At 70.8% G+C, this 56653-nt stretch carries 52 protein-coding genes, 3 pseudogenes and 2 riboswitches (1 of these 57 cut by a window edge); of the genes and pseudogenes, 26 read left to right on the top strand and 29 right to left on the bottom strand.

All coding sequences use genetic code 11. The features are described from left to right. The 8 genes from LXN57_RS13650 to LXN57_RS13615 form a co-directional block, all read left to right on the top strand. A protein-coding gene (locus LXN57_RS13650) for a MurR/RpiR family transcriptional regulator (RefSeq protein WP_251798453.1) crosses the window boundary here: on the top strand, positions 1-657 show its 3' portion. It extends 393 nt beyond the left edge of the window; 657 of the gene's 1050 nt are visible here — the last part of the coding sequence; its start codon lies off the left edge, out of view; the stop codon is at positions 655-657. Continuing rightward, the gene (locus tag LXN57_RS13645) at positions 654-1406 is read left to right on the top strand and encodes a sugar isomerase domain-containing protein (RefSeq protein WP_251798452.1); all 753 of its coding nucleotides are present in this window, start codon (positions 654-656) and stop codon (positions 1404-1406) included. Before LXN57_RS13650 ends, LXN57_RS13645 begins: the two co-directional genes overlap by 4 nt. An 86-nt stretch (positions 1407-1492) precedes the next feature. Then, positions 1493-2836: an N-acetylglucosamine/diacetylchitobiose ABC transporter substrate-binding protein gene (gene ngcE, locus LXN57_RS13640; RefSeq protein WP_251798451.1), complete on the top strand. Its 1344-nt coding sequence runs from the start codon at positions 1493-1495 to the stop codon at positions 2834-2836. Next, positions 2836-3726: a carbohydrate ABC transporter permease gene (locus LXN57_RS13635; RefSeq protein WP_251798450.1), complete on the top strand. Its 891-nt coding sequence runs from the start codon at positions 2836-2838 to the stop codon at positions 3724-3726. The genes ngcE and LXN57_RS13635 overlap by 1 nt, the downstream gene beginning before the upstream one ends. 53 nt (positions 3727-3779) lie before the next feature. Beyond that, positions 3780-4592, top strand: coding sequence for a carbohydrate ABC transporter permease (locus tag LXN57_RS13630; protein ID WP_251798449.1), 813 nt, complete (start codon positions 3780-3782; stop codon positions 4590-4592). 40 nt (positions 4593-4632) lie between these two features. Further along, entirely contained in the window at positions 4633-5826 is a 1194-nt protein-coding gene (locus LXN57_RS13625) for a glycosyl hydrolase (RefSeq protein ID WP_251798448.1), read from the top strand. Positions 5827-5931: 105 nt separating this feature from the next. Then, positions 5932-6054: riboswitch (glycine riboswitch) on the top strand. Beyond that, a riboswitch (glycine riboswitch) is annotated at positions 6055-6149 on the top strand. It abuts the riboswitch before it with no gap. Between the two features lie 23 nt (positions 6150-6172). After that, on the top strand, positions 6173-7501 hold the full coding sequence (locus LXN57_RS13620) for an L-serine ammonia-lyase (protein WP_251798447.1): 1329 nt from the start codon (positions 6173-6175) through the stop codon (positions 7499-7501). A gap of 177 nt (positions 7502-7678) precedes the next feature. Further along, positions 7679-8749 (top strand): lysylphosphatidylglycerol synthase transmembrane domain-containing protein, encoded by a 1071-nt coding sequence (locus LXN57_RS13615; protein WP_251798446.1) that lies wholly within the window; start codon positions 7679-7681, stop codon positions 8747-8749. 316 nt (positions 8750-9065) lie between these two features. Here the strand turns inward: LXN57_RS13615 and LXN57_RS13610 are convergent, their stop codons facing one another. After that, positions 9066-10721, bottom strand: a complete 1656-nt coding sequence (locus LXN57_RS13610) for a tetratricopeptide repeat protein (RefSeq protein WP_251798445.1) — start codon at positions 10719-10721, stop codon at positions 9066-9068. Between the two features lie 333 nt (positions 10722-11054). On the opposite strand from LXN57_RS13610, the gene LXN57_RS13605 reads away from it, so the two are divergent. From LXN57_RS13605 to LXN57_RS13595, 3 genes are all read left to right on the top strand, one after another. After that, positions 11055-12968, top strand: coding sequence for a zinc metalloprotease (locus tag LXN57_RS13605; protein WP_251798444.1), 1914 nt, complete (start codon positions 11055-11057; stop codon positions 12966-12968). 161 nt (positions 12969-13129) lie between these two features. Further along, positions 13130-14095, top strand: coding sequence for a DUF1996 domain-containing protein (locus tag LXN57_RS13600; protein ID WP_251798443.1), 966 nt, complete (start codon positions 13130-13132; stop codon positions 14093-14095). After that, on the top strand, positions 14092-14799 hold the full coding sequence (locus LXN57_RS13595) for an anti-sigma factor family protein (protein WP_251798442.1): 708 nt from the start codon (positions 14092-14094) through the stop codon (positions 14797-14799). The genes LXN57_RS13600 and LXN57_RS13595 overlap by 4 nt, the downstream gene beginning before the upstream one ends. Positions 14800-15158: 359 nt before the next feature. Here the strand turns inward: LXN57_RS13595 and LXN57_RS13590 are convergent, their stop codons facing one another. The 11 genes from LXN57_RS13590 to LXN57_RS13540 all read right to left on the bottom strand — a co-directional run bounded on the left by LXN57_RS13590 (position 15159) and on the right by LXN57_RS13540 (position 25934). Beyond that, positions 15159-17024 (bottom strand): NB-ARC domain-containing protein, encoded by a 1866-nt coding sequence (locus LXN57_RS13590; protein WP_251798441.1) that lies wholly within the window; start codon positions 17022-17024, stop codon positions 15159-15161. A gap of 155 nt (positions 17025-17179) precedes the next feature. After that, positions 17180-18292, bottom strand: a complete 1113-nt coding sequence (locus LXN57_RS13585; protein WP_251798440.1) for an MSMEG_0565 family glycosyltransferase — start codon at positions 18290-18292, stop codon at positions 17180-17182. After that, positions 18289-19110, bottom strand: a complete 822-nt coding sequence (locus tag LXN57_RS13580) for a carbon-nitrogen hydrolase family protein (protein WP_251798439.1) — start codon at positions 19108-19110, stop codon at positions 18289-18291. Before LXN57_RS13580 ends, LXN57_RS13585 begins: the two co-directional genes overlap by 4 nt. Positions 19111-19155: 45 nt before the next feature. Further along, a complete protein-coding gene (locus tag LXN57_RS13575) occupies positions 19156-19971 on the bottom strand; it encodes a carbon-nitrogen hydrolase family protein (protein ID WP_251798438.1) in 816 nt (271 codons plus the stop codon). A 70-nt stretch (positions 19972-20041) separates the two neighbouring features. After that, complete coding sequence (locus tag LXN57_RS13570; RefSeq protein WP_251798437.1) at positions 20042-21565, bottom strand: MSMEG_0567/Sll0786 family nitrogen starvation N-acetyltransferase; 1524 nt, start codon at positions 21563-21565, stop codon at positions 20042-20044. Then, complete coding sequence (locus LXN57_RS13565; protein WP_251798436.1) at positions 21562-21870, bottom strand: hypothetical protein; 309 nt, start codon at positions 21868-21870, stop codon at positions 21562-21564. The genes LXN57_RS13570 and LXN57_RS13565 overlap by 4 nt, the downstream gene beginning before the upstream one ends. An 86-nt stretch (positions 21871-21956) precedes the next feature. Beyond that, complete coding sequence (locus LXN57_RS13560; RefSeq protein ID WP_251798435.1) at positions 21957-23009, bottom strand: MSMEG_0568 family radical SAM protein; 1053 nt, start codon at positions 23007-23009, stop codon at positions 21957-21959. Positions 23010-23014: 5 nt separating this feature from the next. Next, positions 23015-23527: an MSMEG_0572/Sll0783 family nitrogen starvation response protein gene (locus tag LXN57_RS13555; protein WP_184950449.1), complete on the bottom strand. Its 513-nt coding sequence runs from the start codon at positions 23525-23527 to the stop codon at positions 23015-23017. Positions 23528-23557: 30 nt separating this feature from the next. After that, positions 23558-24361: an amidohydrolase family protein gene (locus LXN57_RS13550; protein ID WP_251798434.1), complete on the bottom strand. Its 804-nt coding sequence runs from the start codon at positions 24359-24361 to the stop codon at positions 23558-23560. After that, entirely contained in the window at positions 24358-25659 is a 1302-nt protein-coding gene (locus LXN57_RS13545; RefSeq protein ID WP_251798433.1) for an MSMEG_0569 family flavin-dependent oxidoreductase, read from the bottom strand. The genes LXN57_RS13550 and LXN57_RS13545 overlap by 4 nt, the downstream gene beginning before the upstream one ends. Further along, positions 25656-25934, bottom strand: coding sequence for an MSMEG_0570 family nitrogen starvation response protein (locus LXN57_RS13540; protein ID WP_251798432.1), 279 nt, complete (start codon positions 25932-25934; stop codon positions 25656-25658). The genes LXN57_RS13545 and LXN57_RS13540 overlap by 4 nt, the downstream gene beginning before the upstream one ends. 176 nt (positions 25935-26110) lie before the next feature. On the opposite strand from LXN57_RS13540, the gene LXN57_RS13535 reads away from it, so the two are divergent. Beyond that, complete coding sequence (locus tag LXN57_RS13535) at positions 26111-26857, top strand: class I SAM-dependent methyltransferase (protein ID WP_251798431.1); 747 nt, start codon at positions 26111-26113, stop codon at positions 26855-26857. Here LXN57_RS13535 and LXN57_RS13530 read toward each other — a convergent pair. After that, positions 26824-27480 carry a response regulator gene (locus LXN57_RS13530; protein WP_251798430.1) on the bottom strand — a complete coding sequence of 219 codons (657 nt, stop codon included), beginning with the start codon at positions 27478-27480 and terminating at the stop codon, positions 26824-26826. The genes LXN57_RS13535 and LXN57_RS13530 overlap by 34 nt on opposite strands. Next, entirely contained in the window at positions 27477-28586 is a 1110-nt protein-coding gene (locus tag LXN57_RS13525) for an ATP-binding protein (protein ID WP_251798429.1), read from the bottom strand. The genes LXN57_RS13530 and LXN57_RS13525 overlap by 4 nt, the downstream gene beginning before the upstream one ends. A 132-nt stretch (positions 28587-28718) precedes the next feature. On the opposite strand from LXN57_RS13525, the gene LXN57_RS13520 reads away from it, so the two are divergent. Both LXN57_RS13520 and LXN57_RS13515 read left to right on the top strand, forming a co-directional pair. Continuing rightward, the gene (locus LXN57_RS13520; RefSeq protein WP_251798428.1) at positions 28719-29030 is read left to right on the top strand and encodes a DUF6223 family protein; all 312 of its coding nucleotides are present in this window, start codon (positions 28719-28721) and stop codon (positions 29028-29030) included. A 442-nt stretch (positions 29031-29472) separates the two neighbouring features. Beyond that, positions 29473-29931: a YfdQ family protein gene (locus LXN57_RS13515; protein ID WP_251798427.1), complete on the top strand. Its 459-nt coding sequence runs from the start codon at positions 29473-29475 to the stop codon at positions 29929-29931. 193 nt (positions 29932-30124) lie between these two features. On the opposite strand, the pseudogene LXN57_RS48315 reads toward LXN57_RS13515, so the two are convergent. Further along, positions 30125-30841: pseudogene (locus tag LXN57_RS48315) on the bottom strand (carbon-nitrogen hydrolase family protein); the annotation flags it as partial. Positions 30842-31002: 161 nt separating this feature from the next. Between LXN57_RS48315 and LXN57_RS13510 the strand changes: the two are divergent. Further along, positions 31003-31302, top strand: coding sequence for an HAD-IA family hydrolase (locus LXN57_RS13510; RefSeq protein WP_251798426.1), 300 nt, complete (start codon positions 31003-31005; stop codon positions 31300-31302). 187 nt (positions 31303-31489) lie between these two features. Then, entirely contained in the window at positions 31490-33370 is a 1881-nt protein-coding gene (locus LXN57_RS13505; RefSeq protein ID WP_251798425.1) for an Hsp70 family protein, read from the top strand. A 54-nt stretch (positions 33371-33424) separates the two neighbouring features. On the opposite strand, the gene LXN57_RS13500 is transcribed toward LXN57_RS13505, so the two are convergent. The 4 genes from LXN57_RS13500 to LXN57_RS13485 all read right to left on the bottom strand — a co-directional run bounded on the left by LXN57_RS13500 (position 33425) and on the right by LXN57_RS13485 (position 38958). Then, the gene (locus LXN57_RS13500; RefSeq protein WP_251798424.1) at positions 33425-35347 is read right to left on the bottom strand and encodes a Xaa-Pro dipeptidyl-peptidase; all 1923 of its coding nucleotides are present in this window, start codon (positions 35345-35347) and stop codon (positions 33425-33427) included. Then, positions 35284-35910, bottom strand: coding sequence for an alpha/beta hydrolase (locus LXN57_RS13495; protein WP_251798423.1), 627 nt, complete (start codon positions 35908-35910; stop codon positions 35284-35286). Before LXN57_RS13495 ends, LXN57_RS13500 begins: the two co-directional genes overlap by 64 nt. A gap of 257 nt (positions 35911-36167) precedes the next feature. After that, a complete protein-coding gene (locus tag LXN57_RS13490; protein ID WP_251798543.1) occupies positions 36168-37580 on the bottom strand; it encodes an alpha/beta hydrolase in 1413 nt (470 codons plus the stop codon). Positions 37581-37683: 103 nt separating this feature from the next. After that, positions 37684-38958 carry a cytochrome P450 gene (locus tag LXN57_RS13485; RefSeq protein WP_251798422.1) on the bottom strand — a complete coding sequence of 425 codons (1275 nt, stop codon included), beginning with the start codon at positions 38956-38958 and terminating at the stop codon, positions 37684-37686. An 84-nt stretch (positions 38959-39042) separates the two neighbouring features. Here LXN57_RS13485 and LXN57_RS13480 point away from each other — a divergent pair, with 84 nt between their 5' ends. After that, positions 39043-39636, top strand: a complete 594-nt coding sequence (locus tag LXN57_RS13480; protein ID WP_251798421.1) for a TetR/AcrR family transcriptional regulator — start codon at positions 39043-39045, stop codon at positions 39634-39636. 32 nt (positions 39637-39668) lie between these two features. Here LXN57_RS13480 and LXN57_RS13475 read toward each other — a convergent pair whose 3' ends face one another. Beyond that, entirely contained in the window at positions 39669-41264 is a 1596-nt protein-coding gene (locus LXN57_RS13475; protein ID WP_251798420.1) for a glycoside hydrolase family 13 protein, read from the bottom strand. Between the two features lie 121 nt (positions 41265-41385). Here LXN57_RS13475 and LXN57_RS13470 point away from each other — a divergent pair, with 121 nt between their 5' ends. After that, positions 41386-42855 (top strand): ATP-binding protein, encoded by a 1470-nt coding sequence (locus LXN57_RS13470; protein WP_251798419.1) that lies wholly within the window; start codon positions 41386-41388, stop codon positions 42853-42855. Between the two features lie 8 nt (positions 42856-42863). On the opposite strand, the gene LXN57_RS13465 is transcribed toward LXN57_RS13470, so the two are convergent. The 5 genes from LXN57_RS13465 to LXN57_RS13445 form a co-directional block, all read right to left on the bottom strand. Beyond that, positions 42864-43079 (bottom strand): hypothetical protein, encoded by a 216-nt coding sequence (locus LXN57_RS13465; protein ID WP_251798418.1) that lies wholly within the window; start codon positions 43077-43079, stop codon positions 42864-42866. 23 nt (positions 43080-43102) lie between these two features. Beyond that, positions 43103-44341, bottom strand: coding sequence for an MFS transporter (locus LXN57_RS13460; RefSeq protein ID WP_251798417.1), 1239 nt, complete (start codon positions 44339-44341; stop codon positions 43103-43105). Positions 44342-44369: 28 nt separating this feature from the next. Further along, positions 44370-45959 carry an acyl-CoA dehydrogenase family protein gene (locus tag LXN57_RS13455; protein WP_251798416.1) on the bottom strand — a complete coding sequence of 530 codons (1590 nt, stop codon included), beginning with the start codon at positions 45957-45959 and terminating at the stop codon, positions 44370-44372. 435 nt (positions 45960-46394) lie between these two features. Next, positions 46395-47339: a LysR family transcriptional regulator gene (locus tag LXN57_RS13450; protein WP_251798415.1), complete on the bottom strand. Its 945-nt coding sequence runs from the start codon at positions 47337-47339 to the stop codon at positions 46395-46397. 40 nt (positions 47340-47379) lie between these two features. Beyond that, positions 47380-47580, bottom strand: a complete 201-nt coding sequence (locus tag LXN57_RS13445; RefSeq protein WP_251798414.1) for a hypothetical protein — start codon at positions 47578-47580, stop codon at positions 47380-47382. A 161-nt stretch (positions 47581-47741) separates the two neighbouring features. On the opposite strand from LXN57_RS13445, the pseudogene LXN57_RS48310 reads away from it, so the two are divergent. From LXN57_RS48310 to LXN57_RS13425, 4 genes and pseudogenes are all read left to right on the top strand, one after another. Then, positions 47742-48056, top strand: a pseudogene (locus LXN57_RS48310) (FtsX-like permease family protein); the annotation flags it as partial. Positions 48057-48294: 238 nt separating this feature from the next. Beyond that, on the top strand, positions 48295-48759 hold the full coding sequence (locus tag LXN57_RS13435) for a hypothetical protein (protein WP_251798412.1): 465 nt from the start codon (positions 48295-48297) through the stop codon (positions 48757-48759). Beyond that, a complete protein-coding gene (locus LXN57_RS13430) occupies positions 48756-49469 on the top strand; it encodes an FtsX-like permease family protein (RefSeq protein WP_251798411.1) in 714 nt (237 codons plus the stop codon). The genes LXN57_RS13435 and LXN57_RS13430 overlap by 4 nt, the downstream gene beginning before the upstream one ends. A gap of 19 nt (positions 49470-49488) precedes the next feature. Continuing rightward, positions 49489-50331 (top strand): CPBP family intramembrane glutamic endopeptidase, encoded by an 843-nt coding sequence (locus LXN57_RS13425; protein WP_251798410.1) that lies wholly within the window; start codon positions 49489-49491, stop codon positions 50329-50331. Between the two features lie 635 nt (positions 50332-50966). Here LXN57_RS13425 and LXN57_RS48305 read toward each other — a convergent pair. Then, on the bottom strand, positions 50967-51188 hold the full coding sequence (locus LXN57_RS48305; RefSeq protein WP_369077278.1) for a hypothetical protein: 222 nt from the start codon (positions 51186-51188) through the stop codon (positions 50967-50969). A gap of 217 nt (positions 51189-51405) precedes the next feature. On the opposite strand from LXN57_RS48305, the gene LXN57_RS13420 reads away from it, so the two are divergent. After that, on the top strand, positions 51406-52434 hold the full coding sequence (locus LXN57_RS13420; RefSeq protein ID WP_251798409.1) for a hypothetical protein: 1029 nt from the start codon (positions 51406-51408) through the stop codon (positions 52432-52434). A gap of 168 nt (positions 52435-52602) precedes the next feature. Continuing rightward, a pseudogene (locus LXN57_RS13415) lies at positions 52603-52935 on the top strand (SGNH/GDSL hydrolase family protein); the annotation flags it as partial. Between the two features lie 163 nt (positions 52936-53098). Here LXN57_RS13415 and LXN57_RS13410 read toward each other — a convergent pair. From LXN57_RS13410 to LXN57_RS13400, 3 genes are all read right to left on the bottom strand, one after another. Then, a complete protein-coding gene (locus LXN57_RS13410; protein ID WP_251798408.1) occupies positions 53099-53383 on the bottom strand; it encodes a hypothetical protein in 285 nt (94 codons plus the stop codon). Positions 53384-53397: 14 nt separating this feature from the next. Next, positions 53398-54099 (bottom strand): hypothetical protein, encoded by a 702-nt coding sequence (locus tag LXN57_RS13405; RefSeq protein WP_251798407.1) that lies wholly within the window; start codon positions 54097-54099, stop codon positions 53398-53400. 354 nt (positions 54100-54453) lie between these two features. Beyond that, complete coding sequence (locus tag LXN57_RS13400; RefSeq protein WP_251798406.1) at positions 54454-54978, bottom strand: hypothetical protein; 525 nt, start codon at positions 54976-54978, stop codon at positions 54454-54456. 286 nt (positions 54979-55264) lie between these two features. Here LXN57_RS13400 and LXN57_RS13395 point away from each other — a divergent pair, with 286 nt between their 5' ends. Next, on the top strand, positions 55265-55669 hold the full coding sequence (locus LXN57_RS13395; RefSeq protein ID WP_251798405.1) for a hypothetical protein: 405 nt from the start codon (positions 55265-55267) through the stop codon (positions 55667-55669). Positions 55670-55992: 323 nt separating this feature from the next. Continuing rightward, entirely contained in the window at positions 55993-56463 is a 471-nt protein-coding gene (locus tag LXN57_RS13390; protein ID WP_251798404.1) for a hypothetical protein, read from the top strand. Positions 56464-56653: the final 190 nt, after the last annotated feature.

The following is a 56653-nucleotide window of genomic DNA, read 5'->3' as shown; positions in this document are numbered from 1 at the left end:
GCGGCCGCGATCGCGGAGGCCAAGCGGGTCGAGATCTTCGGGCTGGGTTCGAGCGGCACGTCGGCCCGCGAGATGGCCTTCCGGCTGGAGCGCATCCGGGTGCCCGTCTGGCACCGCACCGATTCGCACACCGCGCTCACCAACGCGGCGCTGACGCTACCGGGTGACGTGGCCATCGGGCTGAGCCACTCCGGTCGTACGCGGGAAGTGATCGAAACCCTGGCCGAGGCGGCCGATCACGGCGCGCTGACCGTCGCCGTCACCAGCTTCAGCCGGTCGCCGCTGGCCGAGGTGGCCGACGTCGTCTTCACCACCGCGGTCCAGGAGACGACGTTCCGCCTGGCCGCGCTCTCCGCGCTGCACTCGCAGCTGCTGGTGCTCGACACGATCTATGTCGCGGTGGCCCAGCGCACCTATGAGCGGACCGCCGACGCGCTGGAACTGACCGTGCGCGCGGTCGACGCCCACCGACTGCCCGAGAAGATCCCGACCCGCAAGCGCGGGCGCCCAGATGCCCGAGCTCAGTCAGAGCGCGGGCGCCCTGATGCCCGAGCTCAGTCAGAGCGCGGGCGTCCTGATGCCCGAGCTCAGTCAGAGCGCGGGCGTCCTGATGCCCGAGCTCAGTCAGAGCGCGGGCGCCCGAAAGGACAGCCGTGAGCGTCACCAGCGACGACTACCTGACCGTCGTGAGAAGAGCCGTCGATCGTGTCGGCAGCGGCCAGGACGAGCAGAAACAACAGGCAGCCGATCTCCTGGCCGAGGCTGTGGCCAACGGGGGAGTGATCCAGGCCTTCGGCTGCGGGCACTCCGAGGCCCTGGCCATGGAGATCGCCGGCCGGGCGGGGGGACTGGTCCCGACCAACCGGATCGCCCTGCGCGACATCGTGCTCTACGGCGGCGAGCCGCTCGAGGCGCTGGCCGACCCGGCCGTCGAACGCAGCCCGGACATCGCGCACCGGCTCTACGAGCTGGCGCCGATCAAGCCGGACGACGTCTTCGTCATCGCCTCCAACTCCGGCATCAACGGCGCCGTGGTCGAGATGGCGCTGCTGGTCAAGGAGCGCGGGCACAAGCTCGTGGCGATCACGTCGGCCGAGCATTCGGCCGGGGTGACGAGCCGGCACCCGAGCGGCCGCAAGCTCGGCGAGATCGCGGACGTGGTGCTGGACAACGGTGCCCCGTACGGCGACGCCGCGCTTCCGCTGCCGGGCGGGGGAGCGGTCGGCGCCGTCTCGTCGATCACCGCGGCGCTGCTGGCCCAGCAGATCGTCACCGAGGTGGTCGCCCGTCTGCTCGCGGCGGGGATCACCCCGCCCGTCTACCTGTCGGACAACGTGCCCGGCGGCAAGGAACACAACGCGGAGATCGAGGCGCGGTACGCCGGGCGCATCCGGCGCACCGCATAGGAAGAGAGCCCGTCATGAACCCTGATTCCCAGGTCAGACCCTATCCCACTCGGAGAACGCTGCTCCGGACGGCCGCTTTGATATCGGTGCCGGCGTTGGGGGGCTGTGTCACGTCCGGGACTTCGTCGGACAAGCCCGCCGAGAGCAACGCCGAGAAGACCGCCGAAAACCCCCTGGGGGTCAAGGCCGACGCTCCGCTCGAGGTGGTCGTCTTCAAGGGCGGGTACGGCGACGAGTACGCGGTGAAGGCCGAGGCCACGTACCAGCAGAAGTACCCGCAGGCCAAGATCGACCACAAGGGCCTGCAGAAGGTCGGCGAGGCCATGCAGCCCCGCTTCGTGGCCGGCACCCCGCCCGACGTCGTCGACAACACCGGCGCCGGCCGCCTCGACATCGCCACCCTGGTCGGCGCCTCGCAGGTGACCGACCTGGCCGATCTGCTCGACGCGCCCAGCCTCGACCAGCCCGGCACGAAGGTGCGCGACACGCTGCTGCCGGGCGTGGTCGACGACGGCACGTTCGCCGGGAAGACCGTCGCGCTCAATTTCACGTACACGGTGTGGGGTCTCTGGTATTCGAAGTCGCTGTTCGCTGAGCGCGGCTGGACGTACCCGAAGACGTGGGACGAGATGGTCGCGCTCTGCGGCGAGATCAAGAAGACCGGCGTGGCGCCGTGGACCTACCAGGGCAAATACCCGGAGTACGTCAACGATCCGCTGCTGTCGATGGCGGCCAAGACCGGCGGCGCCGACCTGGTCAAGGCGGTCGACAACCTGCAGCCGGGCGCGTGGAAGCAGGACGGGCTCGTGCAGGCGGCGACGGCGTTCGCCGAACTGGCCGGGCAGGGCTATCTGATGACCGGCTCCGAGGCGTTGTCGCACACCGAGGCCCAGGCCGCGTGGTGCCAGAAGAAGGCCGCGTTCATCCCGTGCGGCTCCTGGCTCGAGAGCGAGCAGAAGGGTGTCGCGCCGGCCGGCTTCGACATGGTCATGGGCACGGTTCCGGCCCGGTCGTCGTCGGACAAGCTGCCGGTGACCGCGGTGCAGGCCGCCAGCAGCGAGTCGTTCCTGGTGCCGGCCAAGGCCAAGAACCCGGCCGGCGGCCAGGAGTACCTGCGGATCCTGTTCTCGAAGCAGTCGGCGACCGCGTTCGCCGAGGCCAACAGCACCCTGCCCGCGGTGGCCGGCGCGACCGACGGGCTCACGCTCTCGTCGGGGCTGGGCTCGGTGCGCGACGCGGTCACGGCGGCCGGGTCCGACACGTTCACCTACCGATTCCGTACGTGGTACGCGCCCCTCGCCAAGGCGGTGGACGACGCCACGGGGGAGCTGGTGAACAAGCGGATCAGCCCGGCCGACTGGTCGACGCGCATCCAGAAGGCGGCCGACGCGGTGGCCAAGGACTCGACCGTCACGAAGTTCACCCGCTGATGCGGCACGGCCGCTGGCGGTTCCTGCTCGGCGCGCTGGTGCCTGCCCTGGTGCTGCACGTCGTCTTCGTGCTGTCGCCGTACGCGCAGGCGTTCTGGCTGTCACTGACCGACTGGACCGGGGTGGCCGGCGAGGCGCAATTCGTCGGGGCGGACAACTACGTCCGCCTCGGCGGCGACTCGCTCTTTCTCGACGCGGTGCGGAACAACGCCGTGCTGCTCATCGTCGTGCCGCTGGTGACCATTGCCATCGGGCTGTTCCTGGCGTCGATGCTGCGCACCTCGTCGCCGCGGCTCGGACAGGGATACCGGATCGTCTACTTCTTCCCGCAGTTGCTGTCGCTCGTGGTGATCGCGGTGTTGTGGGGGTTCGTCTACAACCCGAACACCGGCCTGCTGAACTCGGGGCTGCGGGCGGTGGGACTGGGCGGACTGGCCCATTCCTGGCTGGCCGAGCCGGCGTTCGCGCTGACGGCCGTGATGGCGGTGCTGATCTGGTCGTCGGTGGGTTTCTACGTCGTTCTGTTCAGCGCGGCCATCGAGGGGATTCCGCGCGAGCTGTTCGAGGCGGCCCTGCTGGACGGGGCCGGGAAGTGGGCGACGTTCTCCCGGGTCACCTTGCCGCTCGTCCGCGAAACGGTGCAGGTCGCCTTCGTCTATCTGGGGATCGCGGCGTTGGATGCCTTCGCTGTTGTGCAGGTCATGACGGTGGGGCCCGGCGGGCCGGACGGGGCCACCGAGGTGATCGGACTGTCGCTGTATCGGACGGCCTTCACATACGGGAAATTCGGCTATGCCTCGGCCATGGGGGTCGCCCTGTTCTTCGCCACTTTGACGCTGGCCGTGCTTGCTCTGCGATCGGGCCGCCGCGAACGGTTGGAGCTGGCATGACAATGCTGGAGACAAGGCCGGTCGCCGCGCCTTCCTTGCCTGCGGAAAAACGGATGAATCCCCTCCCGGGGCTGGCCATGTTCTGCTGGGCCGTGGTGACGGCGTTGCCGCTGCTCTGGGCCGTGATCAGCTCGTTCAAGACCGACGACGAGATCCTGAACTCGCCGTGGTCGCTGCCGGCGTCGCCGCAGTGGGACAACTGGGGGCGGGCGTGGACGGCGGCCAGCATCGGGCGCTATTTCCTCAACAGCCTGATCGTCGTCGGCGCCGCCCTGCTGCTCACCATGCTGCTGGGCGCACTGGTGGCGTACGCGCTGGCCCGGTATGAGTTCCGCGGCAACCGGGCAATCTATTACATGTTCGTCGCGGCCATGTTCTTCCCCGTTTTCCTGGCGCTCGTGCCGCTGTTCTTCGTGGTGCAGCAACTGGGCCTGCTGGGCACCTACGCCGGGCTGATCCTCGTCTACACCGCGTACGCCGTGCCGTTCACGGTCTTCTTTCTTCATTCGTTCTTCCGTACGCTGCCGAGCGAGATCGCCGAGGCCGCTGTGCTCGACGGCTGCTCGCACGGCGCCGTCTTCTTCCGTGTCATGCTGCCGCTCGCCCGTCCCGGGCTGGTCGCGGTCGGCATCTTCAATTTCCTCGGGCTCTGGAACCAGTATCTGCTCCCGCTGGTTCTCAATCCCGACCCGGACCGGTACGTCCTGGCGCAGGGTCTGGCCGCCCTGTCGGTCAGTCAGGGGTATCGCAGCGACTGGAGCGGCCTGTTCGCCGGCTTGACCATTGCCATGCTGCCGGTGCTCGTCGCCTACGTCGCGTTCCAACGGCACATCCGCGCCGGAATGACCGCCGGCGCGGTCAAGTAACTCCCCTTCATCCCCTTTCCTCTTTGGGAGGAGTCTGCTCGTGAAGATCGACAGACGTAAATGCGCTGCTCTCTTGGTGGCCGCGCTCACGGGAGTCGGCGCCGTCGCCGTCACCTCGGAATCCGCGTCGGCCGCCGACTGCGGCTACCTGTTCGACGACTTCAGCTACAGCTCGTCGTCCGACCCCGCGCTGGCCGCCAACGGCTGGACGCCCCGCAGCTACCAGGGCGGCCCGGGCGTGCCCGGCGCCAACTGGTCGCCGGCCGCCATCAGCTTCCCCACCAACAGCGGCCAGAAGGTCATGCAGCTGACCGCCTCGACCGACGGCACCGCCGCCGGCACCAAGCACGCCGAGCTGTACTCGACCCAGAAGCGCTACCTCGAGGGCACCTACGCCAGCCGGGTCCGCTTCACCGACACGCCGGTCAGCGGCAACGACGGCGACCACATCAACCAGACGTTCTTCACGATCAGCCCGCTCAACGGCGACCTCGACCCCACCTACAGCGAGCTCGACATCTCCGAATATCTGCCCAACGGCGGGTGGGGCGAGCAGGGGCCGATCAACTACCAGACGACCTGGTACACCTACCGCAACGAGCCCTGGTACGCCGACAACCTGCACTCCGAGCAGCGCAGCTCGCTCGACGGGTGGCACGACCTGGTGGCCCAGGTGGCCGACGGGCACGTCGTCTACTACATCGACGGCGTGCAGGTCGGCGACCACGGCGGCAAGTACTTCCCGCGCCAGACGATGACGATCAACTGGAACCTGTGGTTCATCGACCTGGCCACCCACTCGGGCGGCCTCAGCACCTACATCCAGCAGGTCGACTGGGTGCTGTTCGCCAAGAACCAGGTGCTGTCACCGTCCCAGGTGACCTCGCGGACCGGGGGTTACCGGTCGGCCGGCAGCACCTTCGTCGACACGGTGGCCTCGACCGGCGGCTGTACGACCACCCCGCCGACGACTCCACCGACCACCCCGCCGACGACTCCGCCCACGACCCCGCCTACGACCCCGCCGCCCGGTACGAGCTGCAGTGATGCGCCGAACTGGGCGTTCTCGTCCGTTTACACCGGCGGCAACCTGGTGAAGCACGAGAAGAGCAAGTTCGGCGACCCGAGCGGACCCAAGTCCGGCGACGGTGTGCACCTGTGGCGCGCCCGCTACTGGACACAGGGTTCGGAACCGGGCTGGACCGAGCAGTGGCAGGACCTGGGCCGCTGCTGACCGGTTAACCTGGGGGAGGCGGGACCGTCGTGTCCCGCTTCCCCGCAGGATCTTGACCCGTTCACCCGGGCGTCGATAGCTTTCGTCCCACAACTGAACAGCCACTTGACCGCCGCGGGAGAGTTCCCGTTCCGGCCGCGCGACGCTTGTCGCCGGGTCCGGCCGCGGGGCGCCGAAGGAGCAACTTCTCCCTCAGAATCTCTCAGGCACCCGTACCGCGATGGTCGGGCAACTCTGGAAAGCCGGGTTCGCCCGCGCCCAAGGTGCAAATCGCCGCTCCTCGTGTCGATGAAGCTCTCAGGCCCCATGACAGAGCGAGGGAGCCACCTCTCGAAGGAGCTTCCGCATGGCTGTGTCCGTTTTCGACCTGTTCTCCGTGGGTATCGGCCCGTCCAGCTCGCACACGGTCGGCCCGATGCGCGCCGCCCGCATGTTCGCCCGCCAACTCGACGACCGCACCGCCTCGGTACGCGCTGAGCTGTTCGGCTCGCTGGGCGCGACCGGGCACGGGCACGGCACGCCCAAGGCGGTGCTGCTCGGGCTCGAGGGCGCAGACCCGGAAACGGTGGATGTCGCGGGCGCGGACGCGCGGGCGGCTGCCATTCACAGCCGGGGGCTGCTCACGCTGCCGTGCGGGGCGGACGCCGAGGTCGACGTGGTGCTGCACCGGCGCCGTACGCTGCCCGGCCACCCCAACGGCATGACGTTCACCGCGTACTCCGCCGAGGGCGCCGAGCTCGTGCGGAAGACCTACTACTCGGTGGGCGGCGGGTTCGTCATCGCGGAGGGCGGGGTGCTGCGGCCGTCCGCGGTCGAGCTGACCCACCCGTTCACCAGCGGCGGCGACCTGCTGGCGCTGACGTCGGCCACCGGATTGTCGATCTCGCGGCTGATGCTGGCGAACGAGACGGCCTGGCGGTCGGCCGATTCTGTCCGGGACGGGCTGCTGAACATCTGGCGGGTCATGCAGGAATGCGTGGCGGCCGGGCTCGAGGCCGAGGGCGTGCTGCCCGGCGGCCTCAAGGTGCGCCGTCGCGCGGCGACCACGGCCCGGCAGTTGCGGGCAGCCGGCCGGGCCCCGGAGCACGCGATGGAGTGGCTCACCGCGTACGCGATGGCCGTGAACGAGGAGAACGCGGCCGGCGGCCGGGTCGTCACCGCGCCCACCAACGGCGCGGCCGGCATCATCCCGGCCGTGCTGCACTACTACATGCGCTTCGTGCCCGGCGCCGACGACGAGGGCGTGGTGCGCTTCCTGCTGGCGGCCGGGGCGATCGGCCTGCTCTTCAAGGAGAACGCCTCGATCAGCGGAGCCGAGGTGGGCTGCCAGGGCGAGGTCGGCTCGGCCTGCGCGATGGCGGCGGCCGGCCTGGCCGAGGTGCTGGGCGGCACGCCCGAACAGGTCGAGAACGCAGCCGAGATCGGCATGGAACACAACCTGGGCCTGACCTGCGACCCGGTGGGCGGCCTGGTGCAGATCCCGTGCATCGAACGCAACGGCATGGCCGCGGTCAAGGCGGTCACGGCGGCCCGCATGGCCCTGCGCGGCGACGGCCGCCACCACGTCTCCCTCGACAAGGTCATCAAAACCATGAAGGAGACCGGCGCCGACATGAAGGTCAAATACAAGGAGACAGCCCGCGGCGGCCTCGCCGTCAACGTCATCGAGTGCTGACCGCTACGACTGCCTCCGGCGTACCTTCAGCAGATCGGCTGAACGCTGATCCACCCGGCCCGGTTCGGGTTATTACCGCCCCGACCGCCGACCGGTGAAGCTGCCGTTGGACGGGTGTTCGTGACACGAACATCACAGCGGGTGGCTCGGGTTGATCGCGTTTGCCACGATCACCGGGTGTTCCGAACCCGGTCTGAGCTGCGGCCCTCTCCCGGCGCGCCCGCTGGCGGCGCACGGCCGGACTGGTGGCGGCGGCTGCGAGTGCCGCTGGTCGTGCTCGCGGCACTGGGGCTGGCGGCGTTCGGGCTGCGGGGGCGGTTTCCCGACCCGCGCGAGTTCCTGGGCGCGCTGACCGGCGCCGACTACAGGTGGATCACCCTCGCCGTGGTGCTGCAAGTCGTGTCGCTGGGTGCGTTCGCCTGGCAGCAGCGGCAGATTCTGCGGGCTTTCGGCGTACGGCTGGGGGCGGGCTTCACGATGGCCGTCACCCTGTCGCGGACCGCGATCTCCATCTCGATGCCGGTCGGCTCCGCGGTCTCGGCCGGTTACGCGGGCCGGCAGTACGTGCGCGCGGGCGCCTCGAAAGAGGTCGCGGCCGCCTCGATGATCGTCTCGGGGCTGGCCTCGATCGGTGGGCTGGCCCTGCTCTACGTGGCCGGCGGCGCCGCGGTGCTGACCCGTGACCCGGGGCTGCTAGCCGGGCCGGAGCCGCTCATGGTGATCGCCGGCCTGGTCGCCCTGACCGCGGCCGCGGTCATCGGTGGTCGCCTTCTGATGCGCCGGCCGGCCGAGGCTGGGCCCGCACGGCCGCGATCGGACAACCGGGTCGCGGCCTTCCTGCGCCGGACTCTTGCCTCGGCCCGCGAGGCCTGGCGGGCCGGTGCTGCCCTGCGCGCTCGCGAGTGGGTGGTCGGCACGCTCTACTACGCCGTCAACTGGCTCACAGACCTGCTCTGCCTGGTCGCCACCTGCCGGGCCGTCGGTCTTCCGGTGGGCATCACCACGCTGGCCGGCATCTATCTCGGCGTGCAGATCGTTCGTCAGGTTCCGCTGACCCCGGGCGGCGTGGGCGTGATCGACACCGCCCTCGTGGCCGGACTGACCGCCGCCGGAGCCACCGCGGTCACCGCGGCCGCCGCCGTGCTCATCTACCGCCTGATCTCGTGCTGGCTGCTTCTCCCCGCCGGGGGCGTAGCCGCGCTCTGGCTTCGCCGCGGGGCGGCTACGGTCGTGTCGCCCGTGAGCTGATGGGCTGCGGTGGTTTTGGGCTTGGCCGCGGGGTGGCTTTGGTAGTGCCGTTCGTGGATTGATGGCTCGCGGTGGCTTCGGTGGTCTTGGGCTTCGCCGCGGGGCGGCTCTCGTTATGCCAGAGCGTGAGTTGACGGGCGCGGTGGCTTTGGTTGTACCGCGCGTGAGTTGATGGGCGCGGTGGCAATCTCGGCTTTGCCGCGAGGTAGCCGTGCTGTGCCGCTGCGCGAGCTGCTCGGTGACGGCGGCATCGCCGTTCGTTGGTTTCGCAGCTCCGGCCGAACCCGCAACCGCAGTCGGCTCGTTCAGGGTGCGGTCAGGATTGTTTGCGGCGGCGGTGGGCCGCTTTCGGGCGTGCGCCGTCGGGGCGGGGCATGCCGCCCATGCGGATGAGGACGCCGCGGCGGGTTTCGGCGGCCACCCGGGTCTGCGGGTGGCTGGAGCCGAGCCGGGTGACGAGGCGGTCGACCGTGTCATCGAGCAGCTTGCGGGCCGGGAGCAGGGCGCCGGCCGCGATCAGGGCGCGGGACAATTCGTGGGCGCAGCGCAGCGTGTCCGGATGGTCGGAGCCGAGCACGTCACGCCAGCCCCTGTGCAGTTCGGCAGCGATGGTGCGGGCCGGGCGGGCCTTTCCCCGGTACAGCAGGCTTTCCACCAGGCGGCAGGCGGCGGTTCTCAGCGCCTGGTCGGTGCTGTGGGCGGCATCGGACGCGATCAGGTGCGGCGCCAGGGCAGCCCAGCGGGGCCAGGACGTCGACGCCTCGACCTCGTCGGGAACGGCCGCTGCCACCAGCTCACCCGCGTACGAGCGGCAGACCGCGGAAGCCGCCTCACCCAGGTCGTCCCGGACGGCCGTGCGCACCGGTTCGGGGACCAGCAGGCCGTCAGCGCCGCGCCGAGCCAGGCCGAGCTCGACCAGGGCCGCCACGAGCCGGTTGAACTGGATCGGAGCGACCCCGCCGAGCGGTCGCGGCAGCCGGCCCAGCGAGCGGGTGAACACGTCGACCGGCACCGGCGCCTTGTGCAGCACCGCGCACAGACAGAGAAGCTGGGCCGCCGCGGGATTCTGGTCGCCCAGCGTTTCGATGGCCGTGCCGATGTCCCCGGGAACGGTGGCGGGATCCCGCTGTCTCGGCACGGCTGGTGCAAGCCCGTCGGTCGTCGACCGCGCCGATTGCTCGTCGATCTGACGACGGCGCAGCCGTGCCCCGAGCGACGAGCCGGCCCCGTCCGCTGAGACGGCCCCGAGCGACGAGCCGGCCCCGTCCACTGAGCCGGCCCCGTCCGCTGAGCCGGCCCCGTCCGCTGAGCCGGCCCCGTCCGCTGAGCCGGCCCCGTCCGCTGAGCCGGCCTTGTTTAGCGAGCCGGCCTCGGCCTCGTTCAGTGAGCTGGCGTTGTCCAGTGAGCTGGCCTGGTCGAGCGAGCCAGCCTTGTCCAGCGAACCGTCTGACAGCTCTGTTCCGGCGTCCAGCGGGTCGTCCGGCTTCTCCAGCCCGCCGGGCGGCATGTTGTCTTGCCGCTCTGCTTGGGGATCCGACGAGGCGTCATGCCGATGTGGCCCACCGGGTCGCGTGCTGTCTGGCCGCTCTGTTCCGGCGTCCAGTGAGCTGTCCGGCCGATAGGACGTGTCGGCCGGCGAGCTGCCCGGCGCGTCTGCCCCGGCGGCGGGCAAGCCGGGGGACAGCTCAAGCAACCCCTCCGGCCGGTCCGGCTCGATGTCCAGTGGGCGTTCGGAGGGCGCTGGCCCGCCGCCCGGGCCGGTTTCCGGCTGGGCTTCCCACGGGAGCACGCCGGTCGAGGAATCCCGTAGGTGATCGGGCACGCCGTCGGACGGGGGCGTCACGCCGGGCGGGACCCGGGGCGCGGGCACGCTGGGTGGCGGCGGGACGGTGTGCGGATCGGTGACCGGGACAGAGTCGGGCGCCCCCATGACGGCAACCTCCTCGGGCGGGACGGGATGCGCGTACGTCATGGGGGTTTATAGCGGCCCCGCCCAACGGCCGGAGCAGCGCAGGTGGCGGGCGGATCGTCCGGCGAGGGAGCGGCGCGGCGGAAGGTTTCGCAGGTCCGCGCGGGATCGAGGAGGATCGCCGCCGGGCCGGGCCGGGCCCGCCACGGGCGGCGCCGCGTCGACGCCGTCCATCGATCGAGTGACAGAGATGCCCTGTTCGAGGTGCCTTGATTCATGGCCGGGACCGTAGCGGAATTCGCCCGGCGGGCATCGGTTATCCACAATCAGCCGGGGTCGATGCCCGTCTGTCCACAGGGCCTTCCCATCGGCAGTCGCTGATGGTTACGTGTCTGCATGAGACGGAGAGGCGCCTTCATCGCATTGATGGTCGCGGCATTGGTCGGGGCATCCGCCACCCCCGCCGGCGCCGCGGCTCCTGCATACCGCTATCACTTCCTGAGCCCGGGCGGTCAGCCCAGGCTGACCGAGACGGTGCCGGTCAACGTCGTCTTCCTCGGCTACGAGCCGGCCCAGGTCGGCAAATCGGCCTTCACCGGGCAACTGGCCAAGAAGTACGAGCCGGTGGTCCGTTCCCGGCTGTCGTACGACAAGGTCGAAAAGCTCGGCATCACCTACAAGTACGACTACAGACTGAAATACACCGATCGCGCGTATGAGGACAGATTCTTCAAGCAGCTGTCGAGGCTGGCCAAGCCGGCGCCGCTGACGCAATACCAGACGGCCTACAACGCCCAGCCCGGCGGCGTTCTCGACATCACCGCCAACCACACGATCGACGCCCCCAGCGTGGAGAAGTGGCTGGCCTTCCACCCACCGGCCGGTGTGGACACCCGGCGCAACACCGTCTTCTTCATCAACTGGTACGGCCGTGCCGACTTCAAGTTCCACGTCTACACCAAGACCGGCGAGCCCGACCCCGACACCGGCTACGACTTCGGCGACAGCCGCGACAGCCGCAAGATGATCGCGTGGGGCGGCACCACGGCCGACGACGAGGAGACCGGCCTGCGCTCCACCCGGCGGGTCTGGTTCCATGACCTGTCGGCCGGCCCCGAGTCGTGGACGGCCAACTACGACGTGACCAACGCCGACGTCGACGGTGACGGCGTGGCCGACTACCGCATGCCGCCGATCTGGGAATACAGGGCCGGCGGCTACCGTGCGCCGAGCGCCCTGGCCGGGGACCTGGGCAAGATCACCCGCTATGTCGCGCTGAACCTGCTGATGACGACCTCGCCGCTGTACCCGGTCGAGCTGCCGACGGCCGAGCCGCCACGTTCGATCAACATCGACAGCAACACGTACGAGGGTTGGCCCGGGGTCGACGCCTCGCGGCAGTACATGAAGCCGAAGCTCATCGTCGATGAGCTCGCCGAGCTGCGCTGGCGCAACAGGGTCGACTACGACAACCAGGACTTCGCCCTCGACGCGAAGAACCGGCAGTGCTACGACGGCTTCGAGAGCGGCGTGAGCTGCTATCCCGACAGCGGCCTGCCGTCGGACGCCAACCTGTTCCTCTACAACCGCGAGAACCTGGCCCGCACCAAGGACGACGGCGCCAAGGTCGACTACGAGCTGCCCGTGTTCAACTACGTCCTCCCGCCCGACGTCGACCCGTCGCTGCTCGGGTTCGCCGACGACGACTGGGCGACCGGCAACCAGTCGTACGTCTTCAACTTCCTCTCTCAGAGCATTGTCGAAAGCGGCTACGGGCTGAGCACGACGACGATCCACGAGGTCGGCCACCACCTGGGCATGTCGCACCCGCACGACGGGTACGACAGCGAGACCGGGGTCGACTACGGGCCGTCGGGTTCGACGTTCTTCGCGTGGGCGGGCGACGAGAGCAACTCGATGATGAGCTACATCGACGTCAACTGGGACTTCTCGCAGTTCGACCGGGACAACAGCGACCGCTTCCTGACCGCCGCTCACTGGGAGGCGGCCAACCGGCTTGCCGCCACGATCCCGGGCGGGAAGGCCCGGGGTGACCTGGTGCGGGCCGACGCGCTGCTCGGTCTGGCCAAGGTGGCGTTCGCCAAGCACGAGTACCGGGCGGCGTACGCGCTGGCTGACTCGGCGTACGGCAAGGTGGTCGCGGCCGCCGAGAAGTCGGGCGTCGACCCGGGCTCGGCCGCGAAGGCGATGGCCGCCGAGGCGGACGCGGCCCGCGCCATCCCCGACCTGCACAGTCCGCACGAGTTCATCGACACCCTCGACCCGGACGGGCCTCGCGCCCAGCCATGACGACCGACACCCGCCGCCGCGCCGTTCAGACACGGCGCGGCGGCAGCCTGCCGGGAGCGGCGCGCGGCCTGGCGTGGTGACACCGTGAGTGAACGGCGCGGCGCCGGGTCCGCGGGGCTACGGGTCCTCCGGACACGGGGAAGGGTCGGTATCGTCGAATCATGTCGATGGCTTCGGCCGGGCGTCGGGTGATCGCTTTCGAGGCGTTGCTGGCCGTGGTGCTGCTGGTCACCGCGGCCGCGATCTACTTCGTCAAGAACTCGTGGGGGCCGTACTACACCACCATGGACGACGCCGAGGCCGTGCCGGCTGCGGTTCGGCCGGTGGCGGGCGCCTCCACCGGGTCGTACCGCTGGAATTGCGGCCGCAACGAGCGGGGGCACCGCAACACGGCGAACATCGTGGTCACGCCGGGCAAGCCGGGGCCCGCGCATCACCTGCACGACTACATCGGGAATCTCGGGGTTCAGGTCGACTCGACGGTGGCCGATCTGGTGGGAAAACCGACGACTTGTTCCAACGGCGACGCCTCCACGTACTACTGGGCGGTGCTGCGACTTGCCGGGCCGAGCAACAATGAGCATGGCGGGCCGGTTCAGGTGCCGGTCTCGCTGACCATGACGTACTACGGCAACCCGCTGGGTCCGGTGCTGCCGATGCCGCGATTGCTGCGCGCGGCCGTCGGTGACGCCTACGCTCACACCAACGGGGGCGCGCTGGCCCGCAGCCGGTGGACCTGCTCCGACACACCCGAGAGGCAGACCATGAAGTATCCGCTCTGCGACGACGGCGCTGCCGTGGTGCGGATCTTCGACTTCCCGAGCTGCTGGGACGGCCGTCAACTCGACAGCGCCAACCACCGGCAGCACGTCGTCTTCCCCGTCGCCGGGGGCGGCTGCCCGGTCGGCACGTTCGCGGTGCCGCGGTTGCAGATCACCATGGCGTACGCGGTACCGCGCGGCACCCGGTACCAGATCGACGCGTTCGACGAGCAGGACCACGACCCCGCCACCGATCACGGCTTCCTGGTCAACCTCATGCCGGAGCCCGTGATGGCCCGCGTCGTGAAGTGCCTCAACAGCGGCCGGGCCTGCGACGACACCGCGACCAAACGGTCCGTCCCGTGACCGCCTCCGAGCACGCCGACATCGCGGGCTACCTCCTCGACACGTTGACGCCCGAGCAGCGCCGGGCGGTCGACGAGCACCTCGACGGCTGTGCCGAGTGCCGCGACGAGATCGATTCGCTGCGCGAGTGGAGCGCTGCCCTCGAAGCGGTGCCCGAGCCCATGCTGCTCGAAGGCCCACCCGATGGGGGCGACCTGCTGCTGCAGCGCACGCTTCGCCAGGTGCGCACCGAGTCGACCTCCCACTACCGCCGCCGTACGGCCCTCGTCTCCTCGGCTGCGGCGGTGCTGGTCGCGGTGGCGATCGGTGGCGGCATCCTGGCCGGCCGCACGACCGCGCCCGACACCCCCCTCGCGCAGCCCACACCTGCGGTCTCCACCCAGCCGACGACCGTCCCCGGCACCCGCACCGCCACCGGCGTCGACGCCGCCACCGGTGCCCGCATCACCGTCGCCGTGGCTCCGGCCGCGGGCTGGGTGCGCCTCCACGCAGCCGTCTCCGGCATCCCGGCCGGCGAACGCTGCGTGCTCGAGGTGGTCGCCAAGGACGGCTACGTGGCCCAGGCCGGCAGCTGGCTGGTCTCCCCGGCCGGCGAGGCCGGCGGCACCACCCTGAACGGCAGCGCCCTGATCGCCCCCGACGACGTGAAGTCGGTGCGCGTCGTCAACACTGCCGGCAAACAGTTCGCCAGCGTCGACGTCTGACGGCCCAGCGGCTCGGCGGCCAGGCGACTGGGCGGGCTGAGCGGCTCGGGGCCGGGCAGCTGGGCGGCCTGAACGCGGGGCCGGGCGGCTCGGAGCCGGACGGCTCGGCGGCTCGCGTGTCTGATGGTTCGGACGGCTGGCGGCTTGGCGGCTCGGAGGGTTGACGGTCTGACGGCTCGCGGGGCCTGACGGCTGACGGTTGGGCGACTCGGAGGGTAGACGGTCTGACGGCTCGCGGGCCTGACGGCTTGCCAGCCGGGGGGCTGACGGCTGGGCGGCTCGGGGGCCTGGCGACTCGCTCTCCCGACGTCCGGACCGCCTGTCTTCCTGCGGAAACGTGCCGGCACCAAGGCGGACCACTACGTCTGGTCGGTCGGCGCGGGACGGCCGCCGGAGTGTTCTTCGAGCAGGCTCAGCTGGCACAGCACCCGCGACTGCCCGGTCAGGTCGCCGAGCTGGCGGAACAGGTCCAGCGCGCGGCGGAAGTTCTGTGCGGCCTCGTCGGGACGGCCTTGGTGCAGGTGGGCGGCGCCCAGGCCGTCCAGGGCGTGCGCCTGGGCCTCGATGTCGCCCAGCTGGCAGGCGGCGCGACGGGCGTGGTCGTGCACGACGAGGGCGTCGTGATGGTGCCCGCCGCCGAAGTAGCGGGACAGCTGGCGGGCCAGGCGGGTGGTGTGGGTGGGCCAGCCGTGCGCGGCTGTGTGGGCGGCCACAGCGACCAGGGTCGGCCGCTCGGCGTCGAGCCAGGCCAGGGCGGAACCCGGGCCGGTCAGGTCGGGGGCCGGAGTGGGGGCCGTGACATCCTCCGACCGGGCCTCGGCTGGATGCAGGGAACGCATGGCCGCAGCTCCGGCGGCCAGGTAGTAGTCGAACAGCCGGGTGAGCGCGGCGTGCCGTTCGGCTGGGGGGTCCTGGTCCTGGGCCCGGGTGGCGGCGTGGGCGCGCACCAGGTCGTGCAGGGTGTAGCGGCCGGGCGCGGCCTCCAGGATCAGGTGGTCGGCGCCCAGTTGCTCGAGCCAGGCCCGGGCGGTGGGCAGGTCGGCCCGGGCCAGGGCGGCCACGGCGTACGCGTCCAGATCCGGCCCGGGGTGGAGCGCGATCAGCCGCAGAGCCCGTTGCGTGGCGGGTGACAGATGCCGATACGACAGGGCGAGGGCGACCTCGACGCCGGAGTCGAGCCGCCGGTCGCGGTGGCGTTCGCCGAGGCGGTCGGCGTGGTCGGTCAGGGTCCAGCCGGGGCTGTCGCCGATGTGGCCGGCCATCAGGCTGAGGGCCAGCGGCAGGTGGCCGCAGCGCCGGGCGATCACCGCGGCGGCCTGCGGGTCGGCGCCCACCGGCACGCCGGGCACGGCGCTGGTCAGGAAGCCGGCCGCTTCGTCGGCGGTGAAGACGCCGAGCGGCAGGCGGATCACCGGCGGCAACCCGGTCAGCCGGCGACGGCTGGTGATCAGGACGACGTTGCCGGGCGTGTCCGGCAGCAGCGGGCGGACCTGCTCGGCGGTGGCGGCGTTGTCGAGGACGATCAGGGCCCGTACGCCGGTGAGGTGTTCGCGGTAGGCGGCGCTCAGGGCGTCCAGCCCGTGCGGCATCCGGTTGCCGGGCACCCCGAGCAGTCGCAGGAAACCATCGAGCACCGCCGACGGATCGGCTGGTGGCTGGGAGTCGTCGGGATGGAAGCCGCGCAGGTCGACGAAGAGCACCCGGTCGAACGGCTCGCGCCGGTGTAGCTGGTGGGCGGCGTGGACGGCGAGCTGGGTCTTGCCGACCCCGGCCATCCCCTCGATCGCGGCCACCACCACGCCCCCACCGGTGCGGGCGGCGGACAGCCGGTCGAGCTCGCTGTGTCGTCCGGTGAACCCGGGCAGGTCGGGCGGGAGGGTGTCGTGCACCCGCACCTGCGACACGGCCTCGATCTCGCCCGCCACCACCCGCAGGGCCAGGCGCCACCGGTTCACGTACGCCTCGTCGGGGTGCAGCGCCCGCACCACGGCCAGGACGAGCTCGGTGTTCATCCGCCGCCGGCCCGGCTGGAAGGCGTGGGCGACGGTGGAGCGGCGGGCCAGCTCGGCGGCCGGACGGCCGGACCGGGACCAGGCCTCGTTGACCCGCTCCTTGATCGTCTCGTACGACGGGTCGCCGGCCCCGGTCTTCAGCCGTCGCAGCCGGTCGACCAGCTCGTCGAGCGAGCCGGCGCCGGCCGGTTCGGGCAGGTCGGGCCGCGGCACCGACCAAGGCTAACGACCGTCCGATTTCGTCCGGACTTCGGGCGGCACGGGGTCTCCGCGCTCACACTCGACAGCGGCCGGTCCCGTGCTCACACCCCAGTAAGGTGCGGGACCGGTCCCGCAGCTTGCGTCACCGTTTCGGCGCCGCCAAGGTGTCAGGCCGGCGGTAGCGAGGAGTAGAACTCCACATGCCGGTGCGCTGCGGCTTCCCAGGTGTGGGCGGCGGCCAGGGCACGGCCGGCGTCCCGGCGGGCCGGGTCCGGTTCCTTCACGGCGTGCAGAAGGGCGGCGGCCAGCGAGGCCGGATCGTGGCCGTAGCCGACGGCGCGGCCGAAGACCTCGCGCAGCACCGGCAGGTCCCGCACGACGACCGGGACGCCCGCGGCCAGGGCTTCCATGGCGGCCAGGCCGAAGCCCTCCTTGGTGGACGGGAACGCGAAGGCGGCCGCCCCGGCGACCAGGGCGGGCAGAGCGTCGTGATCGACGGGCCCCAGGACCGTGGGGGCGACGTCGAGGGCAGCCGCGCGGGCGTCCCACTCGGCGCGGTAGTCACGGTAGTCGAACAGGGTCTCGCCACCGGCGATCACCAGGCGCAGGTCAGGAAGGGCAGTGCGCAATTCGGCGTACGCGGTGAGCAGGTCGAGCGAGCCCTTGCGGGGCTCGATGCCGCCGACGGCCAGCAGGTATGGCTGCTCCAGGCCGACGAACTCCGGGTCGTGGACCGCGCTGTGGGGGACCGCCAAGAACGGGCCGGCGCGGTGCGGCATGGCCGACGCGAAGCGCTCGTAGTCGACGCCGTTGGGAATGACCGTGGCCGACAACCCCCACCCGGCCGACAGTTCGGACGCGACCGCCGAGGAGACACAGACATGCGCGTACGGGCGGACGATTGCTCGTTCGTGACAAGCGACCAGTTCCGGTGTCGTGAACTGATCGATGTGGTGCACGGTGCGCACGCAACGCTCAACAGCGTTGGCGCTAATGCAGTCCTGTGCGTGTACCACGTCGTACGCGGAAGGGGTGAAAGCCTCCCGCAGCAGCGCGATCGATCGCAGGATGCGCTCGCCCACGCTCTCGCCGGGCCGGTCGGGGAACGGCACCACGGCCAGGCGCACCCGCGGATCGACCGGCCGGAAGAAGCCGCCGCCGCGGCCCAGCGTCCACACGGTCACGTCGTGATGGAGCGCGGCGAGCGCCTCGGCCAGCGCGAGCGTGTGCACGACGCCGCCCCGCGGGCGCGTCGAATAGGTCAGCAGGGCGATCCTCACCGGTAGGCCTCCGGGCGCAATTCGGCGAGATGACTGAGCACGCGCCGGGCCTGAGCGATCTCGAGCGCGACGTCGAGTTCGGCGACCGCCAGGCCCGCTTTCGCCCAGGTGCGGGCGAGCACGTTTCCGGCCGGGCCGACCACCTTGGCCTGGCCCAAGAAGCGCATCCCGCCCGCGGCGCCGGTCTGGTTGGACGACACCACGACGATCTGGTTCTCGGCGGCGCGGGCACAGTCGTACAGGTCGAACAGCCGCGACTGGCGGTCCTGCGACATCTTCGGCGCGGCGTTGGTGAGGCTTGCCGGCCACGCGGACAGGCAGGCGACGATCTCGGCGCCGTCGAGAGCGAGAGTGCGCGCCGACTCGGGGAACGTCTTGTCGTAGTCGATCAGCATGCCGATCCGGCCCACCGGGGTGTCGAACGAGGCGAATTCGGTGCCGGCGCGGTAGACGACGCCTTCGGCCGCGGGCAGGTGCACCTTGCGGTGACGGCCGAGCACGCCGTCGCCGGTGAGGCAGACCGCGGCGTTGTAGCGCTCGTCGCCGTCGGCCTCGCAGAAGCCGACGCAGACCACCATCTCCCGGGCCGCCGCCGCGATCCGCTCGAAAATCGGGTCGTCCGGCTTGAGCGCGGGCGGGAACGCGGACGGGTCGGGATGGCGCAGGTCAGCCAGGTAGCCGCCGAGTGCGGCGTCGGGCAGCACGAGCAGGCCGACGCCGGCCGTACGGGCGTCGCCGATCAACTTCCCGATCCGGCCCAGGCCGTGCTCGAGGTCGCGACCGAAGTGGGCCGCCGCGGCGGCGATTCGGATAGGCATGGCTTCAGTCCGTCTTAGGGCGGTGGTGGGGTGATTGGACCGGCATTATTTGTAAGCGGCCGGTCGGCGGTCGCGCAGGTGTCCCATGTAGCGGCGCGCGTTGGTGAGCGAACTGGCAACGTCGATGGTGGCGACCGCCATGCCCGGAGCGCAGCCCGTGGTGGCCAGGACGTCACCGCCCGGGTCGACGATCTTCGCGCTGCACACGAACCGTAGCGACCCGAAGGTGCCGGCCTGGTTGGCCGAGATCCACACGACCTGGTTCTCGAGCGCGCGGGCACGGTCGAACAGGTCGAACCGCCGCGTCCAGCGGTCGTCGGCCAGGGATTCGGGAGCGTTCGTGCGGCTGCCCGGCCAGGCCGAGACGCACACGATGATCTCGGCGCCGTCCAGGGCGAGCGAGCGGGCCGACTCCGGGAAAGCCTTGTCGTAGCAGATCATCAGCCCGAGCCGCCCGACCGGCGTGTCGAAGGCCGCGAACGACGAACCGGACGCGTAGCTGGCGTCCTCGCGCAGGGGCTGGTGCACCTTGCGGTGATTGCCGAGGACCCGTCCCTCGCCGACGCAGACCACGCTGTTGTAACGGGTGCCGTCACCCGCGTCCTCGCAGTAGCCGGCGCAGACCACCATGTCGCCGGCGATGGCCACGAGCCGCGCGATCTCGGGTCCGTCCAGGCGCAGGGCCGGCGGCAGATCGGCCTGCCCGTTCAGGTCGGCCAGGTAGCCACCGAGGCAGGCCTCGGGCAGGGCCAGCAGGCGTACGCCGTCGGCCCGCGCCGCCTCGACCAGCTTCTCGATTCGGGTGAAGTCGTCCTCCAGATCGCGGTCGAAGGCCTCCGCGACCGCCGCCACCTTGATCATGCTGTGCCTCCTGCTGAATCGTCGCCGGCGCCGGTGCGGTCGCTGATCGGCGCCTGGGGCCGGAAAGGGCTCATGTCGCGGTTCCCATTCCGGTGACGCCGCTGGTCAACGCGGTGGTGATCTCGCCATCGGGCCAGCGCAGGCGCACACCGGCGTCCGCGACCAGCTCGCCGCAGACCGCGGTCTCCGCCGGCCCGGCCGGTGCTTCCGCCTGCGGCCCGGTCGTGAGCATCGCGAACCCGGGAAAGCACGTCAGCCAGTCGCCCATCGTCGCGGCGGCCGGGCGTGGCACCGCCGCCACGTCCAGGACGGCGCCGCATCCGCTCGCCTCGGCCAGCATGCCGAGCGTCCCGACGATGCCGGCCATCGACACGTCCTTGGCCGCCGCCGGCTGCGCGGCCGCCACGTATCCCTGCATCTGCCGCAGCTCGGCCGACGTGCGCCGACTGGTCGAGTCCCACTGCCGGCCGTGATAGCCGGGCCGCCAGCCGCCCCCGAGGTCGGCCGTGAGCCGCACGCGATCACCGGGCCGTCCGCCTCCGCCCGGCACCGGGCCGCCCGTCAGCCGTATGCGATCGCCGGGGTCTACGCCGCCGCCGGGCATCGAGTCAGTCGTGGGCCGTGCGCGTTCGTGGTGGTTTATGCCGCCGCCGGGCATTGGGCCGTTCGTGGGGTGTGCGCGTTCGTGGTGGTATCCGTCGCTGCCGGATGCCGGGCCGGCTGTTCGTCCGAGCGCGGTCGCCGACAATGAAGCCGGCACGCCGAGCTGGGTGTGACCGCCCAGGATCGGGATTCCGTAGGCCTCGGCGGCGCGTTTGAGGCCGCCGATGATCCGGGTGGCGTGGGCAGCGTCGCGGGCCCCGATCGCGTTGAGCAGGCCGACCGGCGTCGCACCCATGGCCGCCAGGTCGTTCACGTTGACCAGCACGGCACACCAGCCCGCCCAGTCCGGGTCGCGCTCCACCATGGACGGCAGAATCGCGTCGCACGCCGCGATCAGATCGGTTCCCGGTACGGGGGCTCCGTCGTCCCCGACGAATCCGGCGCCGCCCGGGTTGAGCCCGTCGAGCAGTCCGCCCAGCGGATTCTTGGTCGCCGCGGCCAAGGCCGCGATTCGCCCGATCGGCCAGCGCATCAGGTGGTGCGGCTGCCCCGCGACGGTCAGGGGCCGCACGGAATCCCAGCCGAGCCGTTCGAACATGCGCCGGAACCGGGCCTGCACGCTCGCGTCGAAACGCAACGCACCGGCTTGTTCGGCCGCAGCACACGCGGCCCGCACGAGCGCAGGCCCGATCCGCTGAACGCCGCGCACAGCCGGGTCGACGACCAGCCGGCCGCCCTGCCACCAGCCGATGTCCGGACCGTCGGTTGCCGGCCCCAACCGCACGCCACCGAGCAGCGAACCGCTCGGATCGCGCGCTTCCAGCACGATCGTGCGCGGATCGTCGTCCCGGTCGTCCAGGTCGCTCGCCGCGAACAGTTCCTGTTCGTCGACGAACACCCGCCGCCGCAACCGGTAATAGTCGGTGCGCGTTCGCGCAGGCTCGATCAGAAAACGCGGCGATCCGAGCAGCGCGGGAACCAGATCCGTCATCCTGCACCTCCACCGGTCGCTGGCACTCGCTCGGGCGCGCAGGATCCGCCGACCCGCGCGCGATCGCTCCTCCACGCGTGAACGCTCATCTGCTTGCGATCGGTCAACCGCGCGGGGTCGCTCATCCGCGTGCGGTCGTTCATCCGCGCTTGCTCACTCATCCACGCCGGATCGGTCAGGCACGCGTGATCGGTCAGGCACGCGGGGTCGCTCATCCGCGTGCGGTCGTTCATCCGCGCTTGCTCACTGATCCACGCCGGATCGGTCGGCCACGCGTGATCGCTCAGCCACGCGCGAGCGTTCATCCGCGCGCGAGCGCCTGTTTGCGTGTGATCGCTCAGCCACGTGGGGCCGGTTCCCCGCGGGTGACCGCTGATTTGCGCGGGGCCGCTCATCCGCCGGCCGCCTGGAGCACGCCGCAGGCGCCGCACGCGGCGCAGCCTGCCTTCTGGTCGGCGCCCAGCATCCCTGCTTCGCGCAGCAGCGCGGCCACTCGAGACGAGACGTCTCGTACCAGGGAGGGCGGTGGGCCGGTGATGCCGTCGCGGCGGGCCAGCGTGCCGGTCATCGGGCGGAACGGGACGACGAACGGGTAGACGCCGCGCGCGATCAGCCTTCGGCAGCCCTCGACCAACTCGTCGGGGTCCTCGCCGAGGCCGATCAGGAGGTAGGTCGATACCTGGTTGCGGCCGAACACCTCGACGGCGTGGTCCCAGGCGGCTTCGTACTCGGCCATCGGCACCGAGCCCTTGCCGGGCATCCACTTCAGGCGGACCTCGTCGTCGAGGGCCTCGGCGTGGATGCCGATCGACACCGCTCCCGCGTCGTGCAGGTCGTTGATCACGGTCAGGTCGCCGGGTGGCTCGATCTGCACCTGGATCGGCAGACCGGGCACGGCGTCCAGGACCGCGCGGACCGAACGCACCAGGTTGCGCGCGCCGCGGTCGGGGCCGGTCGTGGTGCCCGTGGTCATGACCATCTGGGTCACGCCGTCGAGTCGTACGGCCGCCTCGGCGACCTCGGCCAGCTGGGCCGGGGTCTTGGCGGCTACGGTCGCTCCCGCGCGCAGCGACTCCTCGATCGTGCAGAAGCGGCAGCGCTGCTCCTCGGCGTACCGGATGCAGGTCTGCACCACGGTCGTCGCGAGCACGTCCTTGCCGTGCAGGCGGGCGATTTTCTCGTACGGGATGCCTTCGGCCGTGTGCAGGTCGTAGAACTTCGGCCGGTGCACGACCGACAGCGACAGGCCCGTGTCGGATTCGCCGAGCCAGAGCTTGTTGTCCCGTACCTCGTACGGGCTCTGGGGGTTGATCGGCAGTGCGGCGTTGCCCCCGTCGATCACCAGGTGGCCGTCGTCGCTGGGACCGGCCCCCGCCGGGCGGCGCACGGGTGTGGGCACCCGCACGCCGCGCACGGCGAGGTCGGCTCGAACGTCGATAGACACGAGGATCAGAGCTGGTAGGTCGAGTTGATGATCGCGCCCTTGCGGGCGTAGTGGATCAGCGCGTCCTGCACGTCGAGCGGGTGGGTCGGGATGACGCCCTCGATCAGGTCCTCCTCGCGGGCGCCGTGCAGCGACAGGCCGAACCGGCAGCAGTACACCTTGCCGCCCTCGGCCATGAACGTCTTGAGCGAATTGTTGATGTTGTGTTCGCCCGGGAACGCGCTGGTGCCGGTGGTCGGGAAGCCGCGGGTGGCCAGGCAGTTGAGCGAGCCCGGGCCGTAGAAGTAGATGGCCGCCTCGAAACCCTTGCGCAGCGCGCGGGTGGCCTGCAGTACGGCGACGAAGCTGACTGACGACTCGTGAGCGATGCCGTGCACGAGCGTGAAGTAGCTCTGGCCCTCCTCGGCCTTGTAGTCGGGGAAGACCTTGGTGCCGCCGTAGATGCTGGAACCTTCGGCCAGGGCCGGGTGGGGGATCTCGTTGAGGCTCTTCTGCTCGAGGTCGGTCAGGTCGGTCACGGTGATCTCCTTCTGGGCGAAATCGACGAACTAGGCGTACAAGTTGGTGAAGTTGGTCCGGAAGACGGCGTCGCTGAGCTCGCGCCCGGCCGCCGCTGCTTGGAGGCGAGCCAGTTCGCCCGCGTGGTCACCCCACGGCTCGTCGCTCGCGAACAGCACACGGTCGGCGCCGAGGCCGCGGTGGTCGATCTCCTGGGCGAGCCAGCGCGGAGCGAAGCCGATCGCCCACGACAGGTCGGTGTAGACCTGCTTGCCGGCGGCGATCCAGTCGAAGAAGCGGCCACCGATCAGCTTGATGTGGCCGCTCATCCCGCCGCCGAAGTGGACGAGGTGGATCTTCACGTCGTCGCCGTGACGGTCGACCAGCTGTCCCACCCGGTCGATGTCGGACGCGGCGCCGGGGGAGGTGTGCACGTGGACGACCAGGTCGTGCTCGCGGGCGGCGGCGAAGATCGGCTCGAGCCCGGGGTCGTCGATGCTCCCGCCGAGCAGGAAGCTGATCTTCAGGGCCCGGACACCGGGCTCGCCCGCGAGTTTCAGGGCCTTCGTCGTACGGGCCAGGTCGTCGGCCTTCGCGCTGACCCACAGGCCGCACCGGATCCGGTCGTCCCGGGCGGCGGCCTCGACCACCAGGTCGTTGAAGCCGAACGCGACATCGGGATCGGGCACGCCGTAGTTCGGCAGGATCAGCGCGCGCTCGGTCTTCTCGCGGTCGAGATCCCGGATCAGCTCGTCGATCGTGCGCCGGGCGGTGACGTCCGGGCTGACCGGGGGCCCGCCGTAGAACGGGAACGCCGGCAGTACGCCGAGGTGGCGGTGGGCGTCGTTGGTCATGCCGCCCACTCCAGGTCGGGGTAGGTCTCCGTCGGGGTGCCGGCCAGCCAGCTCACGTCCTCGGTCACGCGCCGCCGCCGGGCGCGGGCGATCTGACCGGCCAGGTGCTCGGCGTCGCGGGCGACCCCGGCGAACCGGCCCGAACCCCAGGTGTGCTGCCACGGCAGGCCCAGGAAGTACAGCCCGGGGCAACTGGTGACGCCGCGGTCGTGCGTCGGGTAGCCACGGCCGTCGAAGACCGGCACCTCGATCCACCGGTGATCGCGGTGGAAGCCGGTCGCCCACACGACGCCGGCCACGTCGGCCAGATCGAGTGCCGGCGACGGCACGCCGGGCGTCCACACCGGCTCGTACCGCTTCTCCGCCGGCGCGTCGAGGCCCGTTCCTTCGACGTACGCGTCGATGGCGTCCTTGATGCCCTCGGCCACCGCGTCGGCGTTGTCCAGGTTGCGGGCCAGGTCGTCGCCGAACGTCGCCGTTGTGTCGTCGACGCTCAGCAAACGGCCATGAAGCTGCATTCCTTGCTGAGCGAACAGGCGCAGGTCGATGTCGCGCCCGCCGTCCCGCCCGGTCATGTAGTGGTTGGCGCGCAGCCGCACCTCGTCCGCGTCGCCGAACTCGTGCACGCTCTTGTCGTAGTGACCCATCTCCTCGAGCCAGGCGAGGGTGTCCCGCCCGCGGTAGCGCCGGGCGGCCCGGGGCGCGCTGCCCACCGCCAGATGGACGCGCCGCCCGGCCAGGTGCAGGTCCTCGGCGATCTGACAGCCGGACTGCCCGGTGCCGACGACCAGCACATCCCCGTCGGAGGGCAACTGCTCCGGGTTCCGATACTGCGACGAGTGCAGCTGCACCACGCCGGACGGGAACTTCTCGGCCAGCCGCGGCATCGCCGGCCGGTGGTAGCCGCCGGTGGCGATCACCACCTGGTCCGCGGTGACCCGGCCGTCGCTCGTGAGCAGTTCAAAAGCGTTCCCCGTGCGGCGGAGCCGGCTCACCTGGACGCCCTCGCGCAGCGGCGGGTCGAAACTGGCCGCGTACTTCTCCAGGAAGGCGACCACCTCGGAGCCGGCCATGAACCCGTCCGGGTCGTCCCCGCTGTAGGCATAGCCCGGCAGCCGGCACTGCCAGTTCGGCGTGACCAGGCAGAACGAATCCCACCGGCGGTCGCGCCACTCGTGCCCGATCCGGTCCCGCTCGAACACCACGTGGTCGGTGCCGTTCTGCCGCAGATGCCAGCTCATGGCCAGACCGGCCTGCCCGCCGCCGATCACGGCGACACTGACGTGCCCGTTGCTCACGGCTCGATCCCTTCGACGAGGACGTCACCGGCGGGCTGAGCGGCCGCCCGAGCCTCCACCGAGGCCAGGCTGCGCGCCGCGTTGCCGCACGGGAAGCCGTACGCCTGGCGCACCCGCTCGCTCGCCTCGGTCAGCGCGGCCCGGCTCGTCGCCACGAAGTCGCCGACCGCCATCCGCTGCCCCGCGGAGAAGAAGTCCTCGACCACCGTCGAGGGCGAGTAGATCCTCTGCGCTTCGCCGTCCGGCCAGCGCACCAACACATAGCGTTCCGGCATCGTGAAACCCCTAACCGGCCCGTCCGCCCAGGTAGAGCGGCTGGTGATGGGTCACAGTCAAGGAATCGGGAGTTTCGCCGAGGTTTCCTCCGGAACAATCCGCCGTTAGAAAACCCTCACTTCGGCCGCGGATGACGACGCTGTTTCGGGCGTGCTGCGCCCACTACATTGACCGGATGAAGGAAGCGTCCTCGTTCGGCACTGCGGCTTCGGCGTACGCCGAACACCGCCCCGATTACGCGCAGGCCGCAGTCCGCTGGGCCCTCGACCCCGCACCCGGTCCGCGGGTGCTCGACCTCGGCGCCGGAACCGGAAAGCTCTCGGCCACTCTGGTCACCCTCGGCGCCGAAGTGACCGCGGTCGAGCCCGACGCGGCCATGCTGAGCGAGCTGCGCCGCACCGTGCCCGCCGTCCATGCCCTGTCCGGCAACGCCGAGGCGATCCCGCTGCCCGACGCGTCGGTCGACGCCGTGGTGGCCGGCAACGCGATGCACTGGTTCGACATGACGGTCGCCGGTCCCGAGATCGCCCGCGTGCTGACCCCCGGCGGCGTCCTGGCCGGCCTGTGGAACGTCCTGGACGACAGCGTCGACTGGGTCGCCGGCCTGGCTCGGGTCGCGGGCAGCGCCGTCATCGGCCCCCGCGACACCCCCGCAGCGTGGCGCGTCGCCACAGCGAATCTTCCGGGCGAGCGAGCCGACTTCCCCCACGGCCAGCTCCGCACCGCCGACTCGCTGGCCGCCACCCTGGCCACCCGGGCCGGTCTGCTGGTCATGCCGCGGCCGGAACGAGAAGCCGCCCTCAACCGCATCCGCACCTACCTGGCCGCCCGCCCAGAGACCGCCGACGGCGCGTTCACCCTCCCCATGCTGACCTGCGTCGTGCGCACTCAGCGGCTGGGCGTGACCAGTCCGGACTCGTAGGCGAAGATCACGAGCTGGGCGCGGTCGCGGGCGTGCAGTTTGGTCATGGCGCGGTTGAGGTGGGTCTTCGCGGTCACCGGGCTGATCACCATGCGGGCCGCTATCTCGGAGTTGGACAGGCCTCGCGCGGCCAGTGCCACTGCCTCGCGCTCGCGGTTGGTGAGGCTGCGCAGGGCGGCGCCGGGTTTGCGGGGTGGGTCGGCGACGTAGCGGTCGATCAGGCGGCGGGTGATCGAGGGGGCCAGCAGGGCGTCGCCGCGGGCGGCCACGCGGACGGCGTGCAGGAAGTCCTCCGGCTCGATGTCCTTGACCAGGAAGCCCGCGGCGCCGGCTCGGAGCGCGTGGAACACGTACTCGTCGAGGCCGTAGTTCGTCAGGATCACCACGTGAACGCCGGCCAGGCTCTCGTCGGCGGCGATGCGCCGGGTCGCCTCGATGCCGTCGGTGACCGGCATCCGGATGTCGAGCAGCGCGATGTCGGGGTGGTGCTGCCGGGCCAGCGCCACACCGTCGTCGCCGTTGCCGGCCTCGGCCACCACCTCGACGTCGGGCTCGGCGTCGAGCAGGGCCCGGAATCCGCTGCGGATCAGCGGCTGGTCGTCGACGAGCAGGACCCGGATCATGGCGTACGGTCCACCGGCAGCTCGGCGTGGACGGTGAACCCGCCCTCCTCGCGGGGCTCGGCGCGCAGCCGGCCGCCGAGCGCGGTCACCCGCTCCCGCATGCCCAGCAGCCCGATCCCCGGCACCGGTTTGTCGCCCGGAGCGGCCCGGCCGTCGTCGTCGACCTGGATGGACACCGCGCCCGGCCGGTAGCCGATCCGGACCGTCGCGGCGGCCGCCGCCGCGTGCCGGGTGACGTTGGTCAGCGATTCCTGGACGATCCGGTACGCGGTGCGGTCCACCGCTTCCGGCAGGTCGGGGCGGTGGCCGTCGACCGTCAGCGTCGCCTCGAGGCCGGTCGACCGCGCCTGCCGTACGAGGTCCGGCACGTCCCCGAGACCGCGCGGCACGGCGCTGTCGTCGTCGCGCAAAGCCTCCAGGGTCGCCCGCAGTTCGCGCGACGCCTCCCGCCCGGCCTCGCGGATGGCCGCCAGCGCCTCGGGCACCTGCTCGCCGCGCCGCTGGGCCAGATGGACGGCCGCCTCGGCCTGCACCTTGATGACCGAGATCTGATGGGTGAGCGAGTCGTGCAGTTCCCGCGCCAGATGCAGCCGCTCCTCGCCGGCGCGGCGCAGGGCGATCTCCTCACGGGTGCGCTCGGCCTCGTCCGCCCGGCGTTCGGCCTGCCGCAACGCCTCGCCGGCCGCGCCCGCCGCGATCAGCCAGGCCAGCTCGAGAACACCCCGCGCCTGGTCGACGGACTCACCGGCACCGTCCGAACCGGACAACAGGGCCGCGCCGGGCAGGGCGACCAGCACCCCGATGCTGACAACGACCGTGGCGAGCCGGTGTCCGGCCCGTACGGCCGAATACACCGCGACCAGATAGGCGACCGCGAAGACCTCGAATCCGGCGGCCCGGTAGGCCACCGCGCACAACCCCGTGACCACAAGAACAGCGACGGGCCGATTGCGGCGTACGACCAGCGCCAGACCACCCGCCGCCAGCAGCACCCAGCCGACCACGGCCGCGCCCGGCCGCGCCCACGGCAGGCCGTCGAACAGCAGGATCGCCGCCACCCCGACGGCGACGGCCGCGTCCCGCAGGTCGATGCGCATCCCGCCCATGCGGGCACCATAACCGGACAACCGCCCGGTGCGAATCATCCGAGCGCAGCAGACGACTACTGCGCCGGCAGCAGCGCAAGTGTCCACAGCTGCACGACGCGCTCACCCGGCGCCGGCCGCCACGATCGGACTATGACCGATTACTCCCTGACCAGCGGCCGCCTGTTCGCGACGGCCGCCGCGCTGATCGCCCTCGCCGCCGTCCTCCTCGGTTGGTACGCCTTGGTCCGTCCCGGCCCGCGAGGCCGGCCCCTCGCCGCCGTCATCGTGGGCGCGGCCGGCCTGCTGACCGGCGGCTTCGTGATCGCCGTGGCCGACGGCGGCCCGGGCAGCGGAAGCGGTGTCGTCGGCGGCTACGTCGCCGTGGCGTTGGGGCTCATCGGCGGCGGGCTGGGCTGGCTGGCCCTGGGCCGCGCGGGCCGGAGGACACGAACGCCACGCTGACCCAGCGCATCAACGGCCTGGCACGGCTTCCCGGATCAGGTGTCCCGGTTCATCCGGAGACGGTCGGCCTGGCGCCCGTCGTCCTACCGCGCATACCCGCCGGACTCATCCCAGAGGGCGCCGTGTTCGTGCACACCGTGATGACCGAGCGCGGACCGCTCGGCCGAGGCGTCGGTTCCCCGCTCATGCGGGAGGCGGAGTGGCAGTCCCAAGCCGCCTCGGCGCCGGCGCTGCATCACTGGGCGGGCAGCGACGAACTCGGCCGCATCCACCGGGAGTACGGCTACACCACCCCGTGGGCGAATACGACGACGGACAGGCCGGCGCCCCGATCCGCAACGTCGTGCGGGTGCTCCACCTGCTGAGCGCCTGAGGCCTCTCCATCCGGCCGCCGGCCGGGCGGGACGGCCGTGGATGAGCGACGCTGGACTATCGTGCACCCGTGGACCTGTCGAGCCCGGCTTCCCGCCGGGAGGCGCTCCGGATGGTGGACGTCGGCGACCCTCGTCCCCACCACGCGATGCTGCGGGAGATCTTCGACCTCGAGCGGGCGTGGCGCGAGGGTCCGGACAACGGCGAGAGCGACGAGTACGAGCAGATCTACGTGACGGCGTTCCTGCTGTTCCTGATCGGTGACCCGGCGGACTCGTGCCGCCTGTACGACGCGAAATTCGGTACGGGTGACATGGACCTGGGTATCGGCTTCGACGCTCAGGCGATCTTCGGCGCCGGCCGGCACGAGACGTTGCGGTGGCTCGCGGAGAACGGGCACACCGAAGAGCACGCGGCTCTTTCCGAGTGGTTGTCGCATGCGGAAGACCCGACGATCGAGGATTGGGCTCGCTACGTGCGCGACTGCTTCTACTCGCCGGACGGCGTCCTGCTGCTGGACGAGCTCTGATCCGGCGCCGACGGCCGCCGGTAGTAGTCAGACCCGGCGCCGACGGCCGCCGGTAGTGGTCAGACGCGGCCTCGATCGGTGCTGCGCGGGTCGTTGACCCGGTGGGCGGCGTAGATGTGACCGGCGCGGGCGGTTTCCCGCCAGGGCCGGGCTTTGTTTTCAGTGCGACGTCGAGCACGGGATCGGCCCGGTCGAGGTCGACGCAGATCACCTCGGAGCCGTCCGGCCGAGCCTGCTTCAGGACATACCCGTGTGGGCCGACTACGGCCGACGGCATGGCCGGCGCGCACGGGGTGGGCACCGCGATGCTGACCCAGAAGCCGTTCGTGGCGGCGTGGCCGCGGGCGATGACTTCGAAGATCGGATCTTCGGAGTAGGTGGAGAAGAGCACGCAGTCCACGCCGAGTGCCCGCTGCTCCATCCACAATTCGGGAAAGTTCACCTCGACGCAGAGCAGGCAGCCGAATCGGAAGCCGTCCACCTCGAAGGCGCAGACGTGGTCGCCGGGTGTGTAGAAGCCGGTGATCTCGGAGTGCGATACCCACCGCTTGTCGTAGCGGTCGGCGGGCCGGCCCCGATCGTCGATCACCCAGAGCGAGTTGTGCGGCCGATGGTCGCCGGACAACCGGTGATTGCCGCCCACGACCACCCAGACGCCGAGTTCCCCGGCCAGGGCCATGGTGGCGTGCAATTCTGCGGTGACCGGTGCCCAGTCGATGCGCCAACCGGAGTAGTACGCCTTCGCGGGACCGACGTAGCCGGACAGAGCGCCCTCGCTGAAATGAACGAGACGTGCTCCCTGCCCGGCGGCTTGGCGCAGCGCAGCGCGGATCGCCATCCCGTTCACACCGGGATCCGTAGTGACCTCAGTCTGCGCGACGGCGATCCGAATCTTGCTCGCTGCTGACACCACAGCACCGTACCGAAAACGTCGGGGGCCAACGCCTGCTCAGCAGAGCGGCACGCAAGGGCCCGAAGCGGATGGCCTGCTTCCTCCGCGCCCAGCCCCGTTGTTCATGGTCGCCCGGCGCCGTGAGCGGGCGGAACTACGCCACCCGTACAGTGCGGAAGGTGATCGACACCCTGCTGTTGGACGTCGATGGGGTCCTGCAGCTCTACGCCCGGCGTCCGGCGGTGACCGGAATCCTGACCTCCTACGAGCTGGGTAGCCGTAAGCCGCAGCGGGCGTTCTTCGACACCGTCCTGACGCGGGTGCGCCGCCGTGCGCACCAGTGCCTGTTCGTCGACGACACGCCCGCTTACCTCGACGGGGCCGCCCGTTCCGGCATCGCCACGATCCACTACCGCGACAACAATCAAGTCCGTGCGGAGCTGGCTGCGCGCGGTCTGCTCCCGCCCCGGGTGGGGTAGTGGATGTTGCCGGCAGGTGGGCGGAGTTCGGTCGCGCGGTGGTGGGACAGTGATCTGCGTCGCTGGGAGTGGGGCGTGATCTTGGTCGCAATGCGGGTGTTTTCTGCGTATTGATGGCGAGGCGTCGGGCGAGCGCACCTAATCGGGGGATCCTGCTCGGGCTGTCGGCGGTCGAGACTGCTGCCCTATGACTGGGGAGGGGTGGGCGACAGCGGGCGTCACGCGGCTGGGCATCAGTGTCGGCAGCGTCAACACGGTCGCCATCCTCGATGAGCCGGGCCGGGGGGCGCGACCGCTGTTGTTCGACGGGTCGCCTCTGTTGCCTTCGGCGGCGCTGGGCTCGGACGGGCTGGTTGCCGTCTTCGACGGTGTCGCGGCCGAAATGCGCCGGATGGGGGGAACCTCGGCCCTGGAGACTGTGGTCAGCTGTCCGTTGGGCTGGGATCCGGAGGAGCGGGACGCGCTCGCGTCGGCGGCGATGCTGGCTGGGCTGGGCCGCGTCGACATCGTCGAGGAGCCGTTGGCCGCGGCCTCGTTGGTGACGGACACCGACTGCGTGCTGGTTGTCGACGTGGGCGCGGTCACGGCGGACGTGACCCTGGTGCGCCGGACTGCGGGCGGGCTAGCGGTGGCGGCGGCCGAGACGCTGGCCGACGCGGCGGGGGACGCGCTCGATGCGGGCCTCACCGAGCTGATCCGGTCGTGGGTGGCCGCCTCAGGTGGGCTGCCCGCCTGGGAGCGGCTGGACCGGGCGGAGACACCGGACGACGAGGACGCGAGCAGCAAGCTCATGCTGCAGATCGTCGGCACCAAGGAGGCGCTGTCGCGGCAGCCGAGCGCCGCGTTGCTCGTACCGCTGGCCGAGGTGGGCGTTACCGTGCCGCGCGTGCAGTTCGAGGCGGTGGCCACGCGGGTGCTCGATCCGGTGGTGCGTACGGTCGGGGCGGCGCTCGCTGAGGCAGCCGAGCCGGTAACCGTGCTGCTGATCGGCGGCACCAGCCGCGTTCCCGTGTTCACTCAGCTGGTAGCCGCCGTGGCCGGTCCGTACGCCGTCATTCCGCCCGTGCCTGATCCGGAACTCGTGATCGCGCAGGGTTGTGCTGCCTGGCCTGGCCGGGCCGCACCGGAGTTCAGCGCCGGGCCGAGCCTCGAACCGGGACGTGGCGACGGCGGCGTCGCCCATCGGGAGCCGGACTGGGCCGGGCGCCACAGCGCGCCGATGCCGCAGATCGAGCCGGCCGTGGGCAGCAGCGGCCGGCACACCCTGCCCGACGAGGGATGGCCGACCGGGGAGGACCGGAACCCTAGCGTCGGCCGACGTCGCCGGGACGACCTTGAGGACTCCGGCGTCTTCGGGCCGGGCGCCGGGGTCGGGCGCCGTCGTGCGGAGCCTGAGCACCTGGACGATTCCGGCGCGTTCCGGTCGGGCGCCGTGGGCGGGCGCGGTAGTGCCGAGCCGGCGGGCATCGAGGATTCCGGTGTGTTCCGGTCGGCGGCGGCCGGCGGGCATCGCGGTGCTGAGCCGGAGAGGGTTGAGGATTCTGGGGTGTTCCGCTCAGGGGCCGTGGGTGGGCATCGCGGTCCTGAGCCGGCGGGCATCGAGGATTCCGGTGTGTTCCGGTCGGCGGCGGCCGGTGGGCATCGCGGTGCCGAGCCGGAGAGGGTCGAAGACTCCGGTGTGTTCCGGTCAGCGGCGGCGGGTGGATATAGCGGCGCCGGCCCGGAGACCGCTGGCGGGTATCAGCCTGAGCCCGCTGGTCGGCCGCGCGACAGCGGGCCCCCGGACGATCTGGAACTCTCCGGCGGGTTTCGGGCGTTCTCGCGGCCCGTCTCCCGGCGTGCCGGGAACCGAACCGGATCGGTGGGGGAGACCGGCGAAGCTGTTCCCGAGGAGAAGGAGAACCGGCTGATGGTGGCCGGGCTGGGACTCCTGCTGGCGGGCTTGGCGTGGTTCCCCGTGCTCGTCGTGGCCGGCGGTGTCGGGCTCGCCCGCTTCGTACCGGGAGTGGTCGCCGCGCTGGTCGGCCTCGTGCTGCTCATCGCCGGGTCGGGCCGTTCGAAACGCTGAGCGCTGTTCGGCCCGTCACGGTGGCCGGTTACCACCGTGACGGGCCGAACGATCCTAGGGGAGCAGGGGCTGGAACCGCTGGGGCGCCGACCTGTTCGCGGAGGGGGCTGTCGACACCGACGGCGCCGTGGCGGCCGGAGCCGGGAGCCGGCCGACGAGCGGCAACCGCAGCGAACTGCCACGCAGGTCGAGGCGGATCGTGGCCCCGGTGGACTGCGGCGTCGAGTACTCGTCGTCGCTGGCCTGCAGGATCAGGCCCAGCACGTGACCGGCGGCGATGCGCTGGTCGGTCGCCTGCATCGGGACGGTCACCGTGTACCAGCGGCCGGGCTGCAGCGGCGTGACGAAGCGCAGCGAGACGCGGTGGGCGGCGTCCTGCCAGCCGCGGGCGAGGACGGCGTGGTCGCTGGTGACCACGTTCTCGGCCGTGTCGCGGTAACAGGCGTCGTCGGCCGTGGTCGAGGCGCCCCAGCACGACTCGGTGGTCAGCGTGGTGATGCCCTCGCCGCGGGCCTGGTAGTTGACCCGCGTCGCGGTGCCGTAGTCGACGAGCCGGGCGGTCAGTTCGGTGGTCGGCCGGTCGACCTGCACGCGCAGCGACACGGACGGGGCGCCCGAGATCCGTACGCCCTGAGCCAGCGGCCCGGACAGGAAGGCCACCCGGCCGGGAACGGCGCCGGCCGGATTCGCGACGGCGGCCGCCTCGCTGAGATCGGGGGCGTCGGTCCACGTACGGAAACCGCTGCCCGACCGGCCACCCAGCGTGCCTGTCGTCCCGTTGCCGTTGCCGAGCGCGACCTTCGTCGATCGCGCGGCGGCGGGCCAGGTCCGCTCGTTCACCCACGTGCCCGGCGCCGTCTCGATGGTCGCCTGCGGTTCCCGCTCGATGCCGTTGCGCAGCCCCTGCAGCCAGCGGTCGAACCACTGGTGCAGCGTCTCCACCCACTCGGCGCGGCGGATGTCGAACGGGTCGACGTGGCCCTGCTGGGGCAGCCAGATCTTCTTGGGGACGTTCAGCCTGTCCCACCACTGGGCGAACTGGGTGGTCGTCACGTTGGTGTCGTTGAGCCCGTGCGCGACGAGCACGCTGGCGCGGACCTTGCGGGCGTCCCGGCGGAAATCGCGCTCGGCCCAGTAGCCGTTGTAGTTGCCGGTGGCGTCGTCGCTGCCCTCGTCGAGCTCCTTCAGTGTCGCGGCGCACACGCCCTCGGGCCGCCCGTTGACCACCTCGTGCAGGTATTCGGGGTAGTCCTCGGCGCGCAGCACGCCGTTGTAGCGCTGGTAGTCGTACCAGCTGGAGATGGCCGAGATCGGCACGATCGTCTCCAGGCCCTCGACGCCGGTCGCCGCGACCCCGTTGGCCACCGAGCCGTCCCAGGACTTGCCGATCATTCCGGTTCGGCCGTTGGTCCAGCCGGTGGCGACGGCGGGGGTGCCGTCCGCGTACGTGGCCCGGCCGCGCCCGTTCAACCAGTCGACGACGGCCTTGGCGCTGAGCACCTCCTCGCGCCCGCCGACGTCCATGCAGCCGGTGGATCGTCCCGTGCCGGCCAGGTCGGCCGCGACGAACGCGTACCCGCGGGGTACGAAGAAGTTGTCGTAGAACAGCGGCTGCTTGGTGATGGTGCCGTTGGCGTCGTACTCCTTGAGCTCGCTCTCGTTGCCGCGCCCGCAGCACGAGTAGTACGGCGACGCCTCGAGGATGACCGGCACCTTGATCCGCCGGTCGGCCGCCTCCCGGGGCCGCACGATGTCGACCGCGACCCGGTCGGGCACACCGTCGAGGTCGTTGTCCAGAGTGGTCTGCACCCAGACGCTTTCCCGCACGGCGTTCTCGTAGGAATAGACCGGCACTGTCTCCCCGGCCCGGATGTGTGGTGTCCCGGCGGCCTCCGCCGGCGCCACCGCGATGGTCAGTGTGGCCCCGACCCCCGCGGCGACGGCGACGGCAAGCGCGCGCATTCGTAGCCCTGACATCGACGCATCGTATTACGTCGATGGCTGAAACCGCGCCACGAGCCCCGGGTCGAAGAACACTGTGACGGCGGCGATGCCATCGAGCCGGCAGTCGAGCACGGCCACCCCCATCGGCACGAGTCCCCGGCCAGCGCCACCCGCCGGCCCGCCGGCCGCCGGTAGATCGCGCCGACCTGCTCGATCTGCGCCGGATAGACGTGGTCGGGCACCAGCCCGTAATCCACCACGAGCGTCGTCAGTCCCGAGGCCAGCGCCAGATGCCCGAACATCCGCCGGTGCGTGGCGATCGACCCGCTCACGAACCCGCCGCCGTGAATGGCCAGCACCACCCGGTCGTCCCCGGCCCAAGGCGGCCGCAGCCACAGCCCGTCGTCGCCGGCTTCCTCCCGCAGACCCACCGGCTCGGCGGTCAGCGACTCCCAGGCCCGGCTGGTGTCGCCCGCGGCCCGCTCCTCCCAGAGCAGCCGATTGAGATCAGTTGTCGTCGTCATACCCGATACAGACCGCACCGCCCCGCCAAAGGAATCGGCCTTCGTCGCCTTGATGACGTAGTAGGCCGGCAACGACCCGGCTGATCCACCCAGCCCGGCATAGAGGCCCGGCTCGGGGGACTCGAAAACGCGTCCAACCGGAGCCCGGCACGGACGAACGCCATGACGACGTCGCTGACCGGCCACACGAACGTCGAGAATCGTGGCGCTCCGGGTTCGCCGCGAGCACCCTGCGGGAGCTTGGCGTCGTCCTGCTCGGTGTGCGCCCGCCCACGACCGAGGTTGGCCCAGGAGAGCACCTCGTCCCCGTACGAACAAGCGAGCGTTCGTCAGGCCGTAGGGCAGCTGGCGCCGGGCGGGGGCACCACCAGGTCGATGAGGTAGCGGTCGACGGCCGCGGTGGTGCACGGCGTGGTGCCGTACGCGCCGTGGCCCGAGCCCTCGTAGGTGACCAGCCGCCCGTGCCGGCCGAGCTGGCGGGCCACGCCGGTCGCCCACACGTAGCCGGTGCGGACGTCGTGCCGCGAGTTGAGGAGCAGCAACGGGCGTTCGGTGGTCACGTGCAGGCGAGCCGGCGGGTTGGCCACCGGCGACGGCCAGCCCAGGCAGGCCCGCACGGCCAGCAGTCCGCCGCCGTACCGCACATCGGGCGCCACGGCCCGGGCGGCGCGCACCAGCCCGGCGTACGCGGGGAAATCGCGGACCTCGGCCGGCCAGTCGGCGCAGAAGACCGAGGAGACCAGCGGCGGGAGTTTGATCGTCGGGGCCTTGCCGTCGCGCAGGTCGGCGATGTCGCGCGACAGGCCGGCGCGGTCGGGGGAGGCCAGCCGGGCGATCGGCAGCGTCGAGATGTCGAACGCCGTGACGCCCCGGTACTCGCCGCGGTCGGCCCGGTCGAGGACGTCCCGCCACTCGGCCCGCACGTCGGAGCCGCGCAGCGCGCACTCCACCCGGGTGGGGGAGCACCACGTCACGAACTCGTCGAACGCGTCCTGTGCCGCCAGCGCCTGGGTCCGGACGAACTCCCGTACGCCGAGGCTGTGGTTGAAGACGCTCTCGAGCACGATCGCCCGCACCCGGTCCGGGTAGCGCTCGGCGTACTGCTGGCCGAGCAACGTGCCGTAGGAGCTGCCGTGGAACGTGAGCCGCCGTTCCCCGAGGGCCGATCGCAGCGCGTCGAGGTCCCGGACGGCGCTGAGCGTGTCGGCGTGGTCCCACACCGGGCTGGTCGCCCGGCAGGCCGTCCACTCGGCGCGGTTGCCGTCGGCCGCCTGGTCGAAGTCGGCCTGGCTGGTCAGCAAACCGGGCGGTGCGACGGCGAGCGAGCACGACGGGCCGCCGCTGCGGGCGACCCCGCGCGGGTCGAAGCTGACCGTGTCGAACCTGTCGAGGATCTCGGGGCTGAACCGGTTGCCGCGGCGGATGCGCTCGACGCCGGAGTCACCCGGCCCGCCCGGGCCGAACACGAGCGTCCCGACCCGCCGGTCCTGCTGGAGCGCGGGCCGCCACGCTATCGACAGCTCGAACGTCGCGCCGTGCGACCGCGCCCAGTCGACCGGTAATCGCAGCTTGCCGCAACGCACGACGTCATCGACGGGCAGTTTCGGGATGTCGTCGGCGCACTGCGTCCAGACGACGCGCGGCTGCGGCCGGTCGGCGCCCGAGGCAGGCGGCGTGGCGGCCAGCGCCAGCCCGGTCACGATGGCGGTCACGGACGCGACGATGCTGCGGCGACGGATCATGCCGTCCATCGTCGACAGTGCCCGCACCGAGACAACATCAGGTGATGCCCTGAGCCCACCCTGGTCTTGCGGCGGGCCGGCACTGCTGGGGCGACCTGCGAACTCAGCGGCGGTGGACGACCGCCAGGCCGCCCTTGGCGGGGGCGACGGCGATGCCCCGGCTGTGCGGGCGCTCGGACGGCTCGGCCGTCGGTTCCAGGGTGAAGTCGCGCAGGACGGTGCGCAGCACGACGTTCATCTCGAGGGTGGCGAAGGCGGCGCCGATGCAGCGTCGGACGCCGCCGCCGAACGGGATCCAGGCCGAGGTGTCGGCCCGGGCGCCGGCGAAGCGGCCGGGGTCGAAGACGTACGGGTCCTCGAAGAGCGCCGGGTCGTCGTGCAGCAGGGCGATGCAGGCCGTGACGACCGTGCCCCGCGGCAGCGTCCAGCGGCCCAGCGTCAGCTCGTCGCAGCGCACCTGGCGTGAGGTGATCTCGACGACCGGGCGCACCCGCTGCACCTCGGTCAGGGTGGCCGCACGGAACTCGTCGTCGTCGAGTCGTTCCAGCACGGCCGGGTGCCGGCGCAGGCGTTCGACCGTCCAGGCCAGGGTGGTCGCCGTCGTCTCGTGCCCGGCGGCCAGCAGGGTCAGCAGTTGGTCGGCGATCTCGCCGCGGCTCATCGGGGCGCCGTCGTCGTAGCGGGACTGCACCAGCATGGCCAGCACGTCGTCGCGTTCGTCGAGGGCCGGGTCGGTGCGCGCGCGGTCGATCAGCCGGTCGATGATCGCGTCGTACTGCCGCCGGTAACGGGTGAAGCGGGCGCCCGGGCCGTAGCCGCCGAGGTCGCGCCGCACCACGGGCAGCACGGCCAGGATCGAGCCGAGCCGGACCATCCGCGGCAGCAGCGCGCGCAACTCGTCGAGCTCGGCGCCCTCGGCCCCGAAGACCGCGCCGAGGATCACGTTGAGGGTGATGCGCATGGTCGACGGCATCACCGGGAACGGCGTTCCCTGCGGCCAGGCGGCTGTCTCACGCCGCGTCTCGCGTTCGATCAGGCCCTCGTACGCCCGGAGCCTGCGCCCGTGGAAGGGCGGAGTGAGCAACTTGCGTTGCCGCCGGTGCTCGTCGCCCTTGATGGCGAAGAAGGAGCCCGGCCCGAGCACGGAGCCGAGGTTCGCGTCCGGGGTGTCGGCCTCGTCGGGGCTCGCCTGGAACATCTCGCGCACCTCGCCCGGGTCGGCGAGCATCACCATCCGGCCCAGGTTGAGCGACTGCACGGTGAACGCGGACCCGTAGCGGGCGCGCAGCCGTTCCATGGTGCGCCGCCGCGAGAGCGCGAAGCCCAGCGACTGGACCAGGCGCGGGCTGGTGGGACCGTCCGGCAGCAGTGCTGTCATCGCGACCTCCCCGGTGGTACGCCGACGTACCAGGCCGACGGTACGCCCGCGTACCGGCACCGGGCAAGGGGTAGCGTGTGCCAGGTGACGACCCTCGACGCGCCGGCCGGCGCCGGGCACCGCCGCCGCCTGCTCGACGGTCTCGCCGCCTGCATCCGCGCGCGCGGCTACCGGGACACGACGGTGGCCGACATCGTCCGGGCCGCGCGCACCTCGAGGCGCACGTTCTACGCGCAGTTCGCCGACCGCCAGGAGTGCCTGGTCGCGCTGCTGCACGAGAGCAACCAGCGCACCATCGCGCGCATCACGTCCGCCGTCGACCCGGCGGCGCCGTGGGAGGCCCAGGTGCGCCAGGCCATCGAGGGCTGGATCGCCGCCGTGCAGGCCGACCCGCCGATCACGCTGAGCTGGATCCGCGACGTCCCCGCCCTGGGCGAAGATCGGGCCCGGCAGCTGCAGCGCGAGACCATGAGCAACTTCGTCGCCCTCATCCGGCGCCTCACCGACACGCCGCAGCTGGCCGCCGCCGGAGTGCGCCCGGCCGCCGACCAGACCGCGACGATCCTGCTCGGCGGCCTGCGCGAGCTGATCGCCGTGACGGTCGAGGAGGGCCGCGACGTCGCCACGATCACCGGCGTGGCCGTCGACGCTACGGCGCGCCTGCTCGGCCCGCGCTGACGCGTTTCAGTACGGGCCGGCATTCGCCACCGCTATCGGGACGTAGCCCAGACGGCGGTGTCCCCGGACAGGGTCAGGCGGCCCTCCGACGGACCCGGCTGGTCCGGTGCCGACGCCAGCAGCACGCGGGCAGCCGGGATGGTGACCGGGGCCGCGCCCATGTTGATCCAGCACGTGATCGGGCCGGGGTCGCCGGTGCGGGCGACCAGGTCGACGCGGATCACGTCGCCGTCGAGGGTGACCGCGGCCAGGCCGGTGCCGAGCGCCGGGTGCAGCTTCCGCAGCATGATTGCCTGCTGGTAGAGGGTGAAGGTCGCGGCCGGGTCGGATTCCTGCTGGTCGACGGCGTACGCGGGCCAGTCGGCGGGCTGCGGCAGCCACGGGGTGGCGGTCGAGAAGCCGGCGTTCGGGTCGGCGGCCTCCCACGGCATCGGGATGCGGCAGCCGTCCCGGCCGGGGCGCCGGCCGTGGGAGCGGAAGAAGATCGGGTCGCGGCGGGCGGCGTCGGGGACGTCGGCCTCGGGCAGGCCCAGCTCCTCGCCGGCGTACAGGTAGGCCGAGCCGGGCAGAGCCAGCATGAGCAGGGCGGCGGCGCGGGCGCGGCGCTCGCTGCCGTAGCGGGTGACCTGGCGGGCCTTGTCGTGGTTGCCCAGCACCCACGGCGCGGGGGCGCCGACCGTCTCGAACGCGGCCAGCGCCTCGGCGATGGTGTCCGCGAACGACGAGGCGTCCCAGTCGCTCTTGAGCAGGCGGAACTGGAAGGCGTGGTGCAGCTCGTCGGGACGGGCGTACCGGCCCACCTCGTCCAGGTCGGCCAGGGACACCTCGCCGACCAGCATCTTCGGCTCGTCGTAGGAGTCGCACAGGGCCCGCCAGCGACGCCAGATCTCGTGGACCCCGGGCTGGTTGGTGGTCATGGCCTGCTCGGGGCCGTGCCCGAACAGGGTGGGGGAGTAGATGCCCGGGTTGTCGCGGTACGAGGGGTCCTTGAACAGGCCGTACGCGACGTCCACGCGGAAGCCGTCGACGCCCAGATCGAACCAGAACCGCAGCGTACGGTCGAAGTCCGCGACCACCGAGGCGTCGTCCCAGTTCAGGTCGGGCTGCTGGGGCGTGAACAGGTGCAGGTACCAGCGGCCGTCCGGGGTGCGCGACCAGGCCGGCCCGCCGAACATGCTCTGCCAGTTGTTCGGCGGCTCCTCGCTCGCCGGCCGGAAGTGGTAGCGAGCCGCCTCGGGGCTGTCGGGGCCGGCCAGCGCAGCCTGGAACCACGGGTGCTGGTCGCTGGTGTGGTTGGGCACGATGTCCAGCAGCACCCGCAGGCCGACGGCGTGGGCGTCCTCGATCAGGCCCCGCACGTCCTCGACGGTGCCGTACTCGGGGTCGACCGCCGTGTAGTCGATGACGTCGTAGCCGCCGTCGGCGCCGCCCGACACGTAGTGCGGGGTCACCCAGACGGCGTCCACGCCCAGCTCGGCCAGGTAGGGCAACCGCGCCCGCAACCCGGCGAAGTCGCCCACGCCGTCGCCGTTGCCGTCCGCGAACGAGCGCAGATACACCTGGTAGACGACGGCGTCGCGCCACCACGGGGCGTGGGCGACGTGCTCGACGGGGCGCGTGTCCTGCATGGGCTCTGCTGACATGCCGGACCGATCGGCTGTTCGAACGGCGCCCCGCGCGAACGCAACGAACGGCAACCCGTGTGCGCCCGTGTCACTCTGGAGAGGTCGACACCGCTGGGAGGAACAAATGTCCGGAACGCGGCCACGAGGCGAGACCTTCGAGTACGCCGGAGCGACCGTCGAGCTGATCGACGCGCCGACCGTGCTGGCCGCGGCCAGGGTCAACCCGGTCGAACTGCTGCGCCGGGCGGATTGGCCGTCACCGGTGCAGCGCGTCGACCTGACCGTTGCCGGCGCCGACCGCCCGGCCGGCCCGGTGCACACGTTCGCGGCCGCGATCAGCACCGCGGAGGAGCCGCTCTCCAAGGAGCGCATCCGCAAGCTGGTGCTCGGCACCGACCCGATCGGGCTGCTGCTGGCCAAGCGCATCGAGGCCGGCGACCCGATCGCCACCCGGATCGTCGACAACATCGGGGCGGCGGCCGCGGCGGCGTACAAGAAACTCGGTCTTGACCGCCCGAACGCGCCGGTTGCCCAGCGCGAGCCGGGCACCCTGGCCGATGCCGTCGTCGGGCTGCAGGCCGAACTGACCTACGACCCGACCGGCACGGTGGTGAGGCTGCACGCCGAGGTGCCGCGCGACGACGTCACCCCGGCCCACCTGCAGGCCTTCGTGGGGCTGACGCTGCAGGCGGTGATCGAGCTGGCCGGGCCCGAATCGCTGGCGGGCCGGCGGTACTCGGTGAGCCGCGAGGCGGTGTCCAAGGTTCCGGTCACGACGCAGACGGTCACGCTCGACATGGTGGGCGGGCTGGCCGAGGTGGTCGCCGAGCTGCGCGAGATCGCGGTGTCGTTCCGCCACCCCGAGGCGATGGCCCGGTGGGGCGCCCGCCGCCCGCAGGGCCTGCTCATGTACGGGCCGCCCGGCACCGGCAAGACCATGCTGTCGCGGGCGCTGGCCAACGAGATCGGCGCCGACTTCCGCGAGATCCGCACCCCCGAGATCCTCGACAAGTGGCTCGGCGGCTCGGAACGCAACATCAAGCAGATCTTCCGCGACGCCCGTCGCTACCGGGTGCCCACCCTCATGCTGTTCGACGAGTTCGACTCGATCATCAGCTACGCCGGCTCCGGCGGCGACGCGGCCAGCCAGGCCATCAACGCGGTGGCCGGCATCTTCAAGCAGGAGATGAACGACCTGATCGAGGCCAACCCCAACGTCATCGTGGTCGCCACGACGAACTTCCCGCACCGCGTCGACGACTCCCTGATCCGCTCCGGCCGCTTCGACGTCAAGATCAGCGTCCCCAAGCCCGACGAGGCCTCCCGGGCCGAGATCTTCCGCAAGATGATCCACGGCCTGATCGCGGCCCACGAGGCCCCCGGCTTCCAGATGTTCGCCGACGACCTCGACCTGACCGCGCTGGCCGCCGCCAGCCACGGCATGACCGGCGCCGACATCAAGGAGATCCTGCGCCGGGTCCAGCTCTCCAAGGCCATGCAGGACGCCCGCTCGGGCGGCCAGGTCGCCCCCATCACCACCGACGAACTGCTGGCCAGCGTCAGAGAGCTGACGGAGCCGACCGGGCCGCGCTAGGCACCGCCTCACACGGAGTGCGGGACGCGGTTGCGCACCTGGTAGGTGACGGTGCCGGTGCCGGCGACGGCCACGATGAGGGCCAGGAAGGCGGTCACCCACTGGCCGTCGGTGATGGTGGCGAAGCCGGTGTTCTCGCCCTGCAGCGCGGTGAGCAGGGATGACAGGAACGCGATGAGGCCGCTGGTCGCGGCGGAGAAGACTGCTTTCAGGGCGGTGTTCATTTCTGCCTCCTTCGGTGCTGACTTCAGGAGGGGGCGCCGTGCAGGGCGCCGGATACCTCGTCGAGGTGGCGGGAACTGCGCCAGGGCAGCAGGGCCGAGCTGGCCAGGACGCCGAGGCCGCAGATCAGCAGTGCCGTGCGGACGCTGGTGACCGCGGCCAGCAGGCCGCCGAGGGCGATGCAGACCGGCTGCACCGTGCGGGACGTGATGGCCCAGCAGGCGATCACCCGGGAGAGGTAGCCGTCCTCCGTCTCGGTCATGCGGTAGGTGGCGAACGCCGGGTTGAACACGCCCGAGCCGAACAGGGCCAGGAACTCGACCACGATCACCAGGATGACGCCGGCCACGCCGGCCGGCAGGAACGCCAGCGCCCAGAGCCACAGGGCGCGGCCCACGCCGGAGACCAGCAGCACCCGCCGGCGGCCGAAACGGGCGGTGAGGCGGCCGATGGTCAGCGCGCCCAGCACGCCGCCGAGGCAGGCGACGCCCCAGGCCAGGCCGTACTGCCACGGGGTGAAACCCAGGTCGCGCAGCATCAGCACGGTGAGCAGGGGAGAGGCGGCCATCATGGCGCCGGCGAACAGCTGGGCGTTGATGAACAGCGCCCGCAGCCCGCGGTGGGCGGCGATGTAGCGCCAGCCGGCGGTGATCTCCTTGAGCTTGGAGGCGGTCGGGTGGCGTACGGGTGGGGGCGGCTCGGGCGTACGCAGGGAACGCACACCCACGGCGGAGAGCAGGAAGCTGAGGGCGTCGACCGTGATCGTCCAGGCGACGCCGAGCGCCGAGGTCAGGGCGCCGCCGAGGGCCGGGCCGGCGCTGTACGCCGTCCAGAAGGTCGCCTCGAAACGGCCGTTGGCCAGGTCGCGGTCCGCCGGGCCGACCAGGGCCTTGAGGTGCGCGCCGCTGGCCGTCGCGAAGATGATCGTGCCGATGGCCTGCACGACGGCGACCACGCAGAGCTGCGCGTAGGTCAGCACGCCGGCCAGCATCGCCACCGGGATGCTGACGATCGCCCCGAAGCGGACGAGGTCGGCCGCGATCATCACGGGCCGTTTGCGGCGGAACTCGATCCACGGGCCGGCGGGCAGCGCGAGCGCGGCCGCGGCCAGCCCGCCCAGCGCGGCCAGGAGCGACACCTGGAACTCGGGAACGTCGAGGACGAGCACCGCGACCAGGGGCAACGCGCCGAAGCCGACGCCCGTGCCGAACTCACTGATCGCGTACGCCGACCAAAGCCGGCGGAAGTCGGAGCCGAGCGCCACCCGGGCACCCTACCGGCGTGGCCGATTGCTACGCGGGTGCGGCGCGCTCCACGATCGCGGCAGTGCCGGCGCCTGCGGGCAGGGTGCCGAAGGTGTGCCCCCACTCGCCGCCCAGGCGGCTGGCGCAGAACGCGTCGGCCGCGGCCGCCGGGGCGTACCGGACCATCAGCGAGGCCTGGAGGACGAGAGCCATCCGCTCGGCCGTGCGGCGGGCGCCCTGTTCGTCCGGCGCCTCCTTCAGCCCGCTGACTGCCCCGGCCAGCCGGCGGTCGGCTTGAGCGGCCGGGGTGACCTCGGCCAGGAAGGCCTCGAGGCTGTCGGGTTCGCGGTGCAGCGTACGCAGAATGTCGAGAGCCTGGACGTTGCCGGAGCCCTCCCAGATGGAGTTGAGCGGCGCGTCCCGGTAGAGGCGCGGCAGCCCCGAGTCCTCGACGTAGCCGTTGCCGCCCAGGCACTCGAGCGCCTCGCCGACCACGGCGGGCTGCCGCTTGCACACCCAGAACTTGCCGACCGCCACCGCCAGCCGCTGGAACGCCTGCTCGCCGCGGTCGACCGCGCCGGCCAGCCGCATCGCCAGCAGGGTGGCGGCCTCGCTCTCGAGCGCCAGATCGGCCAGCACGTTCCGCATCACGGGCTTGTCGGCCAGCACCCCACCGAACGCGGACCGGTGCCGCGCGTGGTGAACAGCCTGGTTGAGCGCGGCCCGCATGCCCGACGCCGATCCGGTCACGCAGTCGAGCCGGGTCATCGCGACCATCTCGATGATCGTGCGGACGCCCTGACCCTCCGCGCCGACCAGCCAGGCCACCGTGTCGTCGAACTCGGGCTCGCTGCTGGCGTTGCTGCGGTTGCCCAGCTTGTCCTTGAGGCGCTGAATGCGGAACGTGTTCCTGGCGCCGTCGGGCAACACGCGGGGGACAAGGAAACACGACAGCCCTTGGGGAGCCTGGGCAAGCACCAGGAAGAGGTCGCACATGGGCGCGCTGGTGAACCACTTGTGCCCGCGCAGCCGCCACGTGCCGTCACCCGCCTCGGTGGCGCGGGTGGTGTTGGCCCGGACGTCCGAGCCCCCTTGCTTCTCGGTCATCCCCATGCCGGCCAGCAGGCCTTTTTTCGCCGTGGGTGTCCGCAACCCGAAGTCGTACGCCTTGGCCGTGAGCAGTGGCTCGTAGGCGGCGGCCAGGTCGGGCGCGTGCCGCAGCGCCGGGACGACTGCGTACGTCATCGAGATCGGGCACGAGTGCCCCGCCTCCACCTGCGACCAGAGGTAGAGCCCCGCGGCCCGGGCGACGTGCGCCCCTTCGCGTGTGTCGGCCCAGGGCGCCCCGGCCAGCCCTTCCCCGACGGCAACCTCCATGAGCCGGTGCCACGACGGGTGAAACTCGACCTCGTCGACGCGATGCCCGTACCGGTCGTGCGTGAGCAGCCGCGGCTCGTACCGATTGGCCTCCTCCGCCCACCGCTGCGCCTCAGCCGTCCCCGCCAGCTTCCCCAGCCGATGCAGGTCGCCGACCGCCCAGCTTGCGCCCTCGCGCTCGACCGCCCCCAGCAACCCCACGTCAGCAGCGACGTCATAGTCCACCAGCAGCGGCGCCTGGTTGAAGACCTCATGCGTCATCCGGCCAATCTACCGCCGGGTAACTTGCCGGCACCAGCACGCCCGCCCGGTTGTTTCAAGACCGCGGCACTCGACGCCATGACCTCCGGTGCCCGGGCCGCAACCTCCTCCCGTCCACCGGCGACCGTGCTCGCGACCTGGAATACGTGTCGATGGAGCAGCGGGTCGCGGCGACTGGCGAGGGCCGGATCGTCCGCGACCGTTGGTCGACACGTGTGCCACTCGACCATGCCTGCCCCCGGCCGAGCTCCGGCTGAGATTCCGGAGGGCGGTCAGGCGCAACCGCAGCCGAGCGGCATGCTTCTCTCACCGGAAGCCCCAGCGGCTGTAATCGGTGTGGGCGCGGCACAGCATTGCGGTCGGGCAAGATGTCTATCCGCTGGTGGGTTTGCGGTGAGCCAGAGCCCTTCGCGTTACGGACCCGTACCGACATCCTTACCACGCTCGGGCTGCTTTCCGGAGGTGGTCGCGGACGCGGATGACGTCGGGGTTGGTGTCAGCGCCGGGGCGTTGTGCCAGGAAGAGGGTGTTGAGCGGAGGTTCGTCTGGGTCGTGGAGCAGTGCGAGGCGGCCGGAGTCGAGGTATTCCTGGCAGAGCGAGCGTGGCAGGACGCTGTAGCCGGCGCCAGCGTTGACCGCGGACAGGACGGCGTAGAGGTTGGGCACGGTGACCGCGGCCGTGGTGGCGAGCTGTTTGCCGAGGACGGTGCGCCAGTAGCGGCGGACGATGGGCAGGTCCTCGGCGTAGGTCACCAGGGGGACGTCGTGCAGGGCGGTGCACAGGCCGGCGGGTTCGGGCGGGCCGATGCGGGCTGCCCAGGCGGGGTTGGCGACCAGCAGGTATTCCTCGTCGGCGAGCGGGATGGATTCCAGGACCCGGCCGCGGGGCCGCCGTGTGGTGATGACCAGGTCGTGGCGGCCGGTACGCATCTCCTCCAGCAAAGGCTCGGGCAGGCCCTGGGTGACGCGTAACTGGAGGCCGTCGGCGACGAGTCCGGCGAGGGCGGGCAGGACCCGGACGCACAGCAGTTCGGAGGGTCCGGCCAGGTGCACCGGCGCCGTGATGGTCTTGGTGTGTTCGAGGGCGGCCAGCGCGTCGAGCGGGGCGGCGAGGTGCCGGGCGAGTTCGTGGGCGTAGGGCGTCGGTTCCATGCCGCGGGGTAGCCGGGTGAACAGGCCACGGCCGGTCTGCTGTTCCAGGGTGCGGATCTGAGTGGTCACCGTTGACTGGGACAGCGCGAGCCGGGGTGCTGCCGCGGTGAGCGTGCCGGCCCGGTACACGGCGAGGAAGGTGCGCAGCAAGTTCAGGTCCGCCCGCAAGGGAAGTTGTCCGGCTGCTGGCGCCGGCATCTCCGATCCGGGGGCGGCTTGAGGATGCATGGCCTACACCGTAGCGGAAAGACATATTGTTTTTCCGATTTCAGAAATCGATGTTTCCATTGGCGTGGCGATGGTTCTGTTGCCTACCTTGATCGGTGTCGCCAGGTGGCGGCGAGGCGCCGGAGACGAGTACTGGAGTTCCCATGGCGAAGCTGCAGGACCGGCTGACCGAGGCCAGCCTGACCGTGACGTCCGGCAGGCCGTAGGCGCCGCACGTCGAAATCGACCGCAGCGTCGTCACCGGCGAGAACCCCGGCCTCGGCCGGCCCGGTCGCCGCCGAACTGCGCAAGACCCTCGCCTAAACACATACTCCAAGATCCGAGAGGCTGACCTCTGATGACTGTGCCGGCCGGCCCGGCGTCACCGCCGACCAGCGCGCCCAACTCGACGACCTGGCCGCGATGTTCGGGATGATGTCGGCGATCTCGGCGTTCATCGCTCTGTTCGTGGTTGGCAGTACGTTCGGCTTCGTCGTGGCCGGCCGCCAGCGTGAGCTCGGCCTGCTGCGCCTGGTCGGCGCGACGCCACGGCAGGTGCGCCGGCTCCTGCTGGGCGAGTCCGTCGTCGTCGCGGCCGCGGCCACCACGGTCGGTGGTCTGCTCGGCACAGCGTTCGCCCCGGCCGTTCTCTGGCTGGTGCGGGCCATCGGGATCACCACGCTCGACCTGCAGGCCCCGAGCCCGTGGATCGCCTGGGCGGCCGCCGCACCCACCGGTGCGGTAGTCGCGCTCCTCGGAGTCTGGCGATCCTCGCGCCGCGCCGCCCGGATCACCCCCAGCGCGGCCCTGCGGGAGGCCACGATCGAGCGAACCCGACCCAGCGTCGCCCAGTTCGTCGTCGCGACCCTGTGCTTCGGCGGCCTGGTGGCCGCTGTGGTCTTCTCCGCCGACCCTGCCGCCGCTGTACGCGCTGCTCGCCTCCATCCTGCTGCCCGAGGTGGTCGTGATCGGCCTGATGAGCATCGGCCCCGCCGTCATCCCGCGGCTCGCCGCCCTGCTCGCCCGCCCGTTCATCAACCGGGATGTGACGGCCCGGATGGCCCGCGACGAGGTGCGCGCCGCCACTCGCACCACCGCCGCGGTCGCCGCCCCGGTTGTGGCCATCTCCGCGATCGCGGGGTCACTGCTGCTGTCCCTCAGCTTCATCATCGACTGGACAACCGCGCAGGACCGTGCCCGGCTGCACGCGCCACTGGTCGTCGAGACGGGGGTCCGGCCGCAGCCGCGTCGGTCGCGTCCGATCAGACCGTCGCGGTCGCCGACGTACGCCGACAAGCAACGCTTCAGCGCGACGAGAACGGCCGTCCCGGCGGACCCGACCAGTTTGAGATCATCAACCCTGCCACCGCCTCCGCCTCCCGGGGCCTGGCCGCCGCCCGAGGCACTCTCGATGACTTCCACGGACGCGTGGTCGCCGTGACCGCCACGTGGCTCAGCGACTCCGGCATCGGCCTGGGCGACATGCTCCCAGTCTGGATCGACGGCAAGCGGGTCCCGTTGCGGGTCGTCGCCGTCCTCCCCGACGCGCCCGACCTGTACGCCGAACGCGTCATCCCGGCCGGCCTGCTCCCGGCCGCGAGCGATCGTGCCACCGGGACGGTATTCGTCGTCCCCCGCGCCGATGCCGCCACGGCACGCGACTCCCTCCAGCGCACGCTGGCCGGCACCGGCAGCCGGATCCTCGACTCCGACGACTGGATCGACGCCATCGCCGCGCAGACTCGCCGGGCCAACAACCTCGGCCTGACCGTCCTGCTCGGACCCGCCGGCCTCTACGCCGCCATCGCGATGGTCAACGCCACCCTCATCGGCGCCTCCCACCGGCGCCGGCAACGCGACCTCGTCCAACTCCTCGGCGCCATCCCGGACCAGGTCAGGCGAACCGCCATCTGGCAGGCGGTGTTCGTCTGCGGCACCGGCCTGCTCCTGGGCAGCGCCACCACCGCCCTGCTGGGCGGGCTGGTGCGTCGGGCCATCACAGCCGACCTGGCCGGCTTCGCCGCGCCCATCACCATCCCATGGCTCCCACTGCTCGGCATCGGCCTCACCTGCCTGCTGCTCACCGTGGCCGCAGCAACGGCCGGCATCCGTACGCGAAAGCCACCAAGCCATGCCGACGACCCGGCCTGACCGCCAGGAGCCGACCACCATGATCGATACCCGAGCCTCGTACCTCGCGGACCGATCGAGGAAGCGGGGCCTGACGGCATTCCTGCTGATCTCGTTCGGCGTTGCCTGGGGCTGGGAAGCGACGGCCCACCTACTGCTCGGCTGGTCGCTGGTGAATCCGCTGGTGCAAGCGCCGGCCGCGTTCGCGCCGGCAACCGCGGCGCTGGTGGTCCGACGCTGGGTCACCCGCGAGGGCTTCGCGGACACCGACTCCCGCCTCCGGCTGCGTCCCGCCTGGCGGTACTATCTACTGGCCTGGCTGGGCCCGCTCGGCGTCGCCACTGTGGTGGTCGGCGTCGCCGCGGCATCCGGGCTGTGGGAGCCGTCCTTCGGTTCATTGGCGGACTTGATTCCCGGCGTTCCCGTCTGGTCGGTACCACTGCTGCTCTGCGTGGCAACTTTGATCGTTACCCCCGCCCTCTGGGGCGAGGAGTACGGCTGGACTGGCTACCTACTGCTGCGCATCCATCCCGCCCACCCACGCCGCGCCGCGCTATCAGTCGGCCTGATCGCCGCGATCTGGCACTATCCGCTCGCCCTGCTCGGCTACGCCGACTACCGGAATCTGGCCCTAGGCCTAGCCGGGTGGACAGTATGGGTCATGTGCCAAGAGGTCCTCCTGGCCTGGCTGCGGGCCCGCAGCCGCAGCATCTGGCCGCCCTGCCTGGCGCACGCCGGTAACAACTTCATACTGGTCCCGCTCACCACCGCGCTGCTGCTCGACCACGGCGACTTCGGACAGCACGGCATTCAGCTGCTCGTAGTGTTGGTCCTGATCGCCGTCGCGGCCGCGCCGCTCCTCCAAGCCGACCGGCAAGAATGAGGTGCGGCCCGCTTTACCTGCACGTGCAGGGCTTGCGGGACGCGCTGATGCGGCGGTCGCGCCGCGCCCGCGGCAAGACCGCCTCCGAGCCGTTGATGCGCGAGTTGGAGGCACGCCCGTGACGGTCAGGCATGCGGGCTGAGGCCCCCCACGAGTGCGCAGCCACCGTGGCGTACATGGACGCCGTCTCGCCGATAACCTGCCCACCCGCGTACGGCCTGACCCGCACGAATCCACAAAGAGATGACGCTGTCCGAGTCGAGAAGTACCCCGTCGGACCGCCACGAGATCAGCCGCCACGAGGTCGGCGACGAGCACATCCCGTCGGCCAGCGGCGCGCTCAGCGCGTTGGTGAACGCTCAGATGTACATGGCCAACGGCGACACCTTCCACAAACCTCGAGGTCACCAAGGAAGGCGCCGAATGGCGAATCTGAGACTACCGGTAAAGGGCCAAGTTCAAGCCGGAATGGGGAAGTGAATTGCTCATAGGGACATTCGCTCTTCGTCGAAATCCGGAACCGCTGCCCCGACGCATCGATTGCGGCAGCTTCGACGAACGCCGGTGTCGTTGCGGCCGGGTCGACGGTGAGGGCATGCCCGGCGTAGAAGCCCGGTCCGATGATGCCGTCGAAGTCACCTCCCAGGTCGAGATGGTCCTCGGCCGTGTGGTCGCCGAGTCGGAGACTCGACAGCAGGACGAGTGGCGCTTGGATCTCCTGCCCGGACCCTCCGCCGGCCGCTCATCGATTTGCCGGTCTGGCGTACGTCGTCTCGCGCCGCCACTGCCGACGACACAACCGTGATGCCGATGCCGGTGTCCACCAGGAAGCGGTACCGGCTGCCGCCAACCTGCACCGGAACCCGGACGGCGTGGTTGAAGCGGTCGAGTCGAATCACCAGGCGATCACGCTAGTCACGCTTCCATCAGGTGGGATTCTCCCGGCCGAAAATGGGAAGCGAAAGGGCCCGTGACCCTCGTTTCCGCAGGTTACGGCCTTTCACCTGCTGTGCGCCCGCAGGGAATCGAACCCCTATCCTTCGGTTTCAGATGATGATCAACTAGCATCCGGCGATGTTCTACGCACGCCTTTATGCCCGGCGGTTCTTCTGTGCTCCGCTGCCGGACGTGCCCGAGTTCGACGCAGAGCGGGCCATGACCGACCGAGTCCTGCAGGAAGCTCAGCACCTGGTCCGGCGCGGCAATTGGCAGGCTGCCCGTGACACGATCGAGGAAGCTGGCGACAACTGGGAGTTGCGAGGCCGCCGTATCGCGGCGTTCGGCGACCTTGCGGTGGTCGACGACAGCTGGCTGTACGCGTGGCTGCGGGCGGAACCGTCGGATCCGGCGGCTGTGCTGCTCCAGGCGGCAACGCTGCGGACGCGGGCGGGCAAAGCCCGCGGCGGTGCGTCGGCCGCGAATACCACCGCCGAACAGTTCGCGGACCACCACGCGCTGTCCACGGCGGCCGCAGAGGTCGGACGGCGGGCAATGGCCTTTGCCGCCCCGAATGATCCGGTGCCGTGGGCACAGGTGCTGGACACGATGTTCGGCGACCACCAGACCCGGGAGTCTTCCTTCGACGAGGTGTTCGACGAGGGGCGGCGCCGGGACCCGTACAACTTCGATCTGCATCTGACAGCGATGAGTCTGCACTGTCAGAAGTGGTTCGGCTCCCACGAGCTGATGTTCGCCACCGCCCGGAAGGTGGCCAGCTCGGCACCGCCAGGCGCGAACGTGCTGCTGTTGCCGTTGCTCGCCCATATCGAGTACGCGATGCGCGAGTTCTCCTGGGGTGAGAACGCCAAAGACAACAAGTCGCTGAAGCGGTGCCGGAAGTACTTCCACCGCGCTCAGGTGCAACAGGAGATGGACCATTGGATCGCCAAGTGGCGGGCCGGAATCCCGAACCCTGGCCGGCTCACGACCTGCCTGCACTGGCTAGCCATCTACTACACGATGTCGGGACGCCAGAAGGAGGCCAAGGCCGTCTTCGACGAGCTCGGGCCCTACGTAGTTCCCGCAGTGGCATGGGCCTTCTTCTATCCCGATCGAGAGTACGGCTACTTGACCAGTTGGTGGTGGGCTAACGGGATCCACTGAGCCTCTTCCGGCCTTCCAAAACGCACCGGCGGTCTGCGGGTTGCCCGTGGTACGCGGGCCGCCGCGGTCAGCGCGACGATCAGCGGCATTTGAGGGCGCTCGGCTGGCCGGTGATCGGTATCCACGGGGGGCAGCGTTCGCTACTGTCGTCGCTGCCTCTCAGCCAACGACATTCGATTCCTCCCCGAGTACACCGAGGAGATTCGCAGTGCCATCGAGCGCGATCTGTCACGGCTGCACGACCAACTCCCGGGACGCCCGATCCTCGTCGTTACCTATTACCCGGTAGTCCAGCTCTCGGAGCGCGCCTCCTTGCTCAACCAGTGGATCGCCGACACCGCGAGCCAACTGGGTTTGCAATACGTTGATGCCATCCGGCGGGTGATTGACGGCAACGACGATCTGCTCTGCGACGACGGCATCCATCCCAACGACGACGGCCATCGCGCCCTCGCCGACGCGATCCTTCCCGCCTGCCGGACACTGCGCCTGCAGACATGAGATTTGATCACTCGACGAGCGTCGGGGTGCGTAGTCCGCTTCCCGGCATGATCGAGTGCGCTGTCATCGCACGAGCGTTCGTCACGCCGCATGACGGCTCGCTGCCGGCCGTCGCGCGCGGTCGGCCGCATGAGAGTGCGCGCCGGGGTCGCTCAGCCGCCAGTCATGACCGCTCTCTCGGAGCGCCGCGCTCCCACCAGTCGTGTGGTGGCTGCTCCTGAATCATGGCCGCAGCAATCTCCACCTGGAAGTAGTTGCAGTACTTCCACAGTTCCTTCGCCGCTCGCGAATACTGGAAGAGAATTCGATCCACGTCAAAGGCGTCAAGCTCGCCGGCACGGTAGCGATCGACAGCCTCACCAACGCGTGCGACCAGGTCTCCCAACTCGGCTTGGTGATACTCAGCGACCACCGAGCGCGCTGCTCGCCGTTTCGACTTGTCTGACACGAGTACGAGGCTACTCAGAGTCGCAGACCCCAGGCTCGTAGCAGGGCACGCTGCGCGTCCGTCAAAGGATGCCGCTGGCTGTACCGTTCGGGGAAGGCGAAGCTCACCAGAGCGCCCCAGCCGCTATCGAAGCCGGTCCAGGAATCCTTCCTGACAAGACCGCAGGCCTCTGCGACGATCGCGGCAAAGTCCGATGCGGTCCGGATTGCCGCAGCGACCAAGTCACCTCGGTAAAGTCCTGGGGGCGGTGGTTCGGCAAGCGCGGCACGAATCAGTTCCTGACTGCGTGGATCGTCCTCATGGATCAAGGCCGCTCGCAGCCGGACCGCGGGCTCCGGGTCGGTCAGCAGCCCGCGCACACTTACGCCGAGCTCGCCCAGGCAATACACCCAGGTCTCTCGCGGCCCTGGGGCACGGGTCGCGAGGTCCGCAACGAGAACCGCGAGATTGCCTCGCTCATCCGCCAAGGGCGCCATCTTGGCGATAGCTACAAGATGGGTCGCTCGGGAAGCAGCGTGGTCCGCTGGGAGGAACTCAAGCAGCGGGAGCACCACTGGGTATGCAGCAGCGACGGCGTCAGCCAGGTCCGGTAATGCCGCAGCGAAGTAGTCGTGGCCGGCCAAGGCCGTCACACTCCGGGCCGCGTCACCGAGAAATTGCAGCAGGTATTCGATGGTCTCCGGGTGTGCGCGCCCTTCGGCGAGCAACTCGGTCACAGCCCTGACCGCGGGCGCGGTCGCTGTCCCAGGGAACCCCTGGTGCAGTACCGCGACGTCAAGGTGCTCCAGCGCCGCCCGACGCGCCCTGACATCACCGAATTCCAGAGCATGCAGGTGCGCCGGCATGTCTGTCGCCCGCCCGTACGCCTGCTGTAGTCGGCCCCACTCAATCGCCACCATCTGTCTCCACGCCGTTGATCCAACCGCCGCCGCTGACACGCCATTGCTGAGCTTCTCCAGATCAGGTGCGCTCGCCGGCCATCAGCACGTGTAACTGACGTGTGCAGACGTAACACCGCGACGAGCGATTCAGGGCAGATCCGGACAACCGCCTGGGGAGAGATATGGCGCTCAATGTTCGATCAGCCGGTCATACGGCGTGCCCTCAGGCGTGAAGATCAGGGTGAAGTCCTCACCCGCCTCGGTGGCGACCCTCACCAGCCGAGCCAGAACCTCAGCTTCGGTGGGAAGTCGCAGGCCCAAAGCCGCGGCCGCACGGTCTCGCCGAGCCGCCAGGTCTGGCATGTCCTCCCGATACTCGGCGCCCAGCCTGCGGCTCTCCTCAGCGGTGAATGCCCGGCAGTCGCGCCACCAGGGCGCAACCAGGAGGAGCTGCATCAACTGCTCCAGGCCGATCGCGACCAGGGCCGCGCCGCCCTCAGAATCCGCATACAGGACCGGACGTTCCTCGCCGCCGTTGCCACAGAAGAAGTACGTCCCCCCGGCTCCATCACCCGCGAAGCCCTCAAGGCCCGCACCCGATGCAAGGTGGACGTCCTCGCCATGGTCCTTCCGGTCCAATTCGAAGTCGCCCGGCCAGGCCAGGAAGCTGGCAGCCTCGCCGTTCTCGACTATGGCGGTGATCAACGATTGCATGCGCGACAATTTAGCCGCCAGGACTGACCGTCTCCAGGCGGCACCGCAGCTGCAAGGGCCGATCATGAGCGCTCTACACGCACTGATCTCGGGAGTTCAGCACGTTGGGCAGGGCAGGCAGACCGACTACCGAGGGCGACGGGCTGCCCGGGCGCCGGCCGACTGCTCGAAGACGACGAACTCGGCGGCCGGTGTGCACGATCGGCGGCATGAGAGTGTGCTTCGCGGTCAGGCCGACGGTTTGCCGGACGACGTGTTGCCTCCGGGCGGCCGTTAGGGTCGGACCGTGCGATACCTGACTCGCGGCTTTGCCATAGGCGCTCTCAACCGAGGACACCCAGTAGAGCAGTTTCTGGGCTCTGTCGATGCGCCCGCCGGCGTTCGAGCCGTTCGCTGGGCCACGGTGTGGCAGAGCCAGCTCGGCTACGAAGCCTGGTCTTACGATATCGAAGACTTGGACGACGATCAGTTTCTGGATCTGATGGAGTTCCCACCTGTGGGTTCCGACAGCGACGACGGGCCAGGTGCGGTCTTCTTGGGACGCGTCGACGATCCGGATGAAGCCCTCCGGCTGGCGGAGGAGGGCGTCAGGGCTTCACCTGCCCGTTGGGTTAACCATGGCGTGGCGGGCAAGGACTATGCGGATCTGGTGCGAGCGCGGCGCAACGGTCAGGAGTGGCCGACAGCTTGATCTCCAGGTACAAGCTGTCGGTGGCAGATGAGCGCGCGTCGGAGTTCTGCTGCCCGGTTCGATCATCCACGTCCACGAGGGTGAGCCAAACCGACGGTATCGGCGCCCTCTCGTCGGATGTCCGGGTGGTCAGTGCTGGCGGGTCGGTGACGCGCCGTGACGGGCGATCGCGGCAGAAGCGGAACCTGACCATGTCCCTTGTGAGCAAGCGGGCAGTGGCTCGCTGGTCGGGACAGCGTGTCGGTCGGTCAGCTCGGTGTCTGCGGGAACCGGAGGCGCTGCCGTGCGGTCTGATGAGCATGAGTGTCCGACGGATCGGCTTGGTGTTCGTGGCCATCGTCGCAGGGGCAGCCTGCTCAAGCGGCTCCGGGCGTGCGCCCTACCTCACCCAGTCGGCCAGTTCCTGTCCGGCGGTGGAGGTGCTGGGCGGGCGACCCTCCGCAGATCCGTTGCCCACGGACTTCCGGCCGGTCTCGGCCGTCCGGTGCACCTTCCGGCTGACCATTCACCAGTCCGCAGCCTCGCCTTCGTCCGGCTTCGCCTGGGGTGCCGCACAGCGCTCCACCGGTCCGTTCGACGACCTCGTCCGGGCGCTGCACCTACCGCCGCAGGAGCAGGACGGCGAGCCGGTGTGCACGGCCGATTTCGTCATGCCGGTGTTGCTTGCGCTGACCGACGCCTCTGGCAACACGCTCGTGCCGGCCCTGCCGGGCACGGTGTGCCGCACCCCGCTTCCTGAGGTGCGGGCTGCGCTCGACACGCTGACCTGGATGGAGATCGCCCACGGGGAGTGAGTCGGTCAGGTGCCCGGATCGCAGATCAGTGCGTCGGCAAAGTGAGCAGGTGGTAAATCCTGGTGACGGCTGAGACGATGTCGCCGTGACCGAAGTGGCCATCGAGGTAGTTGATCTCCTTCGAGGGTGCCGGAGACACGAACCCAAGCCTCACCGATGACACCGTGGAGGCCTACCAACGCGAGTCGCG

The organism is Paractinoplanes hotanensis (genome assembly GCF_023717965.1).
Taxonomy (GTDB): domain Bacteria; phylum Actinomycetota; class Actinomycetes; order Mycobacteriales; family Micromonosporaceae; genus Actinoplanes; species Actinoplanes polyasparticus.
This window is presented reverse-complemented; position numbering and strand designations above follow the sequence as displayed.

What these genes read in the sequence shown, in the direction of transcription:
- LXN57_RS13635 (WP_251798450.1), top strand. Translation starts at nt 2,836, where the DNA reads ATGCGGCACGGCCGCTGGCGGTTCCTGCTCGGCGCGCTGGTGCCTGCC.
- LXN57_RS13630 (WP_251798449.1), top strand. Translation starts at nt 3,780, where the DNA reads ATGAATCCCCTCCCGGGGCTGGCCATGTTCTGCTGGGCCGTGGTGACG.
- LXN57_RS13620 (WP_251798447.1), top strand. Translation starts at nt 6,173, where the DNA reads ATGGCTGTGTCCGTTTTCGACCTGTTCTCCGTGGGTATCGGCCCGTCC.
- LXN57_RS13610 (WP_251798445.1), bottom strand. Translation starts at nt 10,721, where the DNA reads ATGACGTACGCGCATCCCGTCCCGCCCGAGGAGGTTGCCGTCATGGGG.
- LXN57_RS13605 (WP_251798444.1), top strand. Translation starts at nt 11,055, where the DNA reads ATGAGACGGAGAGGCGCCTTCATCGCATTGATGGTCGCGGCATTGGTC.
- LXN57_RS13600 (WP_251798443.1), top strand. Translation starts at nt 13,130, where the DNA reads ATGTCGATGGCTTCGGCCGGGCGTCGGGTGATCGCTTTCGAGGCGTTG.
- LXN57_RS13580 (WP_251798439.1), bottom strand. Translation starts at nt 19,110, where the DNA reads ATGCCTATCCGAATCGCCGCCGCGGCGGCCCACTTCGGTCGCGACCTC.
- LXN57_RS13575 (WP_251798438.1), bottom strand. Translation starts at nt 19,971, where the DNA reads ATGATCAAGGTGGCGGCGGTCGCGGAGGCCTTCGACCGCGATCTGGAG.
- LXN57_RS13570 (WP_251798437.1), bottom strand. Translation starts at nt 21,565, where the DNA reads ATGACGGATCTGGTTCCCGCGCTGCTCGGATCGCCGCGTTTTCTGATC.
- LXN57_RS13565 (WP_251798436.1), bottom strand. Translation starts at nt 21,870, where the DNA reads ATGAACGCTCGCGCGTGGCTGAGCGATCACGCGTGGCCGACCGATCCG.
- LXN57_RS13550 (WP_251798434.1), bottom strand. Translation starts at nt 24,361, where the DNA reads ATGACCAACGACGCCCACCGCCACCTCGGCGTACTGCCGGCGTTCCCG.
- LXN57_RS13540 (WP_251798432.1), bottom strand. Translation starts at nt 25,934, where the DNA reads ATGCCGGAACGCTATGTGTTGGTGCGCTGGCCGGACGGCGAAGCGCAG.
- LXN57_RS13535 (WP_251798431.1), top strand. Translation starts at nt 26,111, where the DNA reads ATGAAGGAAGCGTCCTCGTTCGGCACTGCGGCTTCGGCGTACGCCGAA.
- LXN57_RS13530 (WP_251798430.1), bottom strand. Translation starts at nt 27,480, where the DNA reads ATGATCCGGGTCCTGCTCGTCGACGACCAGCCGCTGATCCGCAGCGGA.
- LXN57_RS13525 (WP_251798429.1), bottom strand. Translation starts at nt 28,586, where the DNA reads ATGGGCGGGATGCGCATCGACCTGCGGGACGCGGCCGTCGCCGTCGGG.
- LXN57_RS13520 (WP_251798428.1), top strand. Translation starts at nt 28,719, where the DNA reads ATGACCGATTACTCCCTGACCAGCGGCCGCCTGTTCGCGACGGCCGCC.
- LXN57_RS13505 (WP_251798425.1), top strand. Translation starts at nt 31,490, where the DNA reads ATGACTGGGGAGGGGTGGGCGACAGCGGGCGTCACGCGGCTGGGCATC.
- LXN57_RS13500 (WP_251798424.1), bottom strand. Translation starts at nt 35,347, where the DNA reads ATGTCAGGGCTACGAATGCGCGCGCTTGCCGTCGCCGTCGCCGCGGGG.
- LXN57_RS13490 (WP_251798543.1), bottom strand. Translation starts at nt 37,580, where the DNA reads ATGATCCGTCGCCGCAGCATCGTCGCGTCCGTGACCGCCATCGTGACC.
- LXN57_RS13485 (WP_251798422.1), bottom strand. Translation starts at nt 38,958, where the DNA reads ATGACAGCACTGCTGCCGGACGGTCCCACCAGCCCGCGCCTGGTCCAG.
- LXN57_RS13475 (WP_251798420.1), bottom strand. Translation starts at nt 41,264, where the DNA reads ATGCAGGACACGCGCCCCGTCGAGCACGTCGCCCACGCCCCGTGGTGG.
- LXN57_RS13470 (WP_251798419.1), top strand. Translation starts at nt 41,386, where the DNA reads ATGTCCGGAACGCGGCCACGAGGCGAGACCTTCGAGTACGCCGGAGCG.
- LXN57_RS13465 (WP_251798418.1), bottom strand. Translation starts at nt 43,079, where the DNA reads ATGAACACCGCCCTGAAAGCAGTCTTCTCCGCCGCGACCAGCGGCCTC.
- LXN57_RS13455 (WP_251798416.1), bottom strand. Translation starts at nt 45,959, where the DNA reads ATGACGCATGAGGTCTTCAACCAGGCGCCGCTGCTGGTGGACTATGAC.
- LXN57_RS13450 (WP_251798415.1), bottom strand. Translation starts at nt 47,339, where the DNA reads ATGCATCCTCAAGCCGCCCCCGGATCGGAGATGCCGGCGCCAGCAGCC.
- LXN57_RS13435 (WP_251798412.1), top strand. Translation starts at nt 48,295, where the DNA reads ATGAGCATCGGCCCCGCCGTCATCCCGCGGCTCGCCGCCCTGCTCGCC.
- LXN57_RS13425 (WP_251798410.1), top strand. Translation starts at nt 49,489, where the DNA reads ATGATCGATACCCGAGCCTCGTACCTCGCGGACCGATCGAGGAAGCGG.
- LXN57_RS13420 (WP_251798409.1), top strand. Translation starts at nt 51,406, where the DNA reads ATGTTCTACGCACGCCTTTATGCCCGGCGGTTCTTCTGTGCTCCGCTG.
- LXN57_RS13400 (WP_251798406.1), bottom strand. Translation starts at nt 54,978, where the DNA reads ATGCAATCGTTGATCACCGCCATAGTCGAGAACGGCGAGGCTGCCAGC.